We start from the raw sequence: 57,671 nt of genomic DNA on the forward strand, positions 1-57,671 counted from the left end.
TTGTTTCTAGAAAGATATCGGAAAGTTTTTTTTCAATTTCTCCTCTCCCACCTAATATATTTGTTAAGCCAGTTTGATATACATTTAATATTAATTTAAAGTCATCTTCATAGTCACCATCATCTCTTGATCTGATATTTATGACCAAACGATTTTTTTGAACATTCCCATGATTACCCGAAACAAACAGAATTGGCACTCTAATGTTACTTTCTTCTAATCTTTTTGCGATATCATTTCCACCATTGTGATTTTGATTTAGTGCTAAATCTAAAATGATAGCATCGAATGTTTTATCAAGTATTTTTATTGCTTGATCAAAATTATCAACTATGGTTTCAGTTATATTGTACTCATCATTTTCTGAATTAAATTCAGCCAAATTTGTATTAAATTGACTAATTGCAGTTTTATTATCTTCTACAAATAGAACTTTTATAATTTCCACATTATTCCCCTTCGTTAATAGCACTCGTTTCTACAATATCTATTCTGAAATAGACACCAATAGGCACATCAAAAATTGATAGATGTAAACCATTTCTTTGTGCTGCTTCACCAGCTATAGCCAACCCGAGACCCATGCCTTCTTTTTTGGTTGTAAATTGAGGTTCGAATATCAAATTTTTATCATTTATTGATTTATCAATACCAGGGCCACTATCCTTGTAATCTATGAAGGCTAATTGAGCATTTTCTTCGCCAATATGAATAGTAATTTTCTTCTCATGACTATTTTTTTCATGCATCCAATAGATACTATTTTGAATTAAATTAATAAATATTGATCTCAAGTCTTGTGACCAACATTCATATTCAACTGTTTGACTGCCAGTAATAGTGTAAGAAATATCTTTTTCACTCATATCATTTGCAAACATAGAAACTACTGATACAAGCTCTTTATAGACATTAATATCTTCTACCTTGTCACGATTTTTATAAGCTAGTGGGTCTAGCCTTGAAAACAGCTCACTAAAGCTTTCTGCATTCTTAGAAATTTCAGTAGCAAATGGAATACTTGCATTTAATTTATTTTCATCTTGTGTTTCTAAGAATTCGTTATGCCGTTTTTTGAAGTATTTAATATTTGATTTTATTGCTGATAATGGAAGTCTTCCTTCATGAAGTACCAAATTAATAATGTTACCTACAGTGGCTTGGCCTTGATACATTGCAAGTGTTTTCTGAAGGTTCTCTGCAGCTTTAGTAATTTCTTTACTCTTTTTAAATAACATCTGAGACACAGCTTCAGTTGAAGCACTATCTAGCCCTTTAGATTTTAATGTGTTAACAATCTCATCACCAAAATTTTTAAATGAGTAAAGAAGTTCAAGTTCTTGTTCAATTTTTACGGCAGGTCTTGATATACCAAGCTTTCGCCTAATTTCAAAGCGTCTTAATTCTAATAATTCGATAATTTGTGTAGAGATTTTTTTTAAATTATCGAATGCAAGGTTCTCTTTTAATCCATCACGAGCACTTTTTTCTATTAAATTAGAATGTTCTTCTGATTCAATGTTTATATGGCCTATTACTTGATTACTGCCTATTTTTTGGGAAGGATTTTGAATTCTTTGTTTGTTTAGTTTTAACCAATCAAAGTCTGCATCACCTAAAGGCCGAATTCTAAATCCGTTACGAAAAACACCTATTCCATTATAATCATCTAGTAATTTACGAGTTTCTTGTCTAGAAAAAAAAGTATTGGAATTATGTTTAATTCCACGTTGAATTAGTTGGTCAAGCGATTCAATTTCACGGTCAAATACTGAAATATCAAATTCTAATTTTCCACAATTTGTTGGTCGGCCTAAGGAAAAAGTTATTTCATCATTAAAGTTATGCGTAGTGGATTTTTGTGTTTGGAATTTGAAAATACCATCCCCATTCTCATTTAGCTTGCCTGAAATTCGATAATCAAACATATCAATCAAAGGGAATGGTTCAATTTTTTCTTCTATTAGTCCATCAGGGGATTGAATAAAATGATCTTGGATTATATAGACTTCAAATTTATCATTCTCATTCGCTTGTACTTCTTTATTTAATGGAGACATTAATTTTTTAATTTGGAACTGTAAATCTTGGAGTTTTTTATCAGACCATTCTTCTAAACCAACTTTATCTCCTGTAACAATTAAAGTAGTACCTGGACTTTCTTTTGTTTGAGTGGATTCAATTAAGATTTCAACATCATCTAGGAATTTGGCATTTTCAAATTGCTGCCATTCTATAAAAGCTGTTGTTTTTTCACCATTTTCATCAATAGATTCTAATAACAGGTCTTTACCTAAAATTGCTGCGGCATATCTACCAATACCTTTTCGTCCTTGTAGAATTCGACCTTTAGGACTGGTTTTTCTGTTTAGTTTATCATTCGTTGATGGAACCATCCATTTGGTAATAATGGTATCTCTATCCATTCCATGACCATGATCTTCTATTGTGATTTTATAGAATGAATGATCTTCTTTCATTGAAAATGTTATTTTTATATCAGGTGAATCTGCGTCAAATGCATTTTTAATTAATTCTATTAAGGCTGCATTATTGTCCTGTATCAGGTCACGACCAATCGTAAGTAAGTGCCGTCCTGCTGGGCGGATTTTATATGAACCAGTTATTTTATTGTCTTCTATAAATTGATCAGTCATTCCCAATTCCTTAATAATTGTTCTGCGATTTTTTGTGCAAGTAAAACGGGTACAGCATTTCCAATTTGCTTAAATGCGCTGGTGCGCGCAGGTTTCCCTGAAACATTTTCAAAATAATAATCATCAGGGAAGGTTTGAATTCGCGCTGCTTCTCTTGGAGTAATTGAACGGTTTTGCTCAATGTCTGGATGAATATAGTGATGTCCATCTTTAGAAATGTGAGCAACAACTGTATGTGTTGCAGGAAGGTCACCAGCAACAATTTTAAAACGATCGACAAATGAGTCGGTACCTTTATGGCTTTTTAAGCGTGAAGGTAGGTCGTTATAGTGTAATCGCCTTTTTTCACCGTTCCATAAATTGACAGCAAAACGATAAATTTCTAAGTCTTGCTCAGAATGAGGGCGAGCTTGATGCCAAGTAAGAGGGAATTTTCCTTTAATACCTGATTTTTCGAGCCACTCACTTTTATAACGAACATATTTTTGAGGAGCTGGTGTACCACCACCAGCTTGAATTTTGGGTAAATCAGCAAAGAGTTCCCATACGTTGACTTCGGGATTCCATTTTTCAGGCTCGGGATAGAAAGAGTCATCAGATAAATGATCCTTTTTGCCGACTAAAATAATCCTCTTACGGTTTTGTAATACACCGTATTCATTGGCAGATAGAACTTTATACTCAATCGTGTAGCCAATTTCGACAAACAAGGCCTTCATCTTGTCGAAATATAAATGACCATTCGGATCTTTAGCTGTAAGTAGGCCAAGTACGTTTTCAAAAACAAAATATTTAGGAGAGTAGCGTTTCAAAAATTCTGCATAATAAATATAGAGGTGATTCCTTGCATCGTTGACCATGTTGCCACGCGCACGGCCAATGAGCGAATAAGCTTGGCAGGGTGGGCCACCAATAATTAAATCGATCTTTTCATTATTTAAAATATTATCCAACTCCTGAAAAATTTCAGGCAATGTTTCTTTATCTATAAATTTATTGATAACAGAATTAATCTCGTTTTGAGGAACAGCCTCATAAAGCTCATCTCTCGTAATTTTATTATTCAGATAATCTGTATAAATATTACTTTTATTATTCTTATTAAGCCAATGAAAAGCTTGGCGTGTTTTTAAGGTATAACACGCAGATGCATCAGCTTCAACATGGGCAACTGGTTCAAAGCCAGCACGGATAAAACCTTCGGAAAGTCCTCCAGCACCAGCGAATAAATCCAGAAATTTTAAGATATTAGACATATACAGACTATAATTAATTATTTAAACCAGGATAACAATAAAGGATTATCTTTACCAAGCATTATAGACTGTTAATTTGTTGAAAAGCTATTATTTATACTTGCGATTCTAATTCTAACTGGGTCGTTAGACCGCTACTTTTGGCATAGCTATGAGTAGCTTTTTCAACGATCCATTTCAGCCTATCTACCTCAACTTTAAAGCCCTGTAGTTGGATGGGCGACTCTGTACTGATTGTACACCATAAGTCAAATTGATGCTGAATTTCGCCATTTGGCGCTTAATCTCAGCTATCTTCGCAGCACTCGCACGTTCGGCTTTACCTGTGTCATGGTAACTGGTTGATACACCCGTATAGTCTGAGTCACGGTCTTGCTCTGAATAACGGAATTGGTTACCATCGTTACGGGTAATGGTGATTGACGGTAAATCTTTACCAGAAGCAGTCTTTGCAGCACCAGCTTTAAAAATTAGTAAATGATCTTTATTGATGGCTCAGGTCCTTCTCTTTTTCAACTCAATTGCTTATCCGCGATTCGGGTTAATTAAGGTATTAATTGTTTCAATAAACTCCATGGTTACATTGGGCCAGAACAATAAATTAAAACTTTCCTGTCCAAAGTGCTCATTTCCCTTGATTTCAGGAAATTCATTTTGTAATTCCACGAATGAGATATGACCATTCTTTTTTTTAATAAAGGCGAAAATTTTTTCTTTCATGTTTGATAATTTAAGTAGTGTTGGTTTTTTGAGTCTAAAAATTTATTTAGGTATGTGCAATATTAGTTGATAGCTTTTAAAAGTTAATCATTCGTGAAATGAGTTAGAAAAATATAGTACTAGAGATAACTTTGAACACATGTTAAGAATTTATCTATCCAAACTTCTCTTTGATGATTTACTTAAGGCTTGATGGGTAGGAGAGTAATATTATTTAATTAGTTAAGCTCTACACCAATTTTACACCATAATTTATTTGTAAATCTATAAATTATTGTATTTTAATTATTATTTTTATTGATGTGTCCAATCCATCATCGGTGCAACACTGATGCGGGGGCGTTGCTTGATTTCAGTGCTTTGCGAGATATTCATTTAAAACCAACCTGTTGAATCAATGTTACATCGAGAATATGAACGAACCACTATTTTAGCCTATTTTGTGTTTGAAAAATGAGTGCGACCTATCACACCATACAGTTTTCCAAATGAACTCACTGTTATCTTCTAAAAAATAATTAAGCACAACGGTTGATATAAAAACCGAGTTTGAAATGTAAGAAGATAAAAAATGAAGTTGCAAACGACAGCTTAAAATAGTGAGAAATCCTGAAAAATGAATAGAAAAATACCATTACTCAATCTTCAGAAAGGTGGCTGATGTACAAAGCGACACTCTGCGGATTTAAGCATATACAGGGCTTTTCAATTGCGCGGCATAGTATCACAAAAATAAAATCAGTACATTTGGCCGATCATGTTGCTTTAAGGAAGGGGGGAGTCCCTCATCTCGAACTTGAGCCTATCGGGACTAGTACGCAGCAACATGAGCTTTTACATATCCGTGGTGTGCTTTCTCATGCTGCTGTTATGTGGGAAATGGATATTGATTTAAATGGCTTTGATAAGGTCACAGCTCAGTTAAGACAAACACGTTAAATATCATCCAGTCAAAAAAGAGACCGACTTCCTTGTTCTAAACGATTGTTTGATCATTATTAATTCTGAGTTCATTACTTATCTTTTATGATTTCGTCACCAATCCAGTTTAAAAAATGGTTCACCTTGAGAATGTTCTCATGGGTACGTGGATAAACTAAGTGGTGTGCAGATATGGGCACGGATAAGTCATCAGGAAAGACTTTGACAAGTTTTCCTGAATCTAAATAATTTTGGGTGAGTAAATTGCTTTCAAGGACGAATCCAAGCCCATGAGTTGCAGCTTCAAGCGACATGTATGAGCGATCAAAACTAAATGTATAAGGAAATTCAGGAATACTCAACCCGTGGTGTGCAAACCATTGGGGCCATGTCACGAGAGTGGACTTCGACAAAATTAATTCTTTTTTTAATAAATCTTTAGGCTTAGATACTGGACTGCGTTCAAGTAATTTGGGGGAGGCAAGAACTTCTAGTTTTTCACTTCGAACCGTTCTAATTTCGACACTTGTCCAATTCGGAATACCATGACGAATATCAATATCAATTTTATCTCGTGTGAAATGAAGGTTTTCATAAGAGCAAGACAAATTCACCTGAATGAGAGGATATTTTTCTTTAAATGATTCCAATCTTGGCAATAGCCACAGAAGCCCAAAGCTAGGTGAAGAATGGATATATAAGCTATCTTTGGGGCTTTTATCTGATGCTTGTTCAGTCGCTAACATCAAATTATGCAAGATAGTCGTTACATCTTGATAATAACGTTCACCAGAAGGCGTTAAGGTCACTCCTCGTGCGCCCCTTATAAATAAGCTTTGACCAATCATTTCTTCTAGTTTTGCTATTTGATGACTGACAGCAGATGGTGTGAGGTTCAAAACCTCTGCTGCTTTTGCCACATTTCCTAATCGAGCAGTTTGTTCAAATGCTTGTAAGGTTTTTATTGCAGGCACTTGATTGTAATTTTTTTCACTATTGTTCATTTAAAATTCCATTTTTCTTTCGAATCTCAACTAAAAATACCACAGACATGAATAAAATTCATGTCTAGTTGAGTTTAACCTTATTGCTGCTAACTGTGAAAAAAGAGAATCTAACGATGAATGAATATGTTGAAGAAAAGAGGAATAGACATGTTACTACAAGGAAAAGTAGCGTTAATCACAGGTGCCGCATCAGAGCGTGGCATTGGTCGTGCAACAGCAGAAATCTTTGCACAGCAAGGCGCGAAAGTCATTATTGTTGATCTAGATCTTGTGCAAAGCCAGAATGCAGCTAAAGCATTGGGCGAAGGTCATTTAGGTTTAGCAGCAAATGTTGCAAATGAAGAACAAGCACACGCTGCTGTGGAACAAGCCCTTCAACACTACGGAAAAATTGATATTTTGGTCAATAATGCAGGCATTACCCAACCTGTAAAAACATTAGATATCAAACGTAATGATTATGACCGTATTTTGGATGTCAGTCTGCGTGGAACGCTCATTATGTCTCAGGCTGTAATTCCCTCAATGAAAGAAAACGGTGGAGGAAGTATTGTGTGTTTATCATCCGTTTCGGCACAACGAGGTGGTGGTATTTTTGGTGGTCCACACTACAGCGCTGCCAAAGCAGGGGTTTTAGGATTAGGTAAAGCGATGGCTCGCGAGTTTGGTGCAGATAATATTCGTGTCAACTCACTTACACCAGGTCTTATTCAAACAGACATTACTGGTGGTTTAATGAATGATGATCGTCGTCATGACATTCTTGCAGGTATTCCACTTGGTCGCTTAGGTAAAGCACAAGATGTTGCAAATGCAGCGTTATTTTTAGCCAGTGATCTATCAGCCTATTTAACAGGTGTAACTTTAGACGTAAATGGCGGAATGCTGATTCACTAAAACTCAGTATTAAAAAATTTAAAATAGAGACATGGCCACGAGAGGATATTGTGGCCAAATGTAAAGGGACTCGCATGATGGATATCATATTTTCATCTGAAGTAGATATTACTCTACGGACTTCGGCATACCGAAAAATTGCATTTCGTCTGATGCCATTTTTAATGCTTTGTTATTTTTGTGCTTATCTAGACCGTGTAAATGTTGGTTTTGCCAAACTTCAAATGATAAATGATTTGCATTTGAGTGAAGCCGTTTATGGATTAGGGGCAGGGATTTTCTTTATTGGATATTTCCTATGTGAAGTACCCAGTAACATCATTTTGCATAAGGTCGGTGCGCGTCGCTGGATTGCTAGAATTATGATTACTTGGGGCATATTGTCAGGGTGTTTTGCTTTTGTACAAACGGAATGGCAATTTTATGTGCTGAGATTTTTATTAGGTGTTGCTGAGGCAGGGCTTGCACCAGGATTATTACTTTATCTTACATACTGGTTTCCATCTTACCGTCGTGCCCGCATGACAGTACTTTGGTTCATTGCAATACCACTTTCAGGCATGATCGGTGGGCCGCTATCTGGATTGATCATGAACAAAATGGGTGGTGTTCATGGTTGGGATAGTTGGCAATGGATGTTTGTCATCGAAGCAATACCAACAGTGATCGTAGGACTTTTTGTATTGGCTGTATTAAAAGATTCAGTACAGGATGCTAATTGGCTTAGTAATGAAGAAAAGCGTCTGGTTCAAGATGAGTTAGCTCAAGATAATCAGCATAAAGAAGGCCATGGCAGTATTAAAGACTTTATTAGTGATAAACGCTTGTGGTTACTAGCTGGAATCTACTTTTGTGTCGTAATGGGACAATATGCAATTACTTTCTGGTTGCCGACATTAATTCGTAACTCGGGCATTAGCGACAACTTGCATATTGGCTTGTTGACCAGCCTACCTTATATGTGTGCCATAGTTGTAATGCTATTAGCAGGCCGTAGCGGAGATCACTTTAGAGAGCGTCGCTGGCATTTAATTATTCCTATGTGTGCTGGTGCAGTTGCACTTACCTTCGCAACATTGTTTGCCTCAAATCTAACCCTATCGCTGATTTGTTTATGTATTGCGGCATCAGGTGTACTCACCGCATCTTCTTTGTTTTGGATGTTGCCAACTAACTTTTTAGGTGGTGTTTCAGCCGCTGCGGGTATTGCTGGAATCAATAGTTTTGCCAATCTCGCTGGATTTTGTTCTCCGTTTCTCATCGGTTGGATTACGACTAATACAGGTTCGAACGCCATAGGTATGTTTTTAATCACAGCAGTCTTAGTTGTCGGCGCCAGCCTAGTATTGCGCGTTCCAGCAAAACTTGTTAATCGTTAATAAGAGAAGTTAATCATGTCAAATATGAATAAAGAAGCTCGTATTGCTGAACTACAGCAACGTGCATATAACATTCGTCAACATGCGTTACGTATGGGACAAGTACAGGGCCAAGGTTATGTTGGACAGGCCTTAGGTGCAGCTGATCTACTTGCAGTTTCTTATTTTCATGCAATGAAATATCAGCCTGAAAATCCTGAATGGGAAGGACGAGATCGCTTTTATCTTTCAATAGGTCATTATGCAATTGCTTTATATGCTGCTTTGATCGAAGCAAAGATTATTCCACTTGAAGAACTAGAAACCTATGGTTCTGATGACAGTCGTTTACCTATGTCAGGCATGGCAACGTATACCCCTGGTATGGAAATCACAGGTGGTTCACTTGGTCATGGTTTAGGTATTGCGGTAGGCGCTTGCCTCGGATTAAAGCAAAAGAAATCAGAGTCTTTTGTTTATAACTTCCTATCAGATGGTGAGCTCAATGAAGGCTCGACATGGGAAGCAGTCATGTCGGCTTCACATTGGAAATTAGATAATCTAATTGCAATTATTGATGTGAATAATCAGCAAGCCGATGGGCATTCAAGTGAAATTCTAGCTTTTGAACCGATTGTAGATCGTTGGCAATCATTTGGTTGGTATACCCAACGCGTAGATGGCAACAATATGGAAGCTTTACTTGATGCTTTCGATCAAGCGAAAAGCTACGAAGGGGCATGCCCAAGAGTCATTATTTGCGATACCAAAATGGGTAAAGGTGTTTCATTTTTAGAAAGCCGTGAAAAAACACATTTTATCCGCGTGGATGAACGCGAATGGGATGAAGCTTTAAATATATTAACCCATTACGGCAAATAAGGAGTTTAGATCCATGAGCCAATTAGCGAACTCTCCTAAGAAAAAATTAAAAACGTCTGCCATGATTGCTTCGATTGCTGCAGAAGGGCAACCAACCAAGCCAGCACCATTTGGACATGCTTTAAATGCGCTAGCGAAAGAGCGTGATGATATTGTTGGATTATCTGCGGATTTATCCAAATATACAGATCTACATATTTTCGCGAACCAAAACCCAGACAAATTCTTTCAAATGGGAATGGCAGAACAACTCCTGATGAGTGCTGCTGCTGGATTAGCACGTGAAGGATTTGTCCCTTTTGCAACAACCTATGCTGTATTTGCATCACGTCGTGCCTATGATTTTATTTGTATGGCGATTGCCGAAGATAATTTGAATGTCAAAATTGTCGCTGCACTTCCTGGTTTAACAACAGGATATGGACCAAGTCACCAAGCCACAGAAGACATTGCAATTTTCCGTGGAATGCCAAATCTAATGATCATTGATCCATGTGATGCCTTGGAAATTGAACAGGCTATTCCGCAGATTGCTGCTCATCAAGGTCCTGTTTATATGCGCTTGTTACGTGGTCAAGTTCCATTGGTACTGGATAAATATAACTACCAATTTAAATTGGGTAAGGCCCAAGTCATTAAGCCAGGTAAAGACCTATTGATTATCTCTACAGGGCTGCTGACTATGCGTGCGCTTGAGGCCGCTGAAGAACTTGAAAAAGAAGGAATTGAGGTTTCAGTTCTACATGTTCCAACCATCAAGCCTCTTGATGAAGAAACGATTTTAGCTGAAGTTGCAAAAGGAGGACGACCTGTACTTACTGCTGAAAATCATTCTGTGGTTGGTGGTTTAGGTGAAGCAGTTGGAACCTTATTATTAAGAAATGGGCAACATCCACGTTTTGATATGATTGGGTTACCCGATGCATTTTTAGATGCAGGTGCACTGCCAACACTACATGATCGTTATGGTATTTCTACAGAAGCCGTTAAAGAGAAAATTAAAAATCACTTAGCCTAAGAGAGTCCAACTCTGTTAGTGAATTGAGCATGGTGTACGACAGGAGTCTCGCCATGCTGCAATTTTATCACACCACTTTTACTCCATTTAATCATTCAAAATAGCTTATTCAATTAGCTGTTTAGGGAAACTTATATTCAAAATTTGCAGGGATTGTGCAATGAAAAAAAGCAATTTTTTATGTCTTATTGGTGTACTTATTGGAACAAATACGGCTTGTTTTGCTGAGAACTTATTTGATGCGAATCGAACAAATTTAACAGGGGATTGGAATGGCGAACGAACAGCTTTAGCAGATAAAGGAATCAAATTTGATGCTAGTTCCAATCTCGATATTGCTTACTTGGCAGATGGTGGATATAAACCACGACAAGAACCAACTTATGTTAGCCAGCTTTCTCTCGGTTCAACCTTAGATTTAGAAAAAATGATGGATTTAAAGGGAGTCAGTGTTCGTGCATTAATTATGGCAAGACAAGGCCAAAGTGTATCAGTAGAACAAATTTCCGATCCACATGCACCGCAATTGGCTAATGTACAGGCAAATTATGGACGTGGGAATTCAGGTACAAGACTTGCTGAGTTGTCGATTGAAAAGAGTTTTTCCAACGCAGGTACAAGTATTCGAGTTGGACGTTTCGCTATGGGAACCTATTTCAATGTAATGTCTTGTGACTTTCAAAATAATTCTTTTTGCGGTGCGCAAATGGGGAAATGGCAAGGCAGCAAATGGATTAATGCACCTGTGAGCCAATGGGCAGTAATGTCTAAATACAACTTTACCCCTGAAGCATATATACAACTGGGAGTGTTTGAGTATAACCCAAAGAACTTGGAAGAAAGTGAGGGATGGAATTTTGGTACAAAAGATGCCGATGGCGTCAATATTCCTGTTGAATTTGTCTGGCAGCCCAAACAGGCAATTAATAATTTATCTGGAATTTATCGTATAGGGGCATTTTATAATACTGCTAATGATCTCAAAAACCAAAAAGACATCGTAACAGGAGAACCAAAATCTCATACATATGGGGTGTGGGGAGTTGTAGAACAACAATTAACCCAAAAAGACTTAACTAATCAAGGGTTATATGGATTCATGAACTTTAGTTTTCATGATCGTACTACGAATAAAGTTGAAAATATGCAACAAGTTGGTTTGAAGTACATTGGGCTTTTAGATCGCCATCCCAATGATATTTTAGGCTTAGCTATAAATAGAATCCATGTCAGTAATCGTTATCGTCAAGTACACCAAAATATTAACGCCGATGCTGAATATAACATTGAAATGAACTATTCATATTTCCCCACGAAATGGTTAATGTTGCGACCTAATATTCAATATGTAGTAAACCCCGGGGCAACAAATCATGTTAATAATGCGCTAGTACTCGGTTTAAGCTCGAAAATTGTTTTTTAAAAATATATCCACTAAAAGTTGAACGATATTTTTAAGTTTTTGATATTTAAATAATCACTATTTTTAGAGTTAAAAAGAAGGGAATATTTTTTATTCCCTTAATTAATGAAAAAATCGTCGTTTTCAATAGCTAAAAATTATAGGTATAGGACAAACCCTGTTGGTGGTGATAGTCACCTCACGCACATTTTCAGCAGCACAACCCAAATACACCTGTGCTACTGAGCCATAGCGCATATTTTGATAATCATAAAAGCCTTTGGTTCTGCAATGACCGCAGTTGATTGAAACATTAGTCAGTGTGGTTGGATCATTATTCAGTGACATGATATTGAGTTTATCAACATAGCCTGTCATGGAATATTGCGACTCATCACGACGGACTCGGACTTCGAATTCTTCCTGTAAAGGTGGTTCCTGTGACAGTTCTTGTGCCTGCTCAGCATCAGTACCATTTTCTAAAAATGATTTATCGGTAAACGGCACATACTCTGTACTGTCCGTATTGCTTGTTTCAGGTGTTTGCGTATTTTGATCTGATGTTGCTTTTGGTTCTGCTGTGGCTTGAGATTCTTTGTTTGTTGGAGGAGTTTTATACAGAGGAATCAAAATCAGAGCAACTTGAATAAACTCATGATTTGGCCCGTGTACGGATTATTCAGAAAGACTTACAACAGTCGGTTCAGGCCTTGAATTACATAAAAGGCATCAATTGATGCCTTTCTCGATTACAGCTTTTTTACAATTGCTCAGTAGATATCACATACAATATACGATTTTCTCTTTAGCTTAATTTTGAGGGCGGGCAAATATCCTTACTTATTTTTTCGTTAAAAAATTTGTCATTAGTGAAACTAAACCAAATATCAAAGCACTGACTCCAAGAACTTGAAAAAAGGTTGATAAACTCGCATTAAAATATAAAACAGATATACCTCCAATAACAGCAGCAATGATCATTCTTATAGTACCTGCTAAAAGAGGGCCAAATAATCGTTTTGAACCTTGGCCAGCAAAATAAACTGCCATACCAATACCTATAGCACCATAAAAAGGTGCAACATGCTGCAAGTAATTTGTTCCAGTCTGAAGGACAGATGGATCATGACTGAAAAAACCAAGCCAAATGGAAGGAAAAATACTAAAGAAAAGTCCTATTGAGCCGGTGATAAGAAATGTAATAAAAACCCCGATCCATGTGATATGACGTGCTCTTTGAAATTGTTCAGCCCCATAATTAATACCTACCATGGTCATGATTGCTGAACCGATACCGAACATAAGCGGAACTTGCACGTAGTCTAATCGGGAAGCAATACCATACCCAGCGATTGCAGCAGATCCAAATTGACCAACTAAGGTTGTTACGATGACAACAGTTAAATTAAGTTGAATTATTCCAATAGCGGATAGTGAACCAATACCAAGAATATCTTTGAAGAACTGAAAATTGATAGGCTTGATCGATAATTTGATAATGCTATGCGTTGTTCGCATGTGCCTAATTAAGCATATGATGGCAAAAATATAATAACTTAAGACAGCGAGCCCAGCTCCAGCTACACCTAATGATGGAATGAATCCCCAACCAAAAATGAGAATAGGTGATAGGGGTAAAAGTAGTACTCCACCTAGAAGTGTTATACGAGCCGGAGTTTTTGTATCACCTGCACCGCGTAATGCGACTGAGAGTAGGGCTACGGCCCATATAAGGGGTGAACTTATAAAAATAATATTGGAATATTTTAGGGCTGCATCTAAAGCTAAGCCAGTAACGCCCATTAAGTGATATATCATCTGGGCTGAGGTGAGCATAACAATACTAAAAACTCCTCCCAAAATGCCAGCAAGAATTACACCATGCCAGACAAGGGATTGGGCATCTTCTGATCGACCTGCTCCAGAAGCCCGAGCAATTGCTGAAGCTAGTCCTCCACCAAATCCGCCATTCGCTAGCATTTGCATGAGCATAAGAATTGGGAACACTATGGCTACACCAGCTATTACATCAGTTCCTAGAGAGCTAACAAAATATGTTTCTAGTAATCCAATCAGGGTTTGTACGAGTAGAACAGCTATTGTGGGTAACGCCAGTTTTAGCATTACATGGGGAATTGATCCGTTTAAGATCGCATGATTTAAATCATGTGTATTTAACGGCTGGCGTACTGATTGTTCTCGCATAATAGATTCTCGCTTTATAAACTGCTTGTCATAGAGGCAATAGGGGTGCTTCAAAATTTTTGAGGTTGCCAGCCGCCACCCAGTGATTTATAAACTGCTACAGCAGCAAGGGCTGAATCGGTTTGGGCTTGAAGTTTTCTATCTGAAAATTGCAAAGCATTTGAATCTGCTTGTAATACTTCTATTCGGCTGTTAATCCCTTTTTGATAGGCAATTAGAGCGATTTTCTGTGCATGCTTTAATGCATTTTCTCCATCTTGGAGAGCCATTAACTGTTCTTGTCGTTTGGACAAGGTTGATAATGAGTTTTCTACATCTTCCGTCGCATGTAAGACGGCTAATTGGTAGGCTGCAAGATTTTCGGCTTCTTGTCCCTTAGCTAAGCGAATTTCTGCATTAATTCGACCAAAATCAAATAAGCGCCAACGCAAACCTAATAGGCTCGCAGCCTGATTTGAACCACTTGAAAATAAGTTTCCACTTGCTATGGTTGAACTACCAATCAAACCGCTTAAAGAAATCTTGGGATAATATTCTGCAATCGCACTGCCAATACGTGCATTTGAAGCTGCCAATTGTCTTTCAGCCATAATGAGATCTGGTCGTCTACGTAAAAGATCGTGAGGTGTTCCTGTTTCTGTAATATTAGGGATAACTGGAACTGGTTTTACTTCCGTTAGTTCTGCTCGGTGAGTTCCCGGTACAGTTCCAAGCATGACGTCGAGGGCATTCATGGCAATGTCTAGATTCATTCTAAGAACAGGAACAACAGCTTGAACTTGAGCAACATTCGCTTTAGCTTGTTTGACCTGAAATTCGGAAGCTAATCCTTTGCTGTATAAAAGATTAATGGTTGAAAGAAGTTGTTGTTGTGTTTGTAATTGTTGATGGGCAATATCTAGTCGAGATTGTAAGCCCCGAATATTAATATATATATTGGCAGTTTGAGCTGCGACCATTAAACGGACGGCTGAGGCTCCTGCGTTTGAAGACTGATAATTTGCAAGAGCCGCTTCACGGTCTCTACGAAGGCCTCCAAAAATATCTAACTCCCAAGTTGCACTTAAATTTGCATCATAAGAACTACCATGTCGGTCAAAACCTGGCATTGAATTTAAAACTTGCCCCAAAGGTGTTTCAACAGATTGGTAAACTTTAGCTGCTTGTGCGCCAACAGTACCTATTGGTTGTAAAGAGGCATTAGCTGCTGATAAACCTGCTTGGGCTTGAGTTACTCGAGTATATGCTTGGGTAAGATCAAGATTTTGTTTTAATGCTAATGTGACATATCGAGTAAGTTGAGGATCGTTAAAACTTTGCCACCATACGGCAATATCTGCTTTGCTATTGTCATTTGATGAGTTTAAGGATGTGCCAAGGTATTGCTCGGGTAGAGATATATTAGGGCGTTTATAATTAGGACCTACGGTACACGCAGTAAGAGTACTTACGATGATTGGTAGGAGAACGATAGATCTAGATAACATATTTCCCCCGAGACGAGATTTTGAACAATAGTTTAATTGTGACTATAATACAAATTGGTCACTCGTTGTCAATATCAGTTCGCAAGAGTTAAACTGCCACTTTCAGATAAAGGTTTAAATTGAAAATATGAGTAAAGAAAAAAGTAGTTATCCTGTTTCGAAGCGAGGACCAGAAGATCATGATGTAAGAGATCAAATCTTGAGTGCCGCTACAGAGCACTTCAGCCGATATGGTTATGAGAAAACTACAGTTTCTGATCTTGCAAAATCTATAGGCTTTTCTAAAGCTTATATTTATAAATTTTTTGAATCTAAACAGGCGATTGGCGAAATGATATGTGCCAATTGTTTACGTGAAATTGAAGATGAAGTTAATACAGCTATTAAAGAAGCTGAATATCCAGCAGAAAAATTAAGGGTGTTATTTAAAGCGATTGTTGAAGCAAGCCTTCGTCTATTTTCTCAAGAGCGTAAGCTTTATGAAATTGCCGCTTCAGCCGCGTCTGAGAAATGGGATGCTACACTCGCTTATGAAAAACGAATTCTTAAGATGCTACAAAACATTATTCAAGAAGGCCGTCAAATAGGTGATTTTGAAAGAAAAACTCCAATTGATGAGGCTGTTAAGGCTATTTATTTAGTTATGAGACCTTATCTGCATCCACTACTTTTACAACATAGTATTTCATATAACACCGATGCTCCAGTCCTGCTTTCTAGCCTTGTACTGAGAAGTTTATCGCCATAATAAGTTGTGACTATTGACTAAATTGGTCACTTGATTAAAAATGAGTCTCCTGATTAATTTCTTAAGGGGGGGCTCAAATATGCTTTATCGTCGCCTTATTCCGTTTACAGCAATATGTATATTTCCTTTTTTCTTGCTCGGTTGTGCTGAAAATACGCAATCTGACCCCCGTACTTCGGCGCCGTTAGTTCGAGTTGCAACTGTACAAGACGAAATCACTTCTGACTCAAGAGCATTCACAGGCACGATAGGGGCACGGGTAGAAAGTGATCTTGGTTTTCGTGTCTCTGGCAAAGTCATCAAACGGTTTGTTGAAGCAGGCCAGACAGTAAAGCGCGGACAGTTACTGATGCGTATTGATCCGGTTGATTTAGAACTTGCTGCCAAAGCTCAGCAAGAAGCTGTGGGCGCAGCCAGAGCCCGTGCAGAACAAGCAGAGAAAGATGAAGCCCGATATCAGGATTTACGTGGAAGTGGAGCTATATCTGCTTCTGCCTATGATCAGATTAAAGCGGCAGCGGATACAGCGAGAGCGCAGCTAAGTTCGACTCAAGCTCAAGCTAGGGTTGCATTAAACGCGAGTCATTATGCCGATTTAATTGCGGATGGTGATGGTACGATTATGGAAACACTGGTCGAACCAGGTCAGGTTGTCAGTGCGGGTCAAACAGTCATTCGCTTGGCTCATTCTGGTCAAAGGGAAGCAATCATTCAGCTTCCAGAGACATTACGTCCTGCAATAGGGGCTATTGGTCAAGCTACACTCTTTGGTAAAGAAAATATAAGTGTCCCAGCTAAACTTAGACAGTTATCAAATACAGCAGATCAACTCACTCGTACTTTTGAAGCACGTTTCGTATTAGAAGGCGATTTAGCAAACGCTCCTTTAGGTTCAACGGTTACTGTACGTATTGCCAATCAAACTCAGAGTTCACAACATTTTTTACAAGTGCCAGTAGGTTCCTTACTTGATAAGGGCAAGGGGGCTGGGGTATGGGTAATTAATGGAAAAACTCACAAAGTAACATGGCGTCCCGTTGTTGTTAAACAGCTTGATGATGAATATGCCTATGTCACTGGTAATATTCAAAGTGGAGATCGAATTGTTGCTTTGGGTGCGCATTTGCTTCGAGAAGGTGAATTGGTACGTATTGCATCACAAGCGAGTCATCCTTCAATTGGAAATGAAGGAGACCACTCATGAGTGAGAAGGGTTTTAACTTATCGGCCCTTGCTGTGCGTGAACGCGGTATCACGTTATTTCTGATTTTTTTGATTTCAATTGCAGGCATCGTTGCTTTTTTTAAATTAGGTCGAGCTGAAGACCCAGCTTTTACAGTGAAGGTTATGACCATTGTGACAGCTTGGCCTGGAGCAACCGCTCAGGAGATGCAAGATCAAGTTGCTGAAAAAATCGAAAAACGGATGCAGGAGCTACGTTGGTACGATCGAACAGAAACCTATACAAGACCAGGACTCGCTTTTACGACACTGACCTTACTTGATAGTACGCCTCCGTCTCAGGTTCAGGAGGAATTTTATCAAGCGAGGAAGAAAGTAAATGATGAAATGAGTAACTTGCCTGCTGGTGTTATTGGACCACTTGTTAATGATGAATATGCAGATGTAACTTTTGCTTTATTTGCTTTGAAGGCAAAAAATGAAGCACAAAGATTATTAGTTCGTGATGCAGAAACAATTCGACAGCAGTTACTTCATGTGCCGGGCGTAAAGAAAGTCAATATTATTGGTGAGCAATCTGAACGTATCTATATTGAATTTTCGCATGAACGCTTGGCGACACTAGGCGTAAATCCGCAAGATGTATTTGCTGCACTGAATAATCAGAATGTACTTACTCCCGCTGGTTCTATTGAAACCAAAGGTCCTCAAGTTTTTGTCAGATTAGATGGTGCTTTTGACAAGTTACAAAAAATTCGTGACACCCCTATAACTGCTCAAGGTCGTACCTTGAAATTATCAGATATTGCGACTGTTAAACGTGGTACTGAAGATCCTGCAACATTCATGATTCGTAATGGTGGGGAACCGACCTTACTGTTAGGAGTGGTGATGCGCGAAGGGTGGAATGGATTAGATCTTGGTAAATCATTAGAGAAAGAAGTCGGTTCCATCAACGAAGATTTACCTCTGGGCATCAGTTTAAACAAAGTGACTGATCAGGCGGTCAATATTAGCTCATCGGTAGATGAGTTCATGATTAAGTTCTTTGCAGCATTGCTTGTGGTTATGTTTGTCAGCTTTATTAGCATGGGATGGCGCGTTGGCGTCGTGGTTGCTATGGCTGTGCCACTCACATTAGCTATTGTTTTTGTAGTGATGCTGGCAACTGGTAAAAACTTTGACCGAATTACACTTGGCTCTCTTATTCTTGCTTTAGGGCTTTTAGTTGACGACGCCATTATTGCGATTGAAATGATGGTCGTGAAAATGGAGGAAGGTTTCAGTCGGACAGCAGCTTCCGCCTATGCATGGAGCCACACAGCGGCACCTATGCTTTCTGGAACATTAGTCACAGCTGTTGGGTTTATGCCAAATGGCTTTGCTCGCTCTTCAGCGGGTGAATATACCAGCAATATGTTTTGGATTGTTGGTATTGCACTTATTGCCTCATGGATTGTTGCTGTAGTTTTTACACCTTATTTGGGTGTGAAGATGTTGCCTGATTTTAAAAAGATTGAAGGTGGCCATACTGCAATTTATGACACACCACGATATAACCGTTTCCGTCAAATTCTTGAACGTGTGATTGCGCGTAAATGGCTTGTTGCCGGTAGTGTAATCGGACTATTTGTTTTAGCCGTAGGTGGAATGGCATTGGTAAAAAAACAATTTTTCCCAATCTCTGACCGACCGGAAGTGCTTGTTGAAGTACAGATGCCTTATGGCACATCGATTACGCAAACAAGTGCTGCAACAGCAAAAGTGGAAGCTTGGTTATCTAAGCAACATGAAGCAAAGATTGTGACATCGTATATTGGTCAAGGTGCACCTCGCTTTTATTTTTCGATGGGGCCTGAGTTACCAGATCCATCCTTTGCCAAGATTGTGATACGAACTGACAATCAAGAAGAACGTGAAGCATTAAAACACCGCTTAAGACAAGCTATTTCAAATGGACTTGCTACAGAGGCGCAGCTACGTGTAACACAACTTGTTTTTGGACCATATTCGCCATATCCAGTAGCTTATCGAGTTTCAGGCCAAGATCCAGAAAAATTACGTGTAATTGCAGCTCAGGTTCAGCAAGTTATGAATGCTAGCCCAATGATGCGAACTGTAAATACTGACTGGGGAACTCGTGTGCCAGCCTTGCATTTCACATTGGAGCAAGACCGTCTACAAGCAGTTGGTCTTACATCAAGTTCAGTCGCACAGCAATTACAGTTTTTGTTAACCGGTATTCCGATTACATCTGTACGTGAAGATATTCGTACTGTACAGGTGATTGCTCGTTCAGCGGGTGATATAAGGCTAGACCCTGCAAAAATTGGTGATTTCACACTGACTGGAGCAAATGGGCAACGTATTCCTTTAGCACAAATTGGCAAAATTGAAGTACGGATGGAAGAACCTGTCATACGCCGACGAGATCGGGTGCCAACAATAACCGTTCGTGGAGATATTGCTGAAGGATTACAACCACCCGATGTATCTACTGCGATTAGCAAACAGCTTCAACCAGTCATTAAAGATTTACCAAAGGGGTATCAAATTGTAGAGGCAGGTTCTATTGAGGAGTCCGGTAAAGCCACTAAAGCCATGCTTCCTATTTTTCCAATCATGTTGGCAATGACACTACTCATTATCATTCTTCAGGTGAGGTCTATCGCTGCAATGATTATGGTGTTTTTAACCAGTCCGTTGGGGTTAATAGGTGTGGTGCCAACGCTTCTTTTATTTCAGCAGCCCTTTGGCATTAATGCATTAGTCGGGTTGATTGCATTGTCTGGAATTTTGATGCGCAACACGCTCATCTTAATTGGACAAATTCAGCAAAACAAACAAGCGGGGCTAGATCCGTTGAATGCAGTGGTTGAGGCTACAGTACAACGCGCCAGACCTGTAATTTTGACAGCTTTAGCAGCCATTTTAGCTTTCATTCCTCTGACTCACTCAGTGTTTTGGGGAACGCTTGCTTACACACTCATTGGCGGAACTCTTGCAGGAACCATTTTAACTTTGGTTTTCCTGCCAGCAATGTATTCGATCTGGTTCAAGATCGGGGCTAAACCAGCGGTTTAATGATCAGATTTTCAAATTTAAAAAGTTATTGGAGTTCATATGTCAAACTTAAAAGTGGTTGTAATCACAGGTGTTTCATCTGGTATTGGTCAAGTTACAGCAGAAAAATTTGCTAAGCTCGGCCATAAAGTTTTCGGTACAGTCAGAAATAAAGTCAAAGCTCAACCTATTGAAGCCGTTGAGCTTGTTGAGATGGATGTGGCAGATGAGGATTCTGTCCAGCTCGGGATTCATTCTATTATTAATAAAGCTGGGCATATTGATATTTTAGTTAATAATGCTGGAGCAAGCTTAATTGGTGCAGTAGAAGAGACTTCGATAAAAGAAGCGAAATTTTTATTTAACACCAATGTATTTAGCATTCTTTGTACCACGCAAGCAGTATTGCCTTATATGCGGGTACAGCATTATGGAAGAATCATAAATGTTAGTTCAGTATTAGGTTTCCTGCCTTCACCGTATATGGGATTGTATTCGGCTACTAAACATGCAGTTGAAGGATTGTCTGAATCGCTAGATCATGAGCTTCGCCAATTTGGAATTCGTGTATCCATTGTTCAACCTTCATTCACTAAAACTAATTTAGATAAGAATGCACCCTTAGCAAGTTCTAAAATTCCTGAATATGACAATGAGCGTAACTTAGCGACTCATGCCATATTAAAACAGATTGATCAGGCACCTCAGCCCGATAGTGTTGCGGATACCATTATTACAGCGGCACTGAATGATTGGCAAATGCGCCATACACCGTCTGGGCAAGCATCTTTGTTAAGCAAGTTGCGTCGATTTATGCCAAGTGGTCCGGTTGATAAAAGTATTAGAAAGACTTTTGGTTTGAAATAAACATTAAGTTGTTTTTAAAAGATCTAAATAATTGTTTTTATTTAGATCTTTTATTATAAAAAAGTATTGTCTAGCCACTAGAACTTTACATAGACATTTTCTTTTTGAAGCAATGTGAGCTATTCAAAATAGATAACTAAACTTTTACGAAACTGATCAAAATGCGTAAAACCAACATGGGCATTGCGTAATATCAGCATACTCCATACATCACCTAAAACTGAAAAAACTTCAAGCAATTGAATAGGCTTAAAGATTAGTATTTTTACGTCTAGGGAACTTATACGTTGAATATTTACTACTAAAAAATAGTCACAAAAAGTGGTGAAGGAAGGAGTCTATACGAGTTTATTAAAAGCAGATACATCGCCGCTTCTATTAGCACAAGAACATGTTGAGACAGAACAATATTTAAAAACATCGGACATTCCATATACATTATTACGTAATAACTGGTACAGCGAAAACTATGCAATGGGGCTGGCGCAAGCAGTTGAGCACGGCAAAATTTTTGGGGCAACCCATCACGGCAAAATCGCCTCTGCTTCGCGTTTAGACTATGCGACTGCTGCCGCTATGGTATTAACGCAAGAGGGGCATGAAAATAAAGTTTATGAACTAGCAGGTGATACGAGTTATACCCTTGATGATGTTGCAAAATGGGTAACTGAAATCAGCAAAAAAGAAGTAATTTACCAAGACCTACCAGAAGAGGAATATAAAGCACTCTTGATACAATTGGGTATACCAGAAGGGTTTGCTACCATTTTGGCAGATTCAGATGAAGGTGTATCTAAAGGAGTCTTGTATAGTGATAACAAAGATTTGCACCAGCTAATTGGTCGTGCCACTACAAGTATGCAAGAGACGATTAAAGAATTTTTATCTTGAGTTGCTGCCATTCTCTTATCTAAAAACAAAAAGGCTTAAATTTTATGATTTAGGCCTTTTGCATATTTTAATAAATAAAAGAAATAGGTTCATTTTATTGAGAAGCTTAAGAAAGTATTTATTTACCCATAATCTTACTTATCTAAGAATTAAAAACTTATCGCCTACTACGCTGGTTTATTGATATTTAAATTGATTAATTAGCATAAAAATTAATTTGACTCATGTTGCAGAGTATCTGCATTGAAAAAATGAAAATCAATAAGCATAAAAAGTGACCACATCATTGTGGTCACTTCAAACTGATCTGGGGTTAGATCAAAGATCATCTTTATGGTCAGGTGGTGTTGAGTCAGTCTCTTTTTCAAGTGAATGGGTTGGGGGGCAAGGCTTGTCGGCATGTTGTTTGGCTTTATCTAACAAGTCGGTTAATAGCCGTTCGGCAGGTTGGCGGCCACCGAGACCGAAAGCTAAAGCAAAGGCAACAGCCACCGAACCCAAGGTCAAACCAAAGGCCAAATTTACAATCGAATCGGCAATACCCATCGCGCGTAAACCCATAGCGATGACTAAGCCTAAAATGAGGATGCGGACTAAGCTGCCTAGCCAGCGGGAACAGTTATGTTCTCCACGTTGCAGTGCATTGGCAACGATATTGGCTAACCAGAAACCAATCACCAGAATCACCGCACCCAATAGAATATTGCTACCAAAATGAATAAACATCGAGATCAAACCGCTGACCTGCTCCAAGCCTAAACGGTGTGCTGCCTCAGAGATCGCAAACAGCATGGTGAAGAATATAATCAGCGTGCCCACCGCACCTGAAATTTTAGTCGTGCCTAAAAAGCGTTGTAGATCCAGTTTGGAAGGAATCTCATCTACACCCGTCCCAGCGACTAGTTCACTGACTAACCGTGCAACAAAGCGTGACACGACATAGGCGATCACCAGAATTAAGCCTGCAGCAATAATTTGCGGAATAGCATTCATGATTTCAGACAGCATCGCGGTTGCTGGTCGCGAAATGGCTTGAATACCTAAAGCCTCAAAAGCAATAATCAGTGCGGTAATAATAATCAGGGTGAAGACAAAAGAACCGAGTAAATGGGGCAGATTCCCAGTTTTGAACAGCCCAATTTTTTGCGCCTGTGCTTGAATATCCAAACTGCGTAGCAAACCTTCAACCATGCCGCGCACAATATTTCCCAAAATATAGCCAACAAAGACAATCACGCCTGCAATAAAGATATTTGGCAGGAACAAGACGACTTCGTTCACCATATTTTGTACTGGCATGAGTAAACCAGTCAGACCGAGAATCGACAAGACGATTGGAAGAAATAGCAACAACACCAGCCAGTAAACAATATCCGCAATATTTTGGCTGATTGGGCGAACACCGACTTCCTCACTGAGCTTTTCATCAAGTTGAGTATGGCTCAAAATACGCTGCAAGCCCATCCGAATCAGCTGAGCCAAAATCCATGCAATAAAACCGACTGCAATTGCTGCAAGTAGGCTCGGAATAAAAGCCAACACTTGGGTCAGCATATTACTAAATGGCCCACTGACACTGTTGAGATTGAGCACATTCAATGCAGCGATCACGGCGATGATCATGATAAACCAGAACACGATCTTGGAAATAATCTGTTCAATATCAGGGAAATTGGCTGTATTTTGCGTTGTTGCGGAAGAAAGGCGATGGTTAGTATTGAGCTGATGCAGAAGCTTTTTTACCCCAGCAGCGATCAGTAGAGCGATCACCCAGCCGAGAAGTAAAATGACCACAACCGCCAAGATGGGTTGGAACTGATTCCAGTAATATATGGCGTCAGGATGCGATCCCTGAGGGCCTCCGGTGAAAAGATTATTCATGTTATTTAATCCTCTTATGTCGTCATTTATTGCTTATTTCCTATTTGTATAGATATTGATTTTGCTTTTTGTCAGAATTGAGCACTAACTCACGTTTACCTTAAAATTTGTTGTTTTTTTAAGCAATGCCATTGGTTGAAAATGCAACAAAAGCGCTGTAAACGGATACAAAGGCGATGCATGTAGATGCTTTGCTATGTTGCAGGCTTAAAGCTCCAGCGATTTCAAAAAGCATCTGTGGAAATAGCTCAAGAATTCAAGACAGACTGTTTATGATGAAAAAATACATCGAATCAATCTGGTTTGGAGTGTTCCTGACTAAAAATAAGATGGCTGTTGAATATTGACCCATCGTTTAAGTTGCAGTGTGTTGGGTGTAAATAATCGGAAATATAACTTAGGTCTATATAGAAATTTTGGCATTGTTTATGCTTAAATACGCGCATTACAGGAGAGAAGTCACCCATAGGCTCGCCGAAGGAGCAACGACCCCGGAAACTCTCAGGCAAAAGGACTGTAATCTATCTCAAAAATCTGGAGAGAAATCACGCGCATAGTGTGATTCACCGAAGGAGGAAAATTTGTAGCCATACTTTTTTGCTACAAGTTGAAGCTCTCAGGTACATATACAGATGGGGCATATTTACTCACTTATGGAATTGGGTGGTCATATGTCGCATCTCGCAACTGACATGTTTAGCGTTCTTAGTTGTTACAACTTCCGTACTTTCCCATTAGGTTTTCAATTACTCCCTTGAATATCAAGGTGGTCTGGTTGCATGCTGCCTTTTATTTTTAGCCATGCCTGGACTGTAAAGCATTTTGCTTTTATGTATTTGAAAAATGAGTAAATTTTCTGCAATTAATTGCCTTTTAGGGTGAAGGACTGAGGAATTTGTCATGGCGTCAACAATTCGTTTTACCACTGAGCATGAATGGTTACGTTTAGAAGAAGACGGTAGCATTACCGTAGGTATTACTGAGCATGCACAAGATGCTTTGGGTGATGTGGTTTATATTGAACTGCCTGAACTTCAAGCGTACAGCAAAGGTGAAGAAGTTGCTGTGATTGAGTCAGTGAAAGCTGCGAGTAACATTGATATGCCATTATCTGGCGAAGTGTTAGAAATCAATGAAGAATTGGTTAATGCACCAGAAACTGTCAATGAAGATGCCATGGGCGCAGGCTGGTTTTTCCGTATGAAAGCCGACGACAGCGCAGCATTTGCTGAGTTGTTGGATGCAGATGCTTATGACGCATTTATTCATTCTTAAGGGGTTGGTATGAGCATTAATTTTAACAATACCAACAGTTTCGTTAGCCGCCATATTGGGCCAACGGCAACTGAACAGCAGCACATGCTGAATGCACTGGGTTATAGCGACCTTGAAGCATTAATTGCAGCAGTGATTCCAGATTCAATTAAAAACACGAGCGTGCTTGAAAGCACCGATGGTGTGAGTGAAGAACAAGCTTTGGCAGAACTCAAAGCTATCGCTCAGAAAAACCAGATTTTCCGTAGCCATATTGGTCAGGGTTATTATCCGACTCATACGCCTGCGCCAATTTTGCGTAACTTGCTGGAAAACCCAGCATGGTATACGGCATATACACCATACCAGCCTGAAATTTCTCAAGGTCGTCTCGAAGCATTGTTAAACTTCCAGACCATGATCGCGGATTTGACAGGTTTGTCGATTTCAAATGCGTCTTTGCTAGATGAAGCAACCGCTTGCGCAGAAGCCATGACTTTCTGTAAGCGTGTGTCTAAAAACAAAAAAGCCAACAAATTCTTTGCATCATTGCACTGCCATCCACAAACTCTGGATGTGCTACGTACTCGTGCCGAACCATTAGGTATTGAAGTTGTCGTAGGTGATGAGCAACAAGTTGCTGACTTTGCTGAATTCTTTGGTGTGTTATTACAATACCCTGCAAGCACAGGTGAAGTGTACGACTACGCAGCTTTGGTTGAGCAAGTGCATAGTGTAAATGCCTTGGTTGCGGTGTCTGCTGACTTGTTGGCACTGACTGTATTGAAAGCACCAGGTGAGTGGGGTGCTGATGTTGCAATTGGTACAGCGCAGCGTTTTGGTGTACCAATGGGCTTTGGTGGCCCACACGCAGCGTACTTTGCAACAAAAGATGCCTACAAACGTGATATGCCAGGTCGTGTTGTGGGGATGTCAATTGACCGTTTGGGCAAGCCAGCACTACGTTTGGCATTACAAACGCGTGAACAGCATATCCGCCGTGAAAAAGCGACCAGTAACATCTGTACTGCTCAAGTGTTGCTTGCCAACATTGCCAGCATGTACGCAGTTTATCATGGGCCACAAGGCTTAAAAGAAATTGCTGAACGTACACACGCTTTAACTGCAATCTTGGCTCAAGGCTTGAAACAGTTGGGTGTCAATGTTAGCAATAGCGCATTTTTTGATACCTTGACCTTGACTCAGGTTGATGCAGCAGCCGTGCTTGAAGCTGCACGTGCACAAGAAATCAACTTGCGTGAAATTGATGCAACTCAAGTCGGTATTTCACTTGATGAAACCACGACACCTGAACACGTTGCTGCACTTTGGTCATTGTTTGCTCAAGGTCAAACTGCACCTGAATTTGAAGCTGTTGCGGCAGCTTACACATCTGCATTGCCAACTGCATTACTTCGTGAAAGCGCGATTTTGCAACACGCAATTTTCAATACGCATCACAGCGAAACTGAGCTAATGCGCTATTTGCGTCGTTTGGCAGATAAAGATTTGGCGCTTGACCGCAGCATGATTCCACTCGGTTCTTGTACCATGAAGTTGAATGCAGCTAGCGAAATGCTGCCAATCACATGGCCAGAATTTGGTAATCTGCATCCATTTGCACCACTTGATCAGGCGCAAGGCTATGTAGAAATGGTCAATCAGCTTGAGCAAATGCTATGTGCGGCAACAGGTTATGATGCGATTTCGCTTCAGCCAAATGCAGGTTCACAAGGTGAATATTCAGGCTTGCTTGCAATCCGTGGTTATCATGCGAGTCGTGGTGAAGGTCAGCGTAACATCTGCTTGATTCCACAATCTGCGCACGGTACTAACCCTGCAACTGCAAGCATGGCGGGCATGAAAGTTGTGGTTGTCGCATGTGATGACAACGGTAACGTTGATGTTGAAGACTTGCGTAGCAAAGCTGAACAACACAGCCAAGACCTTGCAGCCTTAATGATTACATACCCATCAACACATGGTGTGTTTGAACATGCGGTACGTGAAATCTGTGACATCGTGCATGCCAATGGTGGTCAGGTGTATATCGATGGCGCAAACATGAACGCAATGGTGGGCTTGTGTGCACCAGGTCAGTTTGGCGGTGATGTATCACACTTGAACTTGCACAAAACTTTCTGTATTCCACATGGCGGTGGTGGACCAGGTGTTGGCCCGATTGGTGTGAAAGAGCACTTGAAGCCATTTATGCCAGGTCATAGCTATCATTTAGATCGTAAGACCAATGCAGTAAGTGCTGCGCCGTTTGGTAGTGCGAGCATTTTACCAATCACATGGATGTATATCCGTATGATGGGTGGTAAAGGTTTACGTCAAGCATCGGCAATGGCAATTTTAAATGCTAACTACGTGGCAAAACGTTTAAACGCAGCTTACCCTGTGTTGTACACAGGTAGCCATGATCTGGTTGCGCATGAATGTATCTTGGACTTGCGTGGTCTGAAAGAAACCAGCGGTATTACCGTAGATGACGTTGCAAAACGTTTGATCGACTTTGGTTTCCATGCACCGACTATGTCATTCCCAGTTGCGGGTACGCTCATGGTTGAGCCGACTGAAAGTGAAAGTTTGTATGAGCTTGAGCGCTTCATCAATGCCATGAACAAAATTGCCGAAGAAATTCAGCAAGTGACCACAGGCGAGTTGGACGCAGAAGATAACCCGTTAAAAAATGCGCCACATACGGCACAAGAATTGACCAGCGAATGGGCACATCCATATTCACGTGAACAAGCGGTTTACCCACTACCTGAATTGGTGGAAAGCAAATACTGGTCACCTGTTGGACGTGTCGATAACGTGTATGGCGACCGTAACTTAATCTGTGCTTGCCCAAGCATCAGCAATTATGAGGACTAAGCATGTCTGAATTAAAAAATACGCCATTGGCGGCGCTGCATATTGAGCATGGTGCAAAAATGGTGCCGTTTGCAGGTTACAACATGCCTGTACAATATACCGCTGGTGTGCTGAAAGAGCATTTACATACCCGTGAACATGCAGGTCTGTTTGATGTATCGCACATGGGACAAGTATTTCTACGTGGCGAAAATGCAGCGCGTGCGCTAGAAAGCCTTGTGCCTGTGGATATTGTGGATTTGCCTGAAGGTATGCAGCGTTATGCGCTGTTTACCAATCCACAAGGTGGCATTCTAGATGACTTGATGGTAGCACGCCTGTCTCAAGACGAGTTGTATTTGGTGGTCAACGCTGCGTGTAAAGAGCAAGACTTGGCACATATGCGCGCGCACTTGTCGGGTCAATGTGAAATTGTTGAGCAATTTGCCGAGCGTGCTTTACTTGCATTGCAAGGCCCAGAAGCCGCAACTGTTTTAGCCCGCTTAAACCCTGAAGTTGCAGAAATGCGTTTTATGCAAATCAAGCGTGTGCAGCTCAACGGTGTTGAATGCATCGTGAGCCGTACAGGTTATACAGGTGAAGATGGCTACGAAATTTCAGTCGCGAGCGGTGATGTAGAAGCCTTGGCAAAAGCCTTGATCGCAGAGCCTGAAGTGGCACTGATTGGTTTGGGTGCACGCGACTCACTACGTTTGGAAGCAGGTTTGTGCTTGTATGGTCATGATATGGACCAAACAAAAACTCCTGTTGAAGCAAACCTGCTGTGGGCGATCTCTAAAGTTCGCCGCGCGGGTGGTGAGCGTGAGGGTGGTTATGCAGGTGCTGCAACGATTCAAGCGCAAATGCAGCAAGGTGTTGCTCAAAAACGTGTTGGTTTCCAAATTTTAGATCGTATGCCAGTACGTGAAGGTGCGGAAATTGTCGATCAGGACGGACAAGTGCTTGGACAAGTGACCAGTGGTGGTTTTGCGCCAAGTTTGGCAAGCCCGATTGCGATGGGTTATGTTGACATTGCTCATGCCAAAGAAGGTACAGAGCTGTTTGCTAAAGTGCGTAATAAACTTGTCGCAATGAAAGTGGTGAAAATGCCATTTGTTGCACAACGCTATTACCGTGGTTAATTAAGTGTTAAGAAAAAAGCCTGATACTTGTATCGGGCTTTTTTTTTGCAGTTATTTGAAAAGAATCAATCTTTTGTCACAAAGCTGCTGAAAAGTAAGTCTGATTGATAAATGCTGCGACCAGTCATAGTGAAGAATTGATGTGAAAAACGGATTGGCGTATGCTTAAATAAAATACTTAGCCAAGGTTAAAGCGATGTATTTATTAGAAGAAATTTTTAAAAAACATAAGCATCTCTATTCAGTAAATTTTAATTTGAGAATGCAACGGGGATTAAGTTGGTTAAGAAAAGCCAAAGAGCTTGATGATGATGCAGATTTGCGTTTTGTCAGTTTGTGGATTGCTTTTAATGCGATTTATGTAGAAAACCTGCAAGATGTTTTTGATGAAGATCAACAGCATCTCAGACAGTTTTTGCTCAGATTGTACCAGTTGGATCAGGAGCATCGTATTGAGCATTGTGTTTGGGAGCGTTGTAGTCAGGCGATTACGGATTGGTCAAATAATCCTTATGTCTATCAAAAACTTTGGGATTTTCAAAATCAGGATATTGATGAGCAAAGCTGGAAAGTGCATTTTCAGGCAGATCAGCAGCGAGTCCAGCATGCCGTTGCACATAGAAATACAGTGGAATTGCTGCTGATTATCTTTGATCGTTTATTTACTTTGCATAATCAAGTTATGCATGGCGGCTCAACCTGCAACAGTGTACTGATGCGGAAACATCTAAATACTGCCAGCCAAATTTTAATGACCTTGCTCAGTCAGTTTATGCTGGTCTTGCTGGAACATGGGCAGGCTCTGGATTGGAAAAAACCCTTTTATCCCGTGATTCAGGTGTGTTGAGAAGCTTGAACACGTTTGCCATAACAGACAAAATCAATCAGGGCAAAGCTGCTACAAAATACGGCTAGCCCTAAACCAACCCAACAGGTATAGACCCAACCACCGTGATTCCATGCATAAGTGCCCAGTGCTGAACCTGTGGCTGCGCCTGAAAAATACAGTGTCATATAAATCGAGTTCAGGCGAGATTTGGCAGTAGGACGGATGCGGAAAATAATGTTTTGATTGCAAGAATGTACAAAGGCAAGCCCTAAGTTTGTTGTTGCAAATCCAAGAATATAGAGCCAAATACTGTGGCTTGAATAATAAAACATGGCCCAGCTAGAGAGCAGTAAGATACAGCCCAAACCTGTAAACAGACTGCCATAACCCCGATCAGCATATTTCCCGACATAACGTGCCGACAGTGCCCCAAACACACCCACCAAACTGACCATGCCAATCAGTGAGTCTGCCAGATGAAACGGAGCGGCAGACAAATACATGGCAATGGTGGAGTAGATCACACTCATGGAGGCAAACGCCCCTGCGCCAACATAAGCGCGAAAGTTTAGGCGGCGTTCTTCTACGATCAGCACGGCCATAGACTTAAAAATTTCTAGATAAGACATTTTCTGGCGCATGACATAAGGCAATTCGCGTTGTAACAGATACGCCAAAATAAAAATTAAAATCGCACTTAAAATATAAATCAGTTTCCAGTGGACTAAATTCGAGAGTAGCCCAGACAAACTCGTGGACAGTAAAATTCCCACCAGTAACCCGCTCATTAGGAAGCCAACCACTTCACCGATTTTTTCAGGTTTGACAGCCATCGTTGCAAAGGGAATGAGCACCTGTGCTGCAACTGAAAACAGCCCTGTCATCATGGTGCCAAGCCAAAGCATGGGCAGGTTGACCGCACAGGCACACAAACATAAGCCGATACCTGCCAGACACATCAGTCCAGGAATGAATTTGCGTTTATTGGCAATATCCCCCAGTGGAACAATCAAGAGCAAACCTAAAGCATAAGACAGTTGTGCCAGTGTCACGGTTAACTGGGCTTGTGCAGCATCGACTTGAAAGGATTGCTGAATGGAATGAATCAAAGGCTGGCTAAAGTAGTTGGCACCCGCAGTCAAGCCGCAAGCCAGTGCCATCAGCCAGAGCAATTTCTTGTTTTGACTAATATCGAGAGTGTCATGCATAAACGGCCTCGGGGAATTAAACAGTATACGCAGTTGCTTCAACTTCAAACAACATGGTGGTCAATGCGAGTCCTGAAACAGGAATTAAGGTGCACGCAGGAAAAGCCTGATTACGCCATAGTTGCTGCATAATCTCAATCAAAACGGTATGTTTTTCGACCGAGTGTTCAACAATCAGGACGCGTAGCACCGCAACATCTTGCAGTGTGGCATCAACAGCATGTAAGGCAGATTCAAGATTGTGAAATGCCTGCCAGACCTGCTCGGCAAAAACGGCGGATAACTCTCCATCACGGGTTTCTCCACCTTGCCCAGCAATATGTAAGATCCGTCGAAAATTTTGTACTTCAACCACATGGCTATAAGCAAAGGGTTGAGGGTTGTAGAGGGTTTCTGGATTTAAAATGTTTAAACAAGATGTTCTAGGTGTTGATGTTGTTTTCATAGCGTGATCGTATGCAAGATTCAGTCATGCTAGTATCAAAGCTCAAGTTAACTTGAGGTCAAGCGTAAATGTCAGAAAATTCGATGCAGGCATTCATTGGGATTGGTGAACTGGCAAAACGTAGTGGAGTGAGTGTCGCAAGCCTACGTTTTTATGAAGAAAAACAACTCATTTGGAGCACCCGCACCAATGGGAATCAGCGCCGTTATTTACGTGCCATGCTACGTCGGGTCGCGATTATCAAGGTTGCACAGTCAGTTGGTATTTCTTTGGATGAAGTCAAGCAGGCATTTGCAGTCTTGCCAGATCATCAAGTTGCATCCAAGCAGGATTGGCAGCGCATGTCGAGCCTATGGAAGACGCAACTCGATGAAAAAATTCAAACCTTGTTACAGTTGAGGCAGCAATTGGATTGGTGTATCGGTTGTGGTTGTTTATCTTTAGAGCAATGTCCGTTACGTAACCCTGATGACTGTTTGGCAGAGAAATCTGCTGGCGCACATTTTCAGCAGATTTTGGCATTGCTGGATGCTAGTGTTTCAAGCGATGTTTGCTCAGACTAATCAGCATAATTCCAATAATATTCAGCGCGCAACCCAGCCACTGCCAAAGATTGAGATGCTCATTTAAAAATAAAACAGCCAATAAAATAGTCAGAATTGGGCCAATCGCGGCAATCATGGCGGACTGTGATGCACCAATACGGGCAATACTTTGCATTAATAGCATCGTAGGAAGTACCGTAACAAATAAACCCAACCCAATTCCATAAGCCCAAACCCCTACAGGAAGCTGTGCTAAGAGATGTAAAGGTTGTGGTGTTGCGATTAAAAAATGTACTAATGTGCCAATGCAAGCTATGCTCAGTGCAAGTCCTGTGAAATTTGAAGCACCAAATTTTTCAATTAAACGAGGAGTGAGCAGTAGATAGCAGGCGAATGCAACAGCACTGGCAAACACTAAACTTGCCCCTAACCAGAAATTGCTCTGCATTGGTGCATGATTTTGCTCTTGCAGCATCACAATGACCGTGCCTCCATAACTTAGCAAAATGGCAATATACGCTTTTAGTCGTAAAGGTTGTTTGTAAATTATGCTCGATGCCAGCACGGTGAGCGTTGGATACAAAAATAAGATAATCCGCTCTAAAGAAGCGCTAATGTACATGAGACCGATAAAGTCCAGCCAACTGGCAAAGTAATACCCTAGCAAGCCTGCAATGACCAAAAGTCCCCAGTCTTTGGGCTGAAGAGCCTGTCTTTGCTTGCGAAAATACCATGCCATAAACAGAAAAAAAGGCAAAGCACTGCCCATGCGAAGCGCCATCAAGACCGTTGCATCAACCTGAGACGACAAGGCATAGGCTTGTTTAATAAAAATGGCTTTTGAGCTAAATAAAAATGCAGCACATAGCGCAAAAACTGAACCGATCTGGTTGCGTGAGAATGAAATAGGCATGGAATAAGATGAAGAATTAATCTTCATTAAAATGAAGCAAAACTTTCCTATTTTATACTCTTGAGTCACGATTAATAAGCATTAAATGGAAATATCATCATTTATTAAATAAATAATGGGTGGTATTTTCGAAAAGTTTGATTAGAATCCAAACAACATGCAGAAAAAATGGGAGAAACATTGCAGTTTGCGATGTTTTTAACACACAAACTAGCCTGAGGAACATGCTCAATGCAAATCGGAATTCCTATGGAGACAGTTGCTGGAGAAAGTCGAGTCGCAGCGACCCCAGAAACTGTAAAGAAGTTGGTTGGCGCTGGTCATAGCGTTGTCATTCAAAAAGGGGCAGGGCGTAAAGCGGCCTATCTTGATGATGCTTATACGCAGGTCGGCGCGACAATCGCTGAAGATGCTTATCAAGGCAGTCAGATTATTTTGAAAGTTCGTGCACCCCAAGGGGATGAAATCAGTAAGATTTCAGCAAACACAACGGTCATCGCGATGTTTGACCCGTATCGTAATACTGAACTTGAACAGTTTGCAACCCAACAGATTTCAGCATTTGCATTGGAGTTGTTGCCTCGAACTTTATCTCGTGCACAAAACATGGATGTTCTCTCTTCTCAGGCGAACTTGTCAGGCTATAAATCGGTACTGCTTGCTGCAAATGAATACCAGCGTATGTTCCCGATGCTGATGACTGCCGCAGGTACAGTGAAACCTGCGCGCGTGGTGGTGATGGGTGTTGGTGTTGCAGGTTTGCAAGCCATTGCAACCGCCAAGCGTTTGGGTGCTGTGGTGGAAGCAACCGATTTGCGTCCAACCGCTAAAGATCAGGTTGAGTCTTTGGGGGGTAAGTGGCTCGATGTGCCAATGTCCGAAGAAGAACAGCAGCGTGCTGCCGATGCAGCGAAGAATGGTTATGGTTGGATGCCAGGCGAACAGTACATCAAGGATCAGGCTGCAATTGTCGATAAAGCAGTGGCCAATGCGGATATCGTGATTACCACAGCACTGTTGCCTGGACGTAATGCACCGCGTCTGATCAAGGCAGAAACCGTTGCCAAAATGAAAGCAGGTTCTGTGATTCTGGATATGGCGGTAGAAACTGGTGGTAACGTCGAAGGCTCGAAAGTCGGTGAAACCGTGACCACTGAAAATGGCGTGAAAATTCTGGGTGTACCGAATATTCCAGCCACAGTGGCAACAGAAGCTTCGGCGCTATATGCCCGTAACGTTTTTAATTTCCTTGAAACACTTTTTGATAAAGACAAGAACTTCTTGATCAATCAGGAAGATGAAATTCAAAAAGCCTTATTGGTTACTCATGGCGGCACACTGCTGTTCAAGCGCGGTTAAGGGGAATTCTCATGGTTGAAACCATTACGATTTTTGTGTTGGCGATTTTTGTCGGTTACTACGTGGTTTGGGGTGTAACGCCTGCATTGCATACGCCGTTGATGGCAGTGACCAATGCCTTGTCATCGATCATTGTAGTTGGTGCGATGTTGCAAACTGTTGGTATGCCTGCGCTTGGCATTGATGCCAATGTGCAATTCCAAAGCATCAATGTGGTGAGTGTGTTGGGTGCAATTGCGGTGTTTCTTGCCAGTATTAATATTTTTGGTGGCTTTGCGGTCACTGCGCGCATGCTGGAAATGTTTAAACCAAAGCAAAAAAATAAAGAGGGTGGCTAAATGGAATTTATTCGAGCGAATGCGGATTGGTTCTACCTGATTGGTGCTGTCCTGTTTATTTTAACGCTACGTGGTTTGTCGAGTCCGAAAACTGCAATTACGGGTAACCGTTACGGCATGATCGCGATGGCGATTGCAGTCTTGAGTACCTTCTTTATTGCTGACCATCCTGTGGTCTGGATGATTGGTGGTGCGATGGTGCTTGGTGCGGTGGTCGGTATTGCCCGTGCACGTACCGTTCCAATGACGCAAATGCCAGAAACCGTGGCGTTAATGCACTCTTTGGTGGGTTTGTCTGCGGTACTGATCGCAGTTGCGGCAATCTTGCACAACAACCAAATCTCTGCATTGTTTGCACAAAATGAAGCTGCATTAACCGCAGCAGGCGTACAACATGCGCACATGAGCAAAGTTCACTTGTTTGAATTGTTTGTGGGTTGTTTTGTTGGTGCGATTACCTTTACGGCATCTGTGTTTGCTTACGGCAAACTGGCTGCGAAAAAATGGGCAAAAACCATTGCAGGCGCATGGGTAAAACCTGTACAGGCAACCTTGTTTATTGCCATGTTGGTGTGTGGTTTCTACTTCTTTAGTACAGGAAACATGCCTGCATTCTGGGCGATGACTGCACTTGCGCTAGCATTCGGTTGGGTCTGGATTGCACCTGTCGGTGGTGGTGACATGCCTGTGGTGGTCTCACTACTTAACTCATTCTCAGGTTGGGCAGCGGCAGGGATTGGTTTTACGCTTGAAAACAACATGCTGATCGTAGCGGGTTCACTGGTCGGTTCTTCAGGTGCGATTCTGTCTTACATCATGTGTAAGGCCATGAACCGTAACATCCTCAATGTCTTGTTTGGCGGGGCAATGGGTGGAGCAGCAGTTGCAGGTGCCAAAGCGACAGGCGAGCAAGCACAGCGTAACTACCGTTCAGGTTCGGCAGATGATGCAGGCTTCCTGATGTCAAATGCAGACAGTGTGGTGATTGTACCGGGTTATGGTATGGCGCAGGGTCGTGCACAAAACGCGGTGAAAGAATTGGCAAATTTGTTGAAAGAAGAAGGGGTTAAAGTCCGCTTTGCGATTCACCCAGTGGCGGGTCGTATGCCAGGTCACATGAACGTATTGTTGGCAGAAGCAGATGTTCCGTATGAAGACATCTTGGAAATGGATGAGATTAACTCTGACTTTCCTGCAACAGACGTGGTGTTGGTCATCGGTGCAAATGACGTGGTCAACCCAGCAGCAAAAGATGATCCAGGTTCACCAATCTACGGTATGCCAATTCTGGAAGCGCATAAAGCACGTACCATTATGGTGATCAAGCGCTCTATGGCAACAGGTTATGCAGGTCTGGACAATGACTTGTTCTATAACGAAAAAACCATGATGGTGTTTGGCGATGCCAAAAAAGTGGTTGAAGATATGGCTAAAGCCATTAACGGTACAGGTCACTAATTGAATCTGGCCTTAAAAAACCACCTTCGGGTGGTTTTTTTATGCTGTGGAGTCTGAAAAAAGGTGCGCTGAGTCATGATTCAAACCATAAAATTTAGTGGCTATTAATATGATTTAAAAGCTGGTTTTGGCATGTAAATTCTAGGTTTGATTCCACACATTGATTTGCATTTGTTTTAACATCAACATCTATAGCATTTCCTCGCAAATTCATAACGGAATGAAGAGTCAATGGAACTTAGACAGCTACAATCATTCGTTACGATTGTTGAACAGGGCAGCATCGGAAAAGCTGCCCAAAAACTCGATGTCGGTACTTCAGCTTTAAGTCAGCAAATTTCAAAATTAGAGTCTGAGTTATCGACACGTTTGTTACAGCGTTCGGCATTGGGTGTCACCCCAACGCCTGCAGGACTGGCGTTTTTAAAACAGGCACAGTTGGTTTTACGCCATGCCAGTCAAGCTGTCGAAGCGGCACAGTCTTCTCGTTTGGTGGGGTATGTCAGTGTTGGTTTTCCGCCAAGTACAGCATCTATTCTTGCGGTTCCTTTTATTAAAATCATGGCTGAACGCTATCCCGATATCAAAGTACATCTGGTTGAAAGTTTATCGGGGAATCTGGTGCAATTAATTAATTCCCGACAGCTCGATATCGCCATTATTTTCAGTCAGGATATTGATAAAAACTGGTTTTTACAGCCTTTGGTTTCAGAGTCGATGTTTTTGATTGCCAATGATGATTTTTTAAAAATCTATCATTTAGAAGATTATTTAAAATTGGGCAGCATTCCCTTAAAAGCTTTAGCGAAGCTACCCTTGGCTTTGCCGAGCACCAATCATGGGTTAAGAAAATTGGTTGAACAGCAACAGATCGAGCTGAATGTAACCTATGAAATTGATGGTTTAAGCCTGTTGATGAACACAGTTTCCAATTTATGCGTGGCAACAATTCAGCCAGGCAGTGCTTTTATCAATCATCGCCATCAGCATTTAAATTTTTTAAAAGTGGTCGACCCATCGATAGACCGAACCAATTATTTGATTAGCTTTCCTGAAGATGAATTATCGCCTGCAAGTTTGGCAGCCAAAGCAGTAATTCGTTCATGTATTCATGATTTGATTGAACAACAGGCTTGGCCAAGTGCAAAGAAAGTTGAATGACTTGGCTTCTATGTGGGCTATGGATGTTTCACAGATAGATGCTTGCGACGACTTTGCGGTACAAGGTGTTTAAGTATTTTGAAGTAAGAATGAGAAAATTGAGAGATGCTTAAATGAGTCATTTGACCAATAATGCCACGCATGAATAAAATCTCACAAGCTCTAAACATCTATAAGCTCAATTTGATGCAATAAAAAAGGTATTTTATTTTTTAAATATAAATAATTTGATGTTTAAAAATATTAAACCCCTCATCGCTTTTGCCTGCTTACGGCATGGTGTATTTTCGCTTAAATTTGTCCCAAATATAGAGGGATGAATCACATGTATGATGTGCTTGTAATTGGTGGTGGCAATGCCGCTTTATGTGCAGCAATAACTGCACGTGAAGAGGGTGCATCAGTATTATTGCTTGAAGCCGCGCCTAAGGAATGGCGTGGTGGTAATTCACAACATACCCGTAATTTACGCTGTATGCATAATGCACCGCAAGATGTGCTGATCGACGCTTACCCAGAAGAAGAATATTGGCAAGATTTGCTCAAAGTCACAGGTGGAAAAACTAATGAAGAATTGGCGCGCCTCGTTATCCGCAGTACGGAAACTTGCCGCGAATGGATGAAAAAACACGGGGTTAATTTCCAGCCGCCACTCTCTGGTGCACTGCATGTGGCACGTACCAACGCCTTTTTTATGGGAGGTGGTAAGGCTTTGGTCAATGCGTATTTTCGAAGTGCAGAAAATCTGGGTGTTGACGTTCGCTACAACACCAAAATTAAAGAATTAGAGTTGGACGGTAGTCGGTTTATTGCAGCAATCGCTGAGGATGGAACGCGATATGAAGCAAAATCTTGTGTACTTGCCGCTGGTGGTTTTGAGTCAAATTTAGAATGGTTGCGTGAAGCTTGGGGACAAAATGAAGCGGGCGAATGGCCTGCCGATAATTTTATTATTCGTGGAACACGTTTTAATCAGGGCACTTTACTCAAATTTATGATTGAGCAAGGTGCAGATGTGATTGGTGATCCATCTCAATCCCACTGTGTGGCTGTGGATGCCCGTGCGCCACTTTATGATGGCGGGATTTGTACCCGAATTGACTGTGTATCTCTAGGGATTGTGGTTAATCAAAATGCAGTGCGCTTCTATGATGAAGGCGAGGATTTTTGGCCTAAACGTTATGCCATTTGGGGACGTTTAGTCGCGAAACAGCCGAATCAAATTGGCTTCTCGATTATCGATTCAAAATCAGTGGGGCGCTTTATGCCGCCTGTATTTGAAGGTCGTAAAGCCAATACCATTCGTGAACTTGCAGCACTGATCCATCTCGATCCAGACACGCTGGAAAAAACCGTCAACGATTTTAATCAGGCTTGTGTCAGAGGTGAGTTTAATCACACCATTTTAGATGACTGCCATACTGAAAATTTAAGCCCAGCCAAAACGCATTGGGCAGTGCCTTTGGATTCGCCACCTTATTATGCCTATGCCTTGAAACCAGGGATTACATTTACTTACTTGGGTATGAAAGTCGAAAAAGATGCGGCTGTGCGTTTTGACCAAGTTCCGAGTCCAAATTTATATGTGGCAGGGGAAATGATGGCTGGAAATGTACTAGGACAAGGCTATACCGCAGGTGTGGGTATGTCGATCGGTACGACATTTGGGCGTATTGCAGGCAAAAATGCAGCACTTTCTGCTTTGAAAAAACCTGCTTTCAATAAGGAGGTTGTTTAATGAATGCTCAATCAAAATCTTTAATTCCTGTGGTGCAGCTCACGGCCAATGAAGAACAGGTGAAACAGGCTTTACAGATTTGTAATGCTTGCCGTTATTGCGAGTCATTTTGTGCTGTATTTCCAGCAATGACAAAACGGTTAGAGTTTAATCAGGCTGATATTCACTATATGGCCAATCTTTGTCATAACTGTGGGGCGTGTCTGCATGCTTGCCAATACGCTCCGCCGCATGAGTTTGGGGTGAATATTCCTCAGGCAATGGCGCAAGTTCGTTTAGAAACATATCAAAAATTTGCGACGCCTCATGCCTTTGGTAAATTGTATCAAAAAGCAGGGATCACGATTGTCAGCCTTTTGGTTGTCGCGTTTATCGCCTTTATGTTGCTTGCTTCTACGCTGCAGGGCAACGATTTATTTGGTCATTATCAAGGTAATTTTTACGCGATATTTCCACATAATTTCTTGGCGGTAATTTTCGGTTCAGTATTTGTGGTGGCGTTTATTTTACTGTACTTTGGCATACGAAAATTTTGGAATCAAACTTCAGAAGTGGTTGCAGGGGGTGTCGAACAACCTGATATTTTACAAGCCACTAAAAATATCTTAACACTAAAATATCTAGATGGTGGGCATGGTAAAGGCTGTAACGAAGAAGATGATCGTTACACACTTGCTCGTCGTCGATTTCACCATTTCACCATGTATGGTTTCCTGCTGTGTTTTGCCGCCACACTGGTCGCAACAGCCTATCACTTTTTATTGAATATTCACGCGCCTTATCCATTTTTCAGTGTGCCCGTAATTTTGGGGACTTTGGGTGGGCTTGGTTTAATTATTGGCCCTGCGGGATTATTATCGCTGAATTTAAAACGTGATCCAAAGCATGGTGATCCAAAACAGAAGCCAATGGATCGTGGATTTATTTTTCTTTTACTTCTGATCAGTACCACGGGTTTAGCACTACTTGGATTACGCGATAGTTCATGGATGGCGCTTTTATTGGTTGTGCATTTGGCAACCGTCATGACCCTGTTTTTAACCATTCCTTTTGGCAAGTTCGCACATGGTTTTTATCGTGGTGCAGCCTTACTTAAATTCGCAGTTGAAGAACGCAAAAGTAAGAAAGCCAAATAACGACACATTGGTTCACTGAATGAAATTCATTCATAAAAATTCAGTGAACCATCAAATGATCTTACCGATAAATAAAAATCAGGTGAATTACGAGCAAAAAGAATATGCAGGGCAAACTAAAATTGAACTGTATAAAAAGTCAGCATTAACACTTTCAATCAGATGATTTGACCATGTAGTTAGATGATCAGATCATATCCAATCAAGGTTTGAAACGGGTCTATGATCTAAGAAAAGATGCAACCTCGGCTGAAGGGTAATGTAACAATGACTGAATGCAAACTGATTTAGAACAAATGGAAAACGAGAGTTAAAAATATCCAACTTGGATATACTGTGCTTAATAGTTGATTGTATTATATTTTTTAATTGTAGTTAAATAATAGGATTCTACCTGATTCGCTATTTTTATCCTTTTAAGGTTTAATATCGTATAAACATAAAATATTTTTTAGTAATAAATGATGATTCAAAATATATATTTAAAAATGCTAAAAATCTTACTCATAAATACAGCACTGGTTAGCTTAACAGGGTGTTTTGACAAATCATCCGATACTAAACAGATCCACTCAACTGTGACCATCGGAGATTTGGGAGGCGTACCTGTCAATTTACCGAATCATATTGTTCGTTTGGTTGAATATGATGGAGATCCGAGTTGGGGTGAAAAACGAGTAGGAGATATCCCTGAAAGAACCTATCAATCTAAAATCAATAGTTTTGGTTTTGACATTCGTTATACCGATGGCCAATTGCTAGATAAAAATAATGAAAATTTGAGAAAAGAATACAAGGAAAAGTATTTGCAATCTGATAACCCTTGGATTTCTGTTGGTATTAACTCGGGTAAAAGATATTGCGGTAAAGGCTCGACTCATCGTCTTGGTGATGGAACGATTCACCCACAGACTAAAGATTCTCCAGTTCATACATACGCTAAGCTTGCGGATAAACAATATGGGCTTGAGGTTTATGCTCCGCCAGAAGTTGATCCTAAAACCAATATGCCTTGGCGTGAAAATCAATATGCAAAAGACGTATTTATTCAACGAAATAAAAATGGTGAGATTGTAGTATTTATAAAATGTAGTAATCGACAAGTGCGTAGTGCACAGTGTACACAATATTTTGATTTAGAGCCGAATATGCATCTTGATGTTTATGCTAGGTATTCAAGAGGTGACTTAGAACATTGGCAGCAAATACAGTCACAGATTACACAGGCAATTTTAAACTTTAGAAAAATATAAGTTATTGTTATGAATAATAGTTTTTCATGGATAAAGGTTGAACTTGCGATGAGATGTAAAGCTGTGGCTTCTTTTTTTACAATATAGAGATAAAAAATTGTTAATTTTTACTAAATGAATGATTTAATTAATCGTATTTATATTTTATGAAAAGAAAGATCATAGTTGAGCATGTAGACTTAAATGTTTAATTTTGTTTTCATTTTTAGATGTTTAAAAGATATGTAATAAGATTTTTTGGTTTTTATTGAGAATAATTATTAATAAGTTTAATATTTACAAATATTTTTATGTTCATACTTTGCAGATTTTATGAAAAAAATCCCTTTGTTTATGCCAAGTAGTTTGGCTTTGGCACTTATGGCTGCGATGCAGCCTGTTTTTGCAGATGAAAATGTTCTCCCGACCATCACATTGACTGTAACGAAAGCCCCAAAAAAAGACAGTTATGTTGCAACCACCACGCAAAGTTTGAAGTCTGAGCAACCACTGTTTAAAACGGCAAAATCGGTGTCTGTGGTGACGCGTGAACAGATTGAAGAAAAGCAAGCCATGAATCTGACCGATGCAATTCAGGGTGTGGCAGGGGTAATCTCGGCACCCTTGGGTCGCCGTGGTTCGGATGATTTTATTATCCGTGGACAATTGTCCTCCGATGCGATTTATGTTGATGGTCTGCGTCAGGCACAGGCTTCTGATGTGGCCAGTAATATTACAGGTTTAGAGCGTGTTGAAGTAGTGAAAGGGCCAGATTCGATGGACTTCGGGCAAACAGCACCAGGAGGGATTGTAAATCTGGTGACCAAACGCCCTGTGCAGGATAATTTTAATCAGGTGGATTTGCGTTATGGTAGCAATAACCTGCGTCAAGTGGGTTTTGATACCAATCATACGGTAGAGGGTTCGGATAAGGCAGCATGGCGTTTAAATGCCACGTATTCCGATCAGGATGACCCAACCGATCATGTTTATTTTAAAAATTTCTATATTTCGCCTTCTTATAATTTTGATTTAGGCCCACAAACCAATTTGTCAGTGATCACCAGCTACAGCCATAAAGAATATGTGCGTCAGCAAGGCTTGCCTGTTTATGGCAGCATTTTGCCGAATAGTAATGGTGAAGTAGATCGTCACTTATTTATTGGTGAGCCGAGTATGGACCCTTATATTTCGGATACGTATCGTGTTGGATATAACTTTAAACATGTTTTTGATAATGGCTGGACATTCAAACAGAACTTTGCTGTCCAAAAATCGCGCCTAGATGGTCAGGTCGTCTTTATCAGTAAATCGAGTCCGACAAGTACGAGCATTACCCGTCAGGGGCGTGATCAGCATTATGATGATCTAAATGTCAGTATTGATAACAATATTGCCAACACTTTCGATCTCGCCAACATGCAGCATCATATTATGCTTGGACTAGATGCCATGCATGACACTCGAGATCTTTGGAACTACAACTGTAGCATTGGCGCTTTAAATATTTATGCACCAAGTTATACCAGTAAAGACTGGTGTGCGACCAAGACATTACGTAGCGACAGTGTTGAAACGACGCTCAAAACCATGGGGCTGTATTTTAGAGACCAGATTGATGTAACGGATCAATTCAATGTCAATCTGGGCTTGCGACATGACTGGGCATCTGTCGATGCAAAAAGTCATGTATCTCGCTCAACGAATGGTAAAAACAGTCAGGCATTTTCTGGCAGCATCGCAGGGCTTTATACCTTCAATGATTGGGTTTCTCCATATGTGAGTTATTCGACTTCATTTTTACCTGTGACCGATGTGGATGTAAATGGCAACGTCTTTGCCCCTGAAAAAGCCAAACAATATGAAGTCGGCTTTAAATTTCAGGCACTTGATCGACGTTTGCAAGCCAGTTTGGCATGGTTCGATTTGACCCGCTTTAATGTGGTGTCAAGCGATGCCAATGGAGATAATTACCAGACAGGTGAGGAAAATACTCAAGGGATTGAAACTGAGCTGACCGCACGTGTTTTACCGAACTGGGTGATCAGTGCAAACTATACTTATTTGCCAACAGCTCGCATCGTGGACAGTGAGATGACCAGTTATATGGGTGAACGCTTAAACAATGTGTCAAAGCAAATGTTTAATCTGTCTACCCGTTATGAATTTAACCAAGAGGCATTGCAGGGCTGGTTTGTTGGTGCTGGTGTGCGTAGCGAGTCGAAGAAAACCAGCTATAAGTATAATTATACTATTCCTGGCTATGCATTGTTTGATGCAGAGTTGGGGTATAAGGCTCGAAACTGGCAAGCCAGTGTGAATGCAAAAAATATCTTTAACACTGAATATTATGCAGGTGGGATAAGTAACTATGTGGTGGCTGTGGGGGATGAACGTCAGATCAATTTAAACCTGCGTTTTAAATTCTAGCGTGCGTAAAAAAGCGACTCATTTGAGTCGCTTTTTATTTATTTTTATGCTACTGACGCATCAGGCACGCGCCATAAGCTTTCTAAATCATAGAATTTACGTGCTGTTGGAAGCATGACATGTACCACAACATAGCCGAGATCAATCAAGATCCATTCAGCATCGCGTTCGCCTTCGATTCCGATTGGGCGGAAGCCTGCTTTGCGGGCTTCTTCTGCGACATTGTCTGCAAGGGCTTTTACATGGCGAGTTGATGTACCGCTAGCAATCACAATCGCATCTGCGACATTGCTGATGCTGCTGACATCAAGTTCAATAATATCTTTGGCTTTAACATCTTGAAGGGCATGTTGGATGACCTTCAGGCAAGCGCTCACATCTTGAGTTTGTGTATCTACCACAGAGTGGTTGTGAGAATTAGAAGCGCCGGGCGATGGTTCTAAATTCATAAGAGGTATGTTGTTCCTGACAATTACTCATTGTGAACTATAGCCTTTTTACGCGAAAAATTCAAATTTTGCTACGAAATGATCAGGATATATTTGCAAAAAATTGTGTTTTCCACCCAAAGCTTTGTTCAGAATGATTGCTCGGTTTATATTCAGCAGCAATATAACCCTGATACGAACTGTGTTTCAGCCAGTAAAAAATTTTGTCATAGGCAATTGAGCCTGTATTGGGTTCATGACGGTTTGGGCAGTCCGCAAACTGAATATGTCCGATTTGGGTAATATTTTCCTGCAAGCCCTCAAGTACATCTTCACCCATCATGGCCATGTGATAACAGTCATACTGAATTTTCAGTGCAGGGTTATTCACTGCGTCCAGCATGTCCTGTGCCTGAGCGATATTTTGAATCAGAAAGCGCGGCATATCTGTGCCATTGACCATTTCAAACACAGGTTGCACATGGTAGTCCGTCAAAACGTGACAAGCCAGTTTGAGGTTTTTCGATAAAACTTCAAGACAAGGCAACAGGTCGGCATCGTAAGGCTGTTTGCCTGAGAGAATATTGACGCTTGGCACATTAAGCAAGGTGGCATAGCGTGCAGCTTGCTGTATCCCATGAAAAAATTCACGTTCACGCCCTGGAATTCCTGCCAGCCCAAGTCCGCCTTGCATGAGGTCGCCAGCAGGAGCATTGATCAGGCATAAAGACAGATGGTGTTGTTCGAGTTGTGTACGAATTTGCTCAACACTCAGTTCATAAGGGAATTGAATTTCCACATGATCAAAGCCGTGTTTTCGAGCCAGTGCGAAACGTTCGATCAGAGGGACTTCGGTAAAAATCATGGACAAATTAACAGCCAGTTTACTCATGTTTTAGCCCTCCGTAGTGGCAGGATGTCGTACCTGCTCAATGATGGTTGATAAATCCTGCTCGGCATAACCATGTTGTTGATGGTTTTTGAGTTGCTCTAAGGCACGCTGTGCGACAGGAATATCCAATTGGTATTGGTTTGCTAAAGATACGGCATTTTGCAGATCTTTGCTTAAAGTCTGTACTTTCCATTGTACAGGTTGATACTGCGCTGTTGCCATACGTGGCGCTAAAATTTGAAAGGGTTTGGAGTCTGCAAATCCATTGGCAAGTGCAGGAGCGAGTAAACGGGTGTCGACTCCAGCTTGCGCTGCCAGTGCAACAGCTTCAGCGATCAAGGTACTATTGGCAGCAACAATAAGCTGGTTACAGATTTTGGTCGCTTGTCCAGTTCCTGTGTCGCCCATGCGTGTCACTCGCTGCGAAAGTGGCGCATAAACAGGCTGTAATTGTTGAATTACTTCTGCATCACCGCCTGCAAAAATGACCAAACTGCCTTGTTCTGCACCTAATGTCCCACCAGAAACTGGCGAATCAATCCAGCTGATTTGTTGCTGTGCGGCAAGTTGCGCCAGTTCAATGGTTTTGTTGACCGACAGACTGGAGAAATCCACAATAATCTGACCTGCTTGCAAATAGGGCTGCATTTGCTCAAATACATGCTCGACCGCCGTATCATCGGCAAGGCACAGTAAAATGACAGGATATTCGGCAATTTGCTTGAGGCTGAGCAAAGTTGCACCTTGTTCAAGGAGTTCTGTACAGGCAGCAGGGCTACGATTCCAGACCGCGACTTGAAAATTGGCAGAGAGTAAGCGGCTTGCCATGCGGCTCCCCATCAGTCCCATACCTAGAAATGCAATTTTTTGTGGACATCCAGTCATTGTTTGTTCTCTATCTTTAGTCTTGATATTGGCGTTTGAGATAGTTGATCTCGGGTGTTTTATCTTTCAGTCTAGCCAGTCGACTATTTTTACCAAGAATGAGCTTGAGTTGCCAAATTTTTTCGAGGCGTAAAGCTGTTTTTACAGGTTGATGCAACATGCTGTTCAGTACCGCTTTGGCTGCCATGACTGCATCTGGAGAGCGCAGGGCAATTTCTTGTGCCAAGGCTTCTGCATGTTGTAAAGGAGATGCATCCAGATGACTGACCAAGCCAATTTGTTGGGCATAACTGGCATCAAAAATGCGCGCGGTAAAGGTCAGTTCTTTGGCGAGGTCAATGCCAATCAAGCCTTTGAGAGATTGGCTCAGCCCCATATCAGGCACTAGCCCCCAACGGCTTTCCATAATTGAAAATTGAGTATCAGGATGGCTAATTCGAATATCCGCAGCCAGTGCTAACTGCATGCCAGCGCCAAAACAGTAGCCTTCAAGTGCGGCAATGACAGGCACAGGCAACTGTTGCCATACCAAAAAAGCTTTTTGAAACAGGCTTTGCTGGGGTTTAATCAGCTCCCACAAGGCAAAAGCGCGTTGCTGAGGGGAGTTTAAATCGCTCAGATCAATACCTGCACTAAAGACTTGTGCTTCACCTGTCAAAATCACGGCCCGTATGTTGCGATCTCGACGCAGGCGTTGCCCTGTCTTATAAAGCTCTTTGAGTAAGGCAAAACTCATCGCATTGCGTTTTTCAGGGCGGTTCAAATACACCGTGACAATATTATTGTTGTTTTCTATACGTAGTAGCGACATGGTTGGCTTCATCCTGAGGTCAATTTACTTTGAGTGTAGCAGAGCTGCACTCTCGGTAAATTGACAGCCGAGTCATTTATGCAAAATGCTTAGTGCTGCATGTTCGGTCTGACTAATGATCAGAGTCAACTCATCAAAGTGTTTAATGGTTTCCTGAATAAATGCCTCATCAGCAACGCGTCGTTCTTTACGTAAAATTGAAACAAACTGTTCAAATTCGCCTGAAACCTGTTGAAGTTTTGGGACACCGACATAGCGGGTCGCACCATAGAGACGATGTAATACATGCTCTAACTGTGGAAAGTCTTCCATTTCAATCAGTTGTTGCATTTCATTCAGCTCGGTTTTAAAACTGTCTACCAGCATTTGTAGTAAATCCAGCGCCAGATCTTCTTTGTTGGCTGCCAGTTGTACACTTTGCTGCCAGTCCAGAATCTCAGGGTCAAGATGATCAAGCGCTGTATTGTGCGCAGGTTTATTGTTGCCTTCTGCAAAATGCTGACTGGTGTGCTGAGTTAAAATCTGGATGAGTTGTTCGATCTGAATCGGTTTTGACACATAGTCGTCCATACCGACAGCCAACAGTTTTTGTTTTTCATCGGCAAGAGCATGCGCAGTCAGGGCAATGATCGGGAAGCGTACATTTTCAAGCGTGGATTCCAGTGAGCGAATTGCACGTGTGGTATCAATCCCAGACATGACAGGCATTTGAATGTCCATGAAAATCAGGTCAAATGGTTTCTGTTTTTTGTCCAGACGCTGTTGAATCAGGTTCAGCGCATCTTGTCCGCTGAGCGCCTTGGTGGTAGTCACATTCAGTTCGCCCAGCAAAGCTTCAAGCACAATCAGGTTAGGCAAATGATCATCTACAGCCAAGACATGCAAGCCCTGACCATCGAAAGATTCTTTATCTTCTTCTTCAAAATTGATCTGGTTGTTTAAAAGCTGAAGCAAAGCACTACGACTGAGTGGCTGATACAGTGGCGTAGCGCGGAATTCACTCAGAATATTCGGCTCTAACGACATTTGATAGCCATATACAGCTAAATGCCCCTGATAACGGGTACGAATTTCCTTCAGTAATGCATGAGTATCGCCGCCATGATCGACCACCACCCAAGTGTATTCATCTGCAGGCAAATGATGCAGACGGCTAAACAGATCTAGCAGTGAAAAGGCTTCGCTGTGGTTGGTGTGATAATTTTCTAAGTAATGACGGAAAATATTGGCCGTGGCAGGGTGTGACAAAAATGACACCACATGCACATGGCTAAAGTCGATATGAGGTGCTTCCTGTTCATCGTCCACTTTAAATTTGGCAGTAAACCAGAAAGTCGAACCTTTCTCGGTAGGCGCGCGCTCTTGGTTGTCTTCAAAGCCAATCTGACCGTGCATCAAATGCACCAGTTGTTTGGAAATGGCTAAACCTAAGCCTGTACCACCAAATTGGCGGGTCACAGATGCATCGCCTTGCGAGAATGATTCAAACAGTTTTTTACGGTCATTGCCACTGACACCAATACCGCTGTCTTGCACACTAAAATGAATGATGCATTCGCCGAAGTCATCATGTTCCATCCGCGCACGCACAATAATTTCGCCTTCAGGGGTGAATTTAATTGCATTCGAAATCAGGTTGGTCAGAATCTGTTTAAAGCGTAGTACATCGCCAATCACTTCGTTCGGTAAGTCATTACCGAAATAAAAGGCAATGTTGATATTTTTTTGCGATGCCAAAGGCGAGAGCATGTCCATGACGTCAAACATGGCACTTTCAAGATCAAAAGGTGCGGTTTCTAACTCAAGTTTTCCCGCATCAATTTTAGAAAAATCCAGAACATCGTTAATCAGTGCCAGTAAGTGCGCAGAAGATTTTCGGATGGTTTGCAGATACAGGTTTTGTTCATTGCTGAGGTTATTTTGGCGTAACATCAAATGAATAAAGCCATCAATACTGTTCAGCGGCGTGCGCAATTCATGACTGATATTGGCTAAAAACACCGATTTGGACTGGTTGGCGGAAACCGCTTGGTCGCGTGCTTGGCGATAGGTAATGTTTTGTACTTCGAGCGTGTCGAGCGTACGTCGTAAGTCATCTTCAGTTTGTTCGGTGTGTTCACGTAACTCTAAAAAGCTGTAGTGCAGACGCTTGAGCATGTTGGCAAGGTCTTTTTGCAGTGAACGCAATTCACCACTACTGTTAATCGCAACAGGTTGATCGAGATTATCCGCATTTAAACGCTGTAGTTGCATCCGTATTTCATACAGCGGTGCAATCCAGCGGCGCGAATAGAAATTCAGACACATCATTAACAATAATAATGTGATAAATACCGTAATTAATAGAACGGTAATCACCCGATAATGGGCAATTTCTAAGGGTTTATTGTCCAGTTCAATCACCAGCCATGCGGGCTGTGCACCTGCTGGAGAAACTTTGGCAGCATAGATGCTGTTGTGATGGAAATGCACAGGGCCAATGAAGCCACTATTGGCGGTGATTTTCGGCCAGGTCAACTGCGGTTGATAGCCTATGCTGAGTAGTATTTTACCATCTGCCTGTAACAAGGCTGCACGTTGCAAGTAAGGCTCATTGAGCATGCGCATTAAAATATTGCGCGCTTGTGGTTGTATTTCTGGTTTTTTTTCAACAGCATATGTGAGTAGTTCAGCAGTTTTCTGGTAGCGAGACAAGATGGCAATCGCAACATGACGCTGTTGACTGCGAGCCGATGCCGATGTTTCTTGAATGACTAAAATACTGCCAACTGCAGCAATAATGGCAATTGGAATAAAAATAAGCGCAACTAACTGCCCGTAAGCATGATTAAGTTGTAGCCGTTGTAATAAAGATTTTTTCAGTTTTGCCATAACCAATGCAATTTATTCCCCAACCTCGGCATATTAGCATGCTTTGCCTAAGCTGTTATGGCTTTCATGATTTTCAGAAAAAATGGCGAAATGGGTGCAGTAAGGAGTATTTTTTCATACAATATGCCCACCTCGATCTAGGTACATATTATGAGTAATTACAATCCAGACTTTTTCGCAGATGAATTCTTGTTAGATCATTACGTTGGCAAAACTCCATTGGTTCGTTTACAGCGTTTAGCCTGTCATACCAACGCCACGGTACTTGCGAAACTGGAAGGTAATAATCCCGCTGGTTCAGTGAAGGATCGCCCTGCTTACAATATGATTATGCAGGCAGAAAAACGTGGGCAAATCAAACCAGGTGATACTCTGATTGAAGCCACCAGTGGCAACACAGGCATTGCGCTTGCTATGGTCGCTGCTATGCGTGGCTATAAAATGAAGCTCATTATGCCTGACAACATGAGCCAAGAGCGTAAAGATGCGATGTCAGCTTATGGTGCTGAGCTGATTGAAGTGACTCAAAAGCAAGGTATGGAAGGTGCACGCGATTTGGCGATGCAGATGCAGCAAGAGGGTAAAGGTCTGGTGTTGAACCAGTTTGGTAACCTTGATAATCCAGAAGCCCATTACCTCACCACTGGCCCAGAAATCTGGCAACAAACTGCTGGAAAAATCACGCATTTTGTTAGTGCAATGGGCACGACAGGCACCATTATGGGCGTGTCAAAATATTTAAAAGAACAAAACCCAGATATTCAGATTGTAGGTTTACAGCCTGAAGAAGGTTCAAGTATCGCAGGGATTCGCCGTTGGCCTAAAGAATACCTGCCTACAATTTTTGATCCTTCACGCATTGACCGTATTATTGATATTCCACAAATTGAAGCTGAAAAAACCATGCGTCAACTGGCGCGTGTTGAAGGCATTAGTGCAGGAACATCATCGGGTGGCGCGGTGTGGGCATCATTAAAAATAGCAGCAGAACAACCTGATGCGGTCATCGTGTGCATTATCTGTGATCGCGGCGACCGTTACCTGTCTACAGGGTTGTTTTCTGTACAAGATCAAGAATAGAGAGTTTGCATGCGCTTACCCGTTTTAGTATTCGATATTGAAACCATTACCGATTTAAATGCGGGAGCGCATTTGTATCAGTTGCATGATTTATCGCAAGATGATCTGCAACAGGCTTTAAACAAATTGCGCCGTCAAGAGCATGGCAGTGATTTTCAACGGATTCCATTGCATGAAATCGTGTGTATTTCAGGGTTGTGGTTCGATGAAAAAGGTTTAAGGTTGTTTTCGTTTAATCGAGAGCATGATTCTGAAGCCAGTATGTTGCAGAAATTTCTGTCGATTTTTGAAAAACGCCATCCTGTTTTGGTGAGCTGGAATGGTTCACAGTTCGATTTACCTGTGATTCTGTTTCGCGCCATGTATCATGGCTTGTCGGCGCCTGCCTTGTTTGATCAAGGTGAAATCGACAGTCAAAAGCGCTTTAACAATTACCAAAACCGTTATCACCATCAACATGTCGACCTGATGGATGTGATGGCGATGTTTAATGGACGCAATTTCCAGAAACTCGATGATATTGCGCAGTTGCTCGGTTTTCCAGGTAAACGTCAAGGTGCAGGTTATTTGGTGCCTGAACAAGTTCGCCAGCAGGCATGGACAGCGTTGGCCCAGTATTGTGAAGGCGATGTATTAAACACATGGCTGATTTATTTGCGCTGGATGCTGCTTAAAGGGCAGTTATTGGCAGAAGATCATCGCCAGTTAGTGGATGCGACGATTCAGTATTTGGCAACCCAGCCCCAACAGCAGGAATTCTTGGCGCAATGGCAGAAAACTGCCCAGCGTACGCCATTTACTTCTGATTTTTTCCCAGTTCAAGATTAGGTTTTTGTTTTTGAAACAGCACACCCAGACTCGCAGCGCTTCTTCGGAAGTCTACACTTTTCAAGTGGAATCTTTATCGCACGAGGGACGAGGGATTGCCCATTATGATGTGCAGCTTGGACATCCAGCGCACAAGCATGGCAAGAAAGTATTTATTCAGTTTGCTTTACCTCATGAACAGGTCAAGGCGAAAATTACCCATCAAGCCAAACGCTTAGAAGAAGCGGATACGCTTGAATTGGTATCTGAGCCTTCTGAACAGCGTATTACACCTATTTGCCCGCATTTTCAGCACTGTGGCGGCTGTAACTTGCAGCACATGCATCCTGATGAGCAGATTCGTTTTAAACAACAGGTGCTGGCATCGCATTTGCAACATTTTGCGGGAATCGAACCTGAATTTTGGCTTGAACCAATTCGCTCACAGCGCAGTGACTACCGTCGGCGTGCGCGGATCGGCGTGCGTTATATTCCGAAAAAGCAGCAATTGGTGATGGGTTTTCGTGAGCGCCAAAGCAATCGTTTAATTGATATACAACATTGCCCCGTACTTGATCAAAAACTCGACCAGTCTTTGCCTGAACTGAAAAAATTACTCGAAAGTCTAAAAGGCAAAGCCGATATTGGTCATATAGAATTGGCAATGGGAGATGATGAAACTGCATTATTGTTGCGTCATACCAAAGCTTTAATTCAACCAGATGTTCAAAAACTTCTAGATTTTGTCCAGCAGAAAAATTGGCAATTGTATTTGCAGCCCGAAGGTATTGACAGTATTCATCGGGTCGATGCAGCACAGCCAATGCGTTTGCATTATCGTTTAGACGCTTTTGATGTCGATTTTGCGTTTGCCCCGTCAGATTTTACGCAAGTGAATGCGACAGTGAACGCACAAATGGTAGAATTGGCATGTGAATTGCTTAAGTTGCAGCAAGGCGAGCGTGTGCTGGACTTATTCTGTGGCTTGGGAAATTTCTCTCTGCCACTGGCACGTTGTGTGGGTCAAACTGGACAGGTGGTTGCTGTGGAAGGCAGTGAGGACATGGTTCAGCGTGGTACAGAAAACGCATTACATAATGGGTTGATGCAGTTACGTTTTTATTCACATGATTTAACAAAAGATTTTTCACAGCAAGCTTGGGCGAAACAAGGATTTGATGCATTATTAATTGATCCTCCTCGTTCAGGGGCAGAGCAAGTGATGCATTACATTTCCAATTTTAATGCAAAACGAATTGTTTATGTCTCTTGTAATCCTGCCACGCTTGCCCGTGATGCTGGTATCCTTATACAACAGGGATATCAACTGAAAACAGCAGGCGTCATGGATATGTTTACTCATACAGGTCATGTCGAGTCGATTACCTTGTTTGAGAAAGTAGATTTAATGAACGACGATAATGAATGACACAATAAAAGGAGATAGGTATGGTCACAGTACGTGAGCAGTTACCTGAACGACTCACTCAGTTGTCAGAAGAAACGACTGTCGAACATGCCCAACAAGCGCAAAATGATTTAGCAGATTGGCTAGAGCGCGTACGTCACCATTTGGATGGGGCGAAACTGACCCAATTGGAGCAGGTTGCAAGGCTAACTTTACAAAAAGAATTAGAAACTACGGTCAGTCACCGCAGTAATACCTTTGCCACAGGGATCGGGATGGCAAATATTCTGGCGCATTTACATGTCGATGAAAATACGCTGATTGCTGCTGTGCTTTATCGAAGTGTGCGTGAAGGTGTGACTACACTTGATGAAGTGTTACAGCGTTATGGTGAAGGTGTACTCAGTCTGGTCAAGGGTGCATTATCCATGGGTAAACTTTCTGAGCTGATCGAAAAAAACAAACGCTTAGAAGATCACTTTAATAATAACCAGCGCGAGCATTTGACAGGCATTTATAAAATGCTGATTTCGGTTACCGAAGATGTTCGTGTGGTTCTGATTAAACTTGCCGAACGAACCTACGAGCTGCGTGAGCTGGGTAAATCACCCAAAGATCGTCAGGAACGGGTAGCGCGTGAGATTTTAACCATTTACGCGCCATTGGCACACCGTCTCGGGATTGCCCAGTTAAAATGGGAACTCGAAGATTTGGCATTTCGCTTTTTAGCGCCAGACCGTTATAAAGAAATCGCCACATTGCTCAATGAAAAGCGTTTAGAGCGTGAACAGTATATTCAGTTTGTGATTAATAAACTGAAAACTGAATTGGCAAGCCATGATATTGAAGCGGAAATTACAGGTCGAGTTAAACATATTTACTCGATTTACCGCAAAATGAAGAGTAAAAACCTCAGCTTTGATCAGCTTTATGATATTCGTGCATTGCGAGTGCTGGTCAAGGATGTGCCTGAATGTTATCACGTTCTGGGAATTGTTCATCAAATCTGGCGGCATATTCCGCATCAGTTTGATGACTATATTACCAATCCTAAAGCCAATGGTTACCGCTCTTTGCACACCGCCGTGATTGCAGAAAACAAATCACTGGAAGTGCAAATCCGTACTTTGGAGATGCATAACGAAGCCGAGCTTGGGGTTTGTTCGCACTTCAACTATAAAGAAGGTGCGAAAAATACTGATTTCTCGTTTAATCATCGTTTGCATTCATTGCGTGCTGTACTGGAGCATTATCAGGAGCGCAATGAAACCAGCGCGCATCCTAAAGATGAAGATGATTTTGATAAGTTACAAGATTTTGAAGACTTTGAAAAAATCTATGTCTTTAGCCGTGATGGCGACATTAAAGAGTTGCCGCGTGGTTCGACTGTCCTCGACTTTGCCTATCATGTGCATACACAGGTGGGTAACCACTGCTATGCAGCGCGAGTCAATCAACGTTATGTGCCGTTGACTTATACCCTTAAGACAGGGGAACAGGTTGAAATCCTGACCAAAAAAGACCGTGAACCAAATCGCGACTGGTTGGTCAGCTCTTTAGGGTATATTAAGACTGCACGTGCGCGAGATAAGTTACGCCACTGGTTTAGACAGCAAGACCGCAGCAAAAACCTGGAAGTGGGGCGTGAGCTGCTCACCAAAGAATTGCAGCGTTTGGCGATTCACCCGAAAAGTATTGATCTAAATGAATATTGTGGTCATTTTAATGTCAAAACAGGTGATGATATTCTGATCGGTTTGGTCAGTGGCGACATTAGCCTGCATGCGTTGATGAATCAGGTCAACCGCCACATGAAACTGGATCAGGATGAACCTGAACTGGTATTAAAACCTGCTCTGAATCCACGCGCCAGCCATACCTTGTCGGCACATGGCATATTGATTGACGGTCTTGATAACGTTGAGCTGCATATTGCCCAGTGTTGTCAGCCTGTACACGGTGAACCGATTGGTGGTTACATTACGCTGAATCGCGGTGTTAGCATTCACAAACTACAATGTTTAGACTACGTTCGTATGATTGCTCAGGAACCAGAACGTGCAGTCGATGCCGATTGGGAATTGCAACCAACCCGTGGTCAGAGCGTTCAGATTGTGATCGAAGCTTATGACCGCCGTGGTCTGTTGCGTGATTTGACTCAGGTGATTTTTGCCGACCAAATTAATATTCGTCAGGTGAATACTATTTCCGAAGCGGATGGTATTGCCAATATGAAGTTGTTGATCGAGGTGAAAGGTTTGTCACAGTTATCTCGCTTGTTGGCACGTTTAGAGCAACAGCCAGGGATTATTAGCGCACGTCGTTTGGTACAGGGTAACTAAGATCCAATTCATACAAAAAAGCCAACATGATTGTTGGCTTTTTTCTTGGCAAAATTTTTATTTTGAGAGGTTAACATGCCAATTGAACAGCTATTGAAGATCATGCAGCAACTACGTGAACAGTGTCCGTGGGATCGTGCGCAGACGCCACAAAGCCTGACCCGTTATGCGATTGAAGAAGCTTACGAAGTGGAAGATGCAATTCGTCAGGGTTCAATTGATGAGATTCGTAATGAACTGGGCGATCTGTTGTTGCAAGTCGTATTTCAGTCGCAAATGTATGCTGAGCAGCAGGCATTTAACTTTGATGATGTTGTACAAGCGATCATCGATAAACTGATTCGTCGCCATCCGCATGTATTTCAGGCAGAACAATATGCCAATTTAAGCTCTGAACAGGTTTCAGAACTTTGGCAGAAAATTAAACAGCAAGAAAAACAAGGACAAACCCAGTCATATTTGAGTGATATTAAGCATGGGCCTGCCATTTCTCAGGCAGAGCAGATCCAAAAAAAAGCAGCCAAAATTGGGTTTGATTTTGCGACGACGCAAGATGCACTCAGTAAAGTTCATGAAGAAATAAGCGAACTGGAACAAGCCATCCAGCAAAATAATCCTGATGAAATACAGGCAGAATTTGGTGATTGTTTATTTTCTTTGATTAATGTTGGCCGTAAACTAGAACTCTCGGGAGAAGTCGCTTTACTCTCAACGATTCATAAATTTAGAACACGATTTGCTTTTATAGAAGATCAGGCTCGGCTACAAGATCGTTCGGTACACGACATGAGTCTTAGTGAGATGGATCAGCTCTGGGAGCAAGCAAAACAACAAACATCATCATGAGTTAAGATATGATAAAAACTTTAAGTTCATTCATTTTGAGTTTTGGCTTCGCATGCTCGGCATGGGCAAATAACAATACACAAAGCTATGATCAGCGTTATATGCAATGGAAACAACAGCAACAGGTACAATATCAGAGTCATGCTCCACAGGCCGCGCGTGGCGCACATCAGGTGAGCATCAACCAAGCCTCGGCAGTGGAATTACAGAATAAACTCACAGGTGTTGGTGCAAAGAAAGCACAGGCAATTGTTGAATATCGCCAGAAAAATGGCAAATTCAAAAGCATTGATGAACTTAAAAATGTTAAGGGAATCGGGGATAAGTTATTTGCGAAAAACCGTGGATTTCTGGTGTTATAACTGCTGAAAAAATCCACAGATTCAACGGCAAATTCATGTTTGCCTGAATGAAGAATCAAATTGCCCTTTATTGGTCTATGCTCTATGATTAGCAACGATTGAAAATTTTAACTCCAGACGTAGGAGAAAGCGTCTTTTGCATACCTTACGCGCGTCAAAATATGGTTTATCCATCAAACAATTACCTCCTTCTATATTAGAAGTTATTGATGCTCTCACCAAAGCAGGTTATCAGGCATATATCGTCGGTGGTGGTGTTCGGGACTTGATGCTCGGGCTACATCCGAAAGATTTTGATGCGGTAACGAACGCTACACCAGCGCAGGTCAAAGAAGTGTTTGGGCGTCGTTGCCGAATTATTGGGCGACGTTTTGAGTTGGCACATGTTTATGTTGGTCGAGACCTCATAGAAGTTGCAACGTTTCGTGCACCACCGAAAAAGGCAGT

At 41.4% G+C, this 57,671-nt stretch carries 44 protein-coding genes, 3 pseudogenes and 1 riboswitch (2 of these 48 only partly in view); of the genes and pseudogenes, 31 read left to right on the top strand and 16 right to left on the bottom strand.

All coding sequences use genetic code 11. The features are described from left to right. The 3 genes in view from P255_RS02645 to P255_RS02655 are tightly spaced (at most 1 nt apart) and all read right to left on the bottom strand, a layout consistent with a single transcriptional unit that may run on beyond the window. Window positions 1-448 carry the start of a response regulator gene (locus tag P255_RS02645; RefSeq protein WP_004903344.1) on the bottom strand. 662 nt of this gene lie to the left of the window's left edge, so 448 of the gene's 1,110 nt are visible here — the first part of the coding sequence; the start codon lies at window positions 446-448; the stop codon falls past the left edge of the window. A gap of 1 nt (window position 449) precedes the next feature. Then, window positions 450-2,657 carry a sensor histidine kinase gene (locus P255_RS02650; protein ID WP_004903345.1) on the bottom strand — a complete coding sequence of 736 codons (2,208 nt, stop codon included), beginning with the start codon at window positions 2,655-2,657 and terminating at the stop codon, window positions 450-452. After that, on the bottom strand, window positions 2,654-3,913 hold the full coding sequence (locus P255_RS02655; RefSeq protein WP_004903347.1) for a DNA cytosine methyltransferase: 1,260 nt from the start codon (window positions 3,911-3,913) through the stop codon (window positions 2,654-2,656). The genes P255_RS02650 and P255_RS02655 overlap by 4 nt, the downstream gene beginning before the upstream one ends. A 1,413-nt stretch (window positions 3,914-5,326) precedes the next feature. On the opposite strand from P255_RS02655, the pseudogene P255_RS02665 reads away from it, so the two are divergent. Continuing rightward, a pseudogene (locus P255_RS02665) lies at window positions 5,327-5,569 on the top strand (integrase); the annotation flags it as partial. A 77-nt stretch (window positions 5,570-5,646) separates the two neighbouring features. On the opposite strand, the gene P255_RS02670 reads toward P255_RS02665, so the two are convergent. After that, window positions 5,647-6,528 carry a LysR substrate-binding domain-containing protein gene (locus P255_RS02670; RefSeq protein WP_155756923.1) on the bottom strand — a complete coding sequence of 294 codons (882 nt, stop codon included), beginning with the start codon at window positions 6,526-6,528 and terminating at the stop codon, window positions 5,647-5,649. Window positions 6,529-6,708: 180 nt separating this feature from the next. On the opposite strand from P255_RS02670, the gene P255_RS02675 reads away from it, so the two are divergent. The 5 genes from P255_RS02675 (at window position 6,709) to P255_RS02695 (ending at window position 12,139) form a co-directional block, all read left to right on the top strand. Next, window positions 6,709-7,458, top strand: a complete 750-nt coding sequence (locus tag P255_RS02675; protein WP_004903355.1) for an SDR family NAD(P)-dependent oxidoreductase — start codon at window positions 6,709-6,711, stop codon at window positions 7,456-7,458. A 77-nt stretch (window positions 7,459-7,535) separates the two neighbouring features. After that, window positions 7,536-8,837: an MFS transporter gene (locus P255_RS02680; RefSeq protein WP_035364960.1), complete on the top strand. Its 1,302-nt coding sequence runs from the start codon at window positions 7,536-7,538 to the stop codon at window positions 8,835-8,837. A gap of 15 nt (window positions 8,838-8,852) precedes the next feature. Then, a complete protein-coding gene (locus P255_RS02685; protein ID WP_004903358.1) occupies window positions 8,853-9,698 on the top strand; it encodes a transketolase in 846 nt (281 codons plus the stop codon). A 13-nt stretch (window positions 9,699-9,711) separates the two neighbouring features. After that, window positions 9,712-10,716, top strand: coding sequence for a transketolase family protein (locus tag P255_RS02690; protein ID WP_004903359.1), 1,005 nt, complete (start codon window positions 9,712-9,714; stop codon window positions 10,714-10,716). Between the two features lie 160 nt (window positions 10,717-10,876). Further along, on the top strand, window positions 10,877-12,139 hold the full coding sequence (locus tag P255_RS02695; RefSeq protein WP_004903360.1) for a carbohydrate porin: 1,263 nt from the start codon (window positions 10,877-10,879) through the stop codon (window positions 12,137-12,139). 130 nt (window positions 12,140-12,269) lie between these two features. On the opposite strand, the pseudogene P255_RS02700 reads toward P255_RS02695, so the two are convergent. The 3 genes and pseudogenes from P255_RS02700 to P255_RS02710 all read right to left on the bottom strand — a co-directional run bounded on the left by P255_RS02700 (window position 12,270) and on the right by P255_RS02710 (window position 15,810). Then, a pseudogene (locus P255_RS02700) lies at window positions 12,270-12,748 on the bottom strand (hypothetical protein). Between the two features lie 210 nt (window positions 12,749-12,958). Further along, a complete protein-coding gene (locus P255_RS02705) occupies window positions 12,959-14,323 on the bottom strand; it encodes an MATE family efflux transporter (protein ID WP_004903364.1) in 1,365 nt (454 codons plus the stop codon). Between the two features lie 50 nt (window positions 14,324-14,373). Next, window positions 14,374-15,810 carry an efflux transporter outer membrane subunit gene (locus P255_RS02710; RefSeq protein WP_004903365.1) on the bottom strand — a complete coding sequence of 479 codons (1,437 nt, stop codon included), beginning with the start codon at window positions 15,808-15,810 and terminating at the stop codon, window positions 14,374-14,376. A 127-nt stretch (window positions 15,811-15,937) separates the two neighbouring features. Between P255_RS02710 and P255_RS02715 the strand changes: the two genes are divergently transcribed. The 5 genes and pseudogenes from P255_RS02715 to P255_RS02735 all read left to right on the top strand — a co-directional run. After that, window positions 15,938-16,558: a TetR/AcrR family transcriptional regulator gene (locus P255_RS02715; protein WP_004903366.1), complete on the top strand. Its 621-nt coding sequence runs from the start codon at window positions 15,938-15,940 to the stop codon at window positions 16,556-16,558. Between the two features lie 79 nt (window positions 16,559-16,637). Further along, window positions 16,638-17,762 carry an efflux RND transporter periplasmic adaptor subunit gene (locus P255_RS02720; protein ID WP_004903367.1) on the top strand — a complete coding sequence of 375 codons (1,125 nt, stop codon included), beginning with the start codon at window positions 16,638-16,640 and terminating at the stop codon, window positions 17,760-17,762. Continuing rightward, window positions 17,759-20,824, top strand: coding sequence for an efflux RND transporter permease subunit (locus P255_RS02725; protein WP_004903370.1), 3,066 nt, complete (start codon window positions 17,759-17,761; stop codon window positions 20,822-20,824). The genes P255_RS02720 and P255_RS02725 overlap by 4 nt, the downstream gene beginning before the upstream one ends. Before the next feature lie 39 nt (window positions 20,825-20,863). Further along, window positions 20,864-21,670 carry an oxidoreductase gene (locus P255_RS02730; RefSeq protein ID WP_004903375.1) on the top strand — a complete coding sequence of 269 codons (807 nt, stop codon included), beginning with the start codon at window positions 20,864-20,866 and terminating at the stop codon, window positions 21,668-21,670. A 324-nt stretch (window positions 21,671-21,994) separates the two neighbouring features. Continuing rightward, window positions 21,995-22,561: pseudogene (locus P255_RS02735) on the top strand (KR domain-containing protein); the annotation flags it as partial. Between the two features lie 318 nt (window positions 22,562-22,879). Here the strand turns inward: P255_RS02735 and P255_RS02740 are convergent. Further along, complete coding sequence (locus P255_RS02740) at window positions 22,880-24,442, bottom strand: mechanosensitive ion channel (protein WP_004903378.1); 1,563 nt, start codon at window positions 24,440-24,442, stop codon at window positions 22,880-22,882. Window positions 24,443-24,880: 438 nt separating this feature from the next. Then, window positions 24,881-24,969: riboswitch (glycine riboswitch) on the top strand. A gap of 373 nt (window positions 24,970-25,342) precedes the next feature. On the opposite strand from P255_RS02740, the gene gcvH reads away from it, so the two are divergent. From gcvH to P255_RS02760, 4 genes are all read left to right on the top strand, one after another. Next, window positions 25,343-25,717, top strand: coding sequence for a glycine cleavage system protein GcvH (gcvH, locus tag P255_RS02745; RefSeq protein ID WP_004903382.1), 375 nt, complete (start codon window positions 25,343-25,345; stop codon window positions 25,715-25,717). A gap of 9 nt (window positions 25,718-25,726) precedes the next feature. Beyond that, on the top strand, window positions 25,727-28,579 hold the full coding sequence (gcvP, locus tag P255_RS02750; RefSeq protein ID WP_004903384.1) for an aminomethyl-transferring glycine dehydrogenase: 2,853 nt from the start codon (window positions 25,727-25,729) through the stop codon (window positions 28,577-28,579). Between the two features lie 2 nt (window positions 28,580-28,581). Continuing rightward, window positions 28,582-29,700, top strand: a complete 1,119-nt coding sequence (gene gcvT, locus P255_RS02755; RefSeq protein WP_004753745.1) for a glycine cleavage system aminomethyltransferase GcvT — start codon at window positions 28,582-28,584, stop codon at window positions 29,698-29,700. Between the two features lie 262 nt (window positions 29,701-29,962). Continuing rightward, complete coding sequence (locus P255_RS02760; protein WP_228127521.1) at window positions 29,963-30,547, top strand: hypothetical protein; 585 nt, start codon at window positions 29,963-29,965, stop codon at window positions 30,545-30,547. Here P255_RS02760 and P255_RS02765 read toward each other — a convergent pair. Together P255_RS02765 and P255_RS02770 are read right to left on the bottom strand one after the other, a co-directional pair. Further along, window positions 30,535-31,737, bottom strand: coding sequence for an MFS transporter (locus tag P255_RS02765; protein ID WP_004903388.1), 1,203 nt, complete (start codon window positions 31,735-31,737; stop codon window positions 30,535-30,537). The genes P255_RS02760 and P255_RS02765 overlap by 13 nt on opposite strands. Before the next feature lie 16 nt (window positions 31,738-31,753). Next, window positions 31,754-32,182 carry a RidA family protein gene (locus P255_RS02770; protein ID WP_004903390.1) on the bottom strand — a complete coding sequence of 143 codons (429 nt, stop codon included), beginning with the start codon at window positions 32,180-32,182 and terminating at the stop codon, window positions 31,754-31,756. A 68-nt stretch (window positions 32,183-32,250) separates the two neighbouring features. On the opposite strand from P255_RS02770, the gene soxR reads away from it, so the two are divergent. Further along, entirely contained in the window at window positions 32,251-32,745 is a 495-nt protein-coding gene (gene soxR, locus P255_RS02775; RefSeq protein WP_004903392.1) for a redox-sensitive transcriptional activator SoxR, read from the top strand. On the opposite strand, the gene P255_RS02780 is transcribed toward soxR, so the two are convergent. Continuing rightward, complete coding sequence (locus P255_RS02780; protein ID WP_004903394.1) at window positions 32,714-33,640, bottom strand: DMT family transporter; 927 nt, start codon at window positions 33,638-33,640, stop codon at window positions 32,714-32,716. The genes soxR and P255_RS02780 overlap by 32 nt on opposite strands. A 231-nt stretch (window positions 33,641-33,871) precedes the next feature. Between P255_RS02780 and P255_RS02785 the strand changes: the two genes are divergently transcribed. The 8 genes from P255_RS02785 to P255_RS02820 all read left to right on the top strand — a co-directional run bounded on the left by P255_RS02785 (window position 33,872) and on the right by P255_RS02820 (window position 44,492). After that, entirely contained in the window at window positions 33,872-34,999 is a 1,128-nt protein-coding gene (locus P255_RS02785) for a Re/Si-specific NAD(P)(+) transhydrogenase subunit alpha (protein WP_004903396.1), read from the top strand. An 11-nt stretch (window positions 35,000-35,010) separates the two neighbouring features. Beyond that, window positions 35,011-35,337: a proton-translocating transhydrogenase family protein gene (locus P255_RS02790; RefSeq protein ID WP_004753732.1), complete on the top strand. Its 327-nt coding sequence runs from the start codon at window positions 35,011-35,013 to the stop codon at window positions 35,335-35,337. Next, on the top strand, window positions 35,338-36,795 hold the full coding sequence (locus P255_RS02795) for an NAD(P)(+) transhydrogenase (Re/Si-specific) subunit beta (RefSeq protein ID WP_004903398.1): 1,458 nt from the start codon (window positions 35,338-35,340) through the stop codon (window positions 36,793-36,795). 231 nt (window positions 36,796-37,026) lie between these two features. Further along, window positions 37,027-37,956 carry a LysR family transcriptional regulator gene (locus P255_RS02800; protein WP_004903401.1) on the top strand — a complete coding sequence of 310 codons (930 nt, stop codon included), beginning with the start codon at window positions 37,027-37,029 and terminating at the stop codon, window positions 37,954-37,956. Window positions 37,957-38,281: 325 nt separating this feature from the next. Further along, window positions 38,282-39,694: an FAD-dependent tricarballylate dehydrogenase TcuA gene (tcuA, locus tag P255_RS02805; protein WP_004903405.1), complete on the top strand. Its 1,413-nt coding sequence runs from the start codon at window positions 38,282-38,284 to the stop codon at window positions 39,692-39,694. After that, window positions 39,694-40,830, top strand: a complete 1,137-nt coding sequence (gene tcuB / locus P255_RS02810; protein ID WP_004903407.1) for a tricarballylate utilization 4Fe-4S protein TcuB — start codon at window positions 39,694-39,696, stop codon at window positions 40,828-40,830. The genes tcuA and tcuB overlap by 1 nt, the downstream gene beginning before the upstream one ends. A 461-nt stretch (window positions 40,831-41,291) precedes the next feature. After that, window positions 41,292-42,083, top strand: a complete 792-nt coding sequence (locus P255_RS02815) for a hypothetical protein (protein WP_004903408.1) — start codon at window positions 41,292-41,294, stop codon at window positions 42,081-42,083. 312 nt (window positions 42,084-42,395) lie between these two features. Next, window positions 42,396-44,492: a TonB-dependent siderophore receptor gene (locus P255_RS02820; protein WP_004903409.1), complete on the top strand. Its 2,097-nt coding sequence runs from the start codon at window positions 42,396-42,398 to the stop codon at window positions 44,490-44,492. Window positions 44,493-44,536: 44 nt separating this feature from the next. On the opposite strand, the gene rsfS is transcribed toward P255_RS02820, so the two are convergent. The 5 genes from rsfS to P255_RS02845 all read right to left on the bottom strand — a co-directional run bounded on the left by rsfS (window position 44,537) and on the right by P255_RS02845 (window position 50,379). After that, window positions 44,537-44,941, bottom strand: a complete 405-nt coding sequence (rsfS, locus tag P255_RS02825; protein WP_004903410.1) for a ribosome silencing factor — start codon at window positions 44,939-44,941, stop codon at window positions 44,537-44,539. An 82-nt stretch (window positions 44,942-45,023) separates the two neighbouring features. Then, a complete protein-coding gene (locus tag P255_RS02830; protein ID WP_004903412.1) occupies window positions 45,024-45,812 on the bottom strand; it encodes a hydroxypyruvate isomerase family protein in 789 nt (262 codons plus the stop codon). 3 nt (window positions 45,813-45,815) lie between these two features. Continuing rightward, window positions 45,816-46,697: an NAD(P)-dependent oxidoreductase gene (locus P255_RS02835; RefSeq protein WP_004903415.1), complete on the bottom strand. Its 882-nt coding sequence runs from the start codon at window positions 46,695-46,697 to the stop codon at window positions 45,816-45,818. A gap of 16 nt (window positions 46,698-46,713) precedes the next feature. Further along, window positions 46,714-47,508: a crotonase/enoyl-CoA hydratase family protein gene (locus P255_RS02840; protein WP_004903416.1), complete on the bottom strand. Its 795-nt coding sequence runs from the start codon at window positions 47,506-47,508 to the stop codon at window positions 46,714-46,716. 72 nt (window positions 47,509-47,580) lie between these two features. After that, window positions 47,581-50,379, bottom strand: coding sequence for a GacS-like sensor histidine kinase (locus tag P255_RS02845; protein WP_004903419.1), 2,799 nt, complete (start codon window positions 50,377-50,379; stop codon window positions 47,581-47,583). Between the two features lie 150 nt (window positions 50,380-50,529). Between P255_RS02845 and cysM the strand changes: the two genes are divergently transcribed. From cysM to pcnB, 7 genes are all read left to right on the top strand, one after another. After that, window positions 50,530-51,459: a cysteine synthase CysM gene (gene cysM, locus P255_RS02850; RefSeq protein ID WP_004903421.1), complete on the top strand. Its 930-nt coding sequence runs from the start codon at window positions 50,530-50,532 to the stop codon at window positions 51,457-51,459. A gap of 9 nt (window positions 51,460-51,468) precedes the next feature. Then, window positions 51,469-52,287 carry a 3'-5' exonuclease gene (locus P255_RS02855; RefSeq protein WP_004903422.1) on the top strand — a complete coding sequence of 273 codons (819 nt, stop codon included), beginning with the start codon at window positions 51,469-51,471 and terminating at the stop codon, window positions 52,285-52,287. 10 nt (window positions 52,288-52,297) lie between these two features. Further along, entirely contained in the window at window positions 52,298-53,695 is a 1,398-nt protein-coding gene (gene rlmD / locus P255_RS02860) for a 23S rRNA (uracil(1939)-C(5))-methyltransferase RlmD (protein ID WP_004903425.1), read from the top strand. 20 nt (window positions 53,696-53,715) lie between these two features. After that, window positions 53,716-56,016 carry a RelA/SpoT family protein gene (locus P255_RS02865; protein ID WP_004903426.1) on the top strand — a complete coding sequence of 767 codons (2,301 nt, stop codon included), beginning with the start codon at window positions 53,716-53,718 and terminating at the stop codon, window positions 56,014-56,016. Window positions 56,017-56,097: 81 nt separating this feature from the next. After that, window positions 56,098-56,862, top strand: coding sequence for a nucleoside triphosphate pyrophosphohydrolase (mazG, locus tag P255_RS02870; protein WP_035365252.1), 765 nt, complete (start codon window positions 56,098-56,100; stop codon window positions 56,860-56,862). An 8-nt stretch (window positions 56,863-56,870) separates the two neighbouring features. Continuing rightward, a complete protein-coding gene (locus tag P255_RS02875) occupies window positions 56,871-57,224 on the top strand; it encodes a ComEA family DNA-binding protein (protein ID WP_004903430.1) in 354 nt (117 codons plus the stop codon). A 136-nt stretch (window positions 57,225-57,360) separates the two neighbouring features. Beyond that, a protein-coding gene (pcnB, locus tag P255_RS02880) for a polynucleotide adenylyltransferase PcnB (RefSeq protein WP_004903431.1) crosses the window boundary here: on the top strand, window positions 57,361-57,671 show its 5' end (the start). The gene runs 1,141 nt beyond the window's last position; the window shows 311 of its 1,452 coding nt (coding positions 1-311); its start codon is at window positions 57,361-57,363; the stop codon falls past the right edge of the window.

Origin of the sequence: Acinetobacter brisouii CIP 110357 (genome assembly GCF_000488275.1) — a bacterium.
Taxonomy (GTDB): Bacteria; Pseudomonadota; Gammaproteobacteria; order Pseudomonadales; family Moraxellaceae; genus Acinetobacter; species Acinetobacter brisouii.

Excerpts from the sequence above, each read along its gene's own strand:
- soxR (WP_004903392.1), top strand. The coding sequence starts at position 32,251 with ATGTCAGAAAATTCGATGCAGGCATTCATTGGGATTGGTGAACTGGCA.
- P255_RS02845 (WP_004903419.1), bottom strand. The coding sequence starts at position 50,379 with ATGGCAAAACTGAAAAAATCTTTATTACAACGGCTACAACTTAATCAT.
- P255_RS02790 (WP_004753732.1), top strand. The coding sequence starts at position 35,011 with ATGGTTGAAACCATTACGATTTTTGTGTTGGCGATTTTTGTCGGTTAC.
- P255_RS02705 (WP_004903364.1), bottom strand. The coding sequence starts at position 14,323 with ATGCGAGAACAATCAGTACGCCAGCCGTTAAATACACATGATTTAAAT.
- cysM (WP_004903421.1), top strand. The coding sequence starts at position 50,530 with ATGAGTAATTACAATCCAGACTTTTTCGCAGATGAATTCTTGTTAGAT.
- P255_RS02770 (WP_004903390.1), bottom strand. The coding sequence starts at position 32,182 with ATGAAAACAACATCAACACCTAGAACATCTTGTTTAAACATTTTAAAT.
- P255_RS02720 (WP_004903367.1), top strand. The coding sequence starts at position 16,638 with ATGCTTTATCGTCGCCTTATTCCGTTTACAGCAATATGTATATTTCCT.
- P255_RS02785 (WP_004903396.1), top strand. The coding sequence starts at position 33,872 with ATGCAAATCGGAATTCCTATGGAGACAGTTGCTGGAGAAAGTCGAGTC.
- P255_RS02685 (WP_004903358.1), top strand. The coding sequence starts at position 8,853 with ATGTCAAATATGAATAAAGAAGCTCGTATTGCTGAACTACAGCAACGT.
- P255_RS02800 (WP_004903401.1), top strand. The coding sequence starts at position 37,027 with ATGGAACTTAGACAGCTACAATCATTCGTTACGATTGTTGAACAGGGC.
- P255_RS02865 (WP_004903426.1), top strand. The coding sequence starts at position 53,716 with ATGGTCACAGTACGTGAGCAGTTACCTGAACGACTCACTCAGTTGTCA.
- P255_RS02875 (WP_004903430.1), top strand. The coding sequence starts at position 56,871 with ATGATAAAAACTTTAAGTTCATTCATTTTGAGTTTTGGCTTCGCATGC.
- P255_RS02740 (WP_004903378.1), bottom strand. The coding sequence starts at position 24,442 with ATGAATAATCTTTTCACCGGAGGCCCTCAGGGATCGCATCCTGACGCC.
- P255_RS02650 (WP_004903345.1), bottom strand. The coding sequence starts at position 2,657 with ATGACTGATCAATTTATAGAAGACAATAAAATAACTGGTTCATATAAA.
- tcuB (WP_004903407.1), top strand. The coding sequence starts at position 39,694 with ATGAATGCTCAATCAAAATCTTTAATTCCTGTGGTGCAGCTCACGGCC.
- P255_RS02710 (WP_004903365.1), bottom strand. The coding sequence starts at position 15,810 with ATGTTATCTAGATCTATCGTTCTCCTACCAATCATCGTAAGTACTCTT.
- P255_RS02730 (WP_004903375.1), top strand. The coding sequence starts at position 20,864 with ATGTCAAACTTAAAAGTGGTTGTAATCACAGGTGTTTCATCTGGTATT.
- P255_RS02820 (WP_004903409.1), top strand. The coding sequence starts at position 42,396 with ATGAAAAAAATCCCTTTGTTTATGCCAAGTAGTTTGGCTTTGGCACTT.
- P255_RS02715 (WP_004903366.1), top strand. The coding sequence starts at position 15,938 with ATGAGTAAAGAAAAAAGTAGTTATCCTGTTTCGAAGCGAGGACCAGAA.
- rsfS (WP_004903410.1), bottom strand. The coding sequence starts at position 44,941 with ATGAATTTAGAACCATCGCCCGGCGCTTCTAATTCTCACAACCACTCT.
- P255_RS02795 (WP_004903398.1), top strand. The coding sequence starts at position 35,338 with ATGGAATTTATTCGAGCGAATGCGGATTGGTTCTACCTGATTGGTGCT.
- P255_RS02725 (WP_004903370.1), top strand. The coding sequence starts at position 17,759 with ATGAGTGAGAAGGGTTTTAACTTATCGGCCCTTGCTGTGCGTGAACGC.
- P255_RS02835 (WP_004903415.1), bottom strand. The coding sequence starts at position 46,697 with ATGACTGGATGTCCACAAAAAATTGCATTTCTAGGTATGGGACTGATG.
- P255_RS02815 (WP_004903408.1), top strand. The coding sequence starts at position 41,292 with ATGATGATTCAAAATATATATTTAAAAATGCTAAAAATCTTACTCATA.
- P255_RS02780 (WP_004903394.1), bottom strand. The coding sequence starts at position 33,640 with ATGCCTATTTCATTCTCACGCAACCAGATCGGTTCAGTTTTTGCGCTA.
- P255_RS02765 (WP_004903388.1), bottom strand. The coding sequence starts at position 31,737 with ATGCATGACACTCTCGATATTAGTCAAAACAAGAAATTGCTCTGGCTG.
- gcvT (WP_004753745.1), top strand. The coding sequence starts at position 28,582 with ATGTCTGAATTAAAAAATACGCCATTGGCGGCGCTGCATATTGAGCAT.
- P255_RS02840 (WP_004903416.1), bottom strand. The coding sequence starts at position 47,508 with ATGTCGCTACTACGTATAGAAAACAACAATAATATTGTCACGGTGTAT.
- P255_RS02675 (WP_004903355.1), top strand. The coding sequence starts at position 6,709 with ATGTTACTACAAGGAAAAGTAGCGTTAATCACAGGTGCCGCATCAGAG.
- P255_RS02855 (WP_004903422.1), top strand. The coding sequence starts at position 51,469 with ATGCGCTTACCCGTTTTAGTATTCGATATTGAAACCATTACCGATTTA.
- gcvH (WP_004903382.1), top strand. The coding sequence starts at position 25,343 with ATGGCGTCAACAATTCGTTTTACCACTGAGCATGAATGGTTACGTTTA.
- P255_RS02695 (WP_004903360.1), top strand. The coding sequence starts at position 10,877 with ATGAAAAAAAGCAATTTTTTATGTCTTATTGGTGTACTTATTGGAACA.
- P255_RS02830 (WP_004903412.1), bottom strand. The coding sequence starts at position 45,812 with ATGAGTAAACTGGCTGTTAATTTGTCCATGATTTTTACCGAAGTCCCT.
- P255_RS02655 (WP_004903347.1), bottom strand. The coding sequence starts at position 3,913 with ATGTCTAATATCTTAAAATTTCTGGATTTATTCGCTGGTGCTGGAGGA.
- P255_RS02690 (WP_004903359.1), top strand. The coding sequence starts at position 9,712 with ATGAGCCAATTAGCGAACTCTCCTAAGAAAAAATTAAAAACGTCTGCC.
- P255_RS02760 (WP_228127521.1), top strand. The coding sequence starts at position 29,963 with ATGCAACGGGGATTAAGTTGGTTAAGAAAAGCCAAAGAGCTTGATGAT.
- P255_RS02680 (WP_035364960.1), top strand. The coding sequence starts at position 7,536 with ATGGATATCATATTTTCATCTGAAGTAGATATTACTCTACGGACTTCG.
- tcuA (WP_004903405.1), top strand. The coding sequence starts at position 38,282 with ATGTATGATGTGCTTGTAATTGGTGGTGGCAATGCCGCTTTATGTGCA.
- gcvP (WP_004903384.1), top strand. The coding sequence starts at position 25,727 with ATGAGCATTAATTTTAACAATACCAACAGTTTCGTTAGCCGCCATATT.